Here is a 55,579-nt window from a genome sequence, read left to right as displayed (position 1 = left end):
GGCGCGCAGTTCAGCATTTTTGCTACAGTCATCAACAAGGATGAGTTCCCAGTTCTGCCATGTCTGGGCGCGGACGCTTTCGATTGCTGCTGTAAAATCCGTGAGATCCGGATTCCAGACCGGACAGACAATGCTGACCAGCGGGTTCCCCAAGATAAGGTCATCGTTGCGGGTACGGTCGACATATTTGCGAAGAACCGGGAAGTAGGCCGTTGCCCAGGAATGATAATCGGCGATGGTAAATCCGGGTTGCGGGAGAATTTCCCTGACTTTGCGGCGCAGGCGCGTCAGTTCCACATGGAGCGCGTCAATCTGGTCGATCACGTCAATGATCAGGGATTCGTTGGCGTCCGTGACAAAGCTGGTCAGACATGGGCTGTTGGCAACTTCCAGCATATCGGGCAGGACGTAGAAACGGAATTCCTGCTCGTAGGGTTTGCGATATAGGTCTGGTGGCGAAAACTGGAAGCCGCAATAAGGGTCACAGGACAGGGCTTTTCCAACATCGCCTCGATATCTGTTGGCCTCGATCTGGGCAATTTTCTGACCGTTACAGGTCACGAGAATTTGCTGGCCCCCCTTCCATCCTTCGGCTGCATTGCCACGGACGACCCAGCCATTCAGAACGCCCTGTTTCAGGCCATCGACGAAAGAATGGGTTTCTACAGGGAGCCTGCCAGAGAAGGAAATATGTTCCAGCCCCTGGCCTTGTGAATAGATTTCAATCTGCTGGAGGCGGTTTTTGAAGGTTATAGTATGTGTTTTGCCGTCAAGAAGGCTGTGCGGCATTGGGATCTGGAAGCCGGTATTGAGTGAAGGAATACCGGAGGCATGCACATCTTCACGCAGATCCGTGCAATGAAACTGAAGGAATTCCTGACCGTCTGCCAAAGCGTGAAGGAATACGGGCTGCGAGGGATTTTCAGTATCTGTTGCCCATCCCCGTATACCGTTAACAGAAAATTCATCAATTTGGCAGATAATCATTAATTTTCTCCTGACAAATCATTAATGCTTTGATTCTGACATAGTATTTCAAGCTTAGGATAAAAACTGGCGCCGTCAAAGACTTGGTTATGTTGACTGTTTGTTATCAAATATCAGAGCGTGAGACACGCGAGGTTTCAATTTTATGATACGCGGGACGCGCCATTAAGATCCCATATTTTCTCCAGTATCGTCTGAATTCTGCGATGTGTACAGTCATCGAGGGGCGAAAAGCCCTAAATCAAGATGATGTCCGTTTGAATAATTGATGCCCTGAAGGCGCCCATACTCGACAATGTCGAGGCCGTATTTGGTTAATTCTTTATTAAAAATGGGTTCATCCCGGCGATCAATCAACGCCAGACTGCATTGCGGGTGATTGTGCAGATATTCTGCTGCGGCTGCGGGGCCTATGAGCTGAGTGTTGGGACCGGCAAGGAAGACGAGGCTTGGCTCTGAATAGGATGAAGAGACGAGGATGCTGTCAGGGCAGGGACGGACGTTTTCGAAGAGGTCTGCGATCCGGGGGCTGAGGCGGATGGTTTGCAGATTAGGGATGACGCCTAGGAAAAGGCCGGCATGAGCGATGACGGCTGCGCCCATGGCGCAGAAGGCAGCCTGTTTGCGGTCCCGTTTCAGCAGCAGCATGACAGCTCCGAGCACCAGCGGCAGGGCACCGCCCAGAGCGATCAGCGCTGAGAGAGAGACTGTGTAATCAAGACTGTAGAGAGCAATACTGCCAGCGAAGCAGAAGCCGACACCGAGGATTGTCCACACAACGCCGTAAGCGCCGAGCAGGGCTTTTGCCCATCGCGGGCTTTTGGGAATGGGCCAGATCATCAGGCTGGCTGCGGTGAGAATGGCAATCGCGGGATAGGTCGGCAGGACGTAGTGGGGGAGTTTGGTGGCGATCAGTTCAAATACCAGCCAGTGTGGGAGAATCCAGCTCAGCAGAAAGCGGACTTGTGGAAGTTTTCTGTTCTTCCAGACGGCCGGGATGGCGAGGGCGGCGAAAAGCGATCCGGGCCAGAAGGCCAGTCCGAAGACCAGAAGGTGAAAGCCGGGGGGCAGTCCGTGGGCTTCCTGACCATGGGCCACCTTGCCGAGAAAATTGCGTCCGACCGCACGGGCAAAGAAGTCTCCGCCGCTGATGACTTCGATGGCGACGCACCAGGGAACGACGACGGCAAGCATGATGAGCCAGCCCCAGCGGGGGCGAAGACGTGCCCACCATGACCGGCCCCGCTCCATCAGCCACAGGGCCAGAGGGGTGCCGAAACCCGGAATGAGGACGACGGGGCCCTTGAGCATGAGACCCACACCCAGAGCGAGCCAGTAGGCAACCGCGACCCGGAGATGGGTGGGGCGGTTTTTTTGTCGATCGGTGAAGGCGCACAGAAGTGCGGCCTGAATACACAGGATATCAAGCAGCAGGACGGTGTCGATGGTCGCCATATGGCTTTCGGCGACGAACAGGGTCGAGACCATCAGCAGGCCAGCGGCCATCAGGCCGGTGGGGCCTCCGAACAGGGTTGCGCCGATCCAGGCCGTCAATGGCACGATCATCGTGGCGGCGAGCAGGCTGGGAATCCGGTACGGCCAGGTCTTGCGCAGCACCGATGGGCCAAAGATTTTTTCGGCGGTAGCGGTGGAGGCCGCTTCCAACCAATAGATTCCGGCTGGCTGAAGATAGCGTGGCTTGTCCTGAAAGCGGACGTCGATGAAGTTGTGCGAGAGAAGCATCTGTTCCGATGCTTCCATGTAGCGCGGTTCGTCCCGGTCAAGCGGCGGAAGTGTCATGCGGCCTGGCAGGGCGAGCAGAAAGGCCAGCAGCCCCAGAAAAGCATAATGCCGGAGGTTCAGGATCATGGGCACTCTCCGCGCCGTTCTGTCAGGCCGGACGTGCGGCAGGGAGCCGCGAAAGCGTGACCCGGTGACGGTTTCAGTGTTCGGTCAGGTGATCGGGCAGATGCGTGCGGTTCTGAAGCCACATGACGCCCAGAAGGTCACGGATACCCACAAGAGCCCGGTTAAAATTGGTATATTTCGAGCTGCCATGCAGTCGGGCGCGATGCTGGACTTCGATGCAGATCAGCGGTGCGCCGTAATGTCCCAGCAGGGCGGGAAGAAAGCGGTGGACGCCTTCAAATTGTGGAATTTTCAGGAAGAGGTTGCGCGGGAAGAGCTTGAGCGGTGCGCCTGTATCGGGGCAGCCGTCGTTCAGGAGACGACGGCGCAGTCCGTTTGCGAAGCGCGTGGCGACCCGGCGTGAGAGGCGGTCGTTGCGCTTGCGCCGGACGCCGACCACCAGAGGCGGGGCGTCCGGAGTCGATGTCGCACGCTCCAGCATTGTCAGGATGGCGGACGGATCATCCTGCCCGTCGCCGTCAATGGTGGCGATCCATTGTCCCTTCGCGGCGGTGATGCCTGTTCGGAGAGCGGCTGATTTTCCGAGGCGCTTCGGATGGCTGATGATCCGCAGGCGGGGCAGCAGGGTCTGCCGGGCTTCCAGCAGCTTTTTGACGGTGGCGTCAGTGCTGCCGTCGTCAATGGCCAGAATTTCTATTGAAGGGTCGGCACCGAAGGTCTCAGCCAGTTCCTGACAGACGGGGAGGATATTGTCCGCCTCGTTCAGAACGGCCATGACGACGGAGAGCCTTATGGGCTGTCCGTCGTCATGAAAGGAACCTTGCACCGTGGAGGTGGGCATCGGATCAGGCAGCGGAGCGCCGAAGGGCTTCCGGCAGGCTGTTGATGCTCTGGTCGAGCAGGCTGGAGGCGATGTCGGGGCTTTCCGTCAGGCGGGTCGACACAACGTCGCGGGCTGCGGCGACTGCGATCTGGGCAGCGCGATCCTGAATTTCACGGATGGCCGAGCGCTCGGCAGCGTGAATCCGATCCTGCGCCATCTTCTCGTAGCGGGCTGCGGCGGCTTCAGCGTCCTTGCGGGCGCGTTCTGCCAGACCGGCGGCCTCGGCTTCGGAGCGTGCAAGCATGGCCTGTGTTTCGGCCAGGGTCTTTTCACGCTCGCGGGTGGCATCTTCCAGCATCTGCTCGGCTTCGCGACGCAGGCGGGCTGCTTCGTCGAGGTCGTGACGGACGCTTTCAGCGCGGGCATCCAGGTGGCCGGTAAGGGCTACCCAGAGCTTGCGCCCGAAAATGACGAAGAACAGGACGAAGGCGAGAGCGGTCCAGAACCGGGGATCGTGGAACATCATCGTCTCCTTAGGCGCTGACGCGTTTGACGGCGCTGGCGACAGACTGTTCGTCCTGTGTACCGATCAGACGCGAAACCAGATCCTGGGCGGTGCTGGTGGCGATCTCGGACAGGCTGGACAGGGCCTGTTCACGGGACTGGGTGATTCGGGTCTCGGCGTTTGCGATCTCGGTTTCGAGACGCTTGGCCGTTTCCGCAGCGTGAGCATCCGCGTTGGCGCGGGCTTCGCTCTGGATCCGCTCCACGTGGGCGCGGGCCTGCTCGGCTGCTTCATGACGGGCGCTGAGGAGTTCCGCGCTGGCGCGGTCAGCCTCGGCTTTTGCCTTGCGGGCAACATCCAGATCGCTCTGGATGCGGGTCCGACGGTTGGTCAGGACCCGTTCGACACGCGGCAGTGCGAAGCGGCTCAGGCCGAGATAGAAGCCGCCGAAAATGACGGCTCCCCAGACGACCTGTCCGATCAGCAGCGGATCGTGAAAGTTCAGCTGTGGCATGCCCGCAGCCACGGCACGGCCCGGCACGGCCGCAAGCGGAGCGGCGAACAGGAAGAGGCGTGGCGTACGGTACATGTTCGACCTCAGGCGAACAGGATCAGGAACGCGATCAGCAGGGCGAACAGCGCGACGGCTTCCGTCAGCGCGAAGCCCAGCATGCCGATGCCGAAGACATGCGGACGCGAAGCCGGGTTGCGGGCAACCGAGCTGATCAGCGTGGAGAAGATGTTGCCGAGACCCATGCCGACACCGGCGAGGGCGAAAACGGCAATACCGGCACCGAGGTCACGGGCGGCCTGGGCGATGCTGATGCCGAATTCGTGAGCGGCTTGAACGTCCATTGTCAGGTTCCTTGTTGGGTCGATTAAAGGGTTAGTGCGAAGCGGGGTGGCTCAGTGAGCGACGGCCTCACGCAGATAGATGCAGGTGAGGATGGCGAACACATAGGCCTGCAGCACACCCACCAGCAGTTCTAGGGCCGTCAGCGCGACATTGATCGCGATCGGGGCGATGGCCAGGACATGGCCGAATGCGCCCAGACCGGCGAGCATGATCGTGAAGCCGGCAAACACTTCCAGAAGCACGTGACCCGCCACCATGTTGGCGAAAAGTCGGATCGACAGGCTGACCGGACGCGAAAGGAAAGAGATGAGCTCGATCGGCACCAGCAGCGGAGCAAGCCAGACAGGCGTTCCAGCGGGCAGGAAGTGCTTGAGGAAGCCGACACCCTGAAAACGGATGGAAGCAAGGATCGAGATGACGAACACCATGATGGCCAGACCAAAGGTCACGGCGATGTGGCTGGTGTACGTGAAGGAGAAGGGCAGCAGACCGAGATAGTTGCCGGCCAGGATGAAGAAGAAAATCGCAAAGACGAACGGGAAGAACGTCGCGCCATTTTCGCCGATCGTGCTGACGGCAAGGTCATGTACGAAGTCGTAGCTGATTTCGGCGGCGGCCTGAAGGCGACCCGGCACAACGGCGGCAGGACGCATTCCGACATACAGAAAAACGAGAACAATGGCGACGGCGATCAGCATGAACAGTGGTGACTGCGAGAACCGCAGGGCTTCTCCCAGATGTCCGAGAACCGGATGGAGCTCGAACTGTCCGAGCGCGTCAATCGTCGATCCGGCTGCCACGCTGGCTTCTCCCGTCATCTTTCGGTCCGGACACCATGTCCGAATCCTTCAAAACCCGCCAGACATTCAACATGCCGGCACCACATCCCGTCAGGGCGAAGACGGACAGGAACAAAGCCCTGTACCCGAACCAGTGACCCAAGGCGTAGCCTATGGCTACACCGACCGCGAGCCCGGCCACAAGGTCGGTTCCCACGCGGATCGCCAGTCCAAGGGATGACATGGAACTGTCATCATTGCCCGCGTCGGTTACGGCGAATTCCCCTGAGCGGGGATCGAGCTTCTGACGGGCACGCCGGAGGCGTTCGTCGAAGTTTCCGTCGTTACCGGCAGGGGCGTGTCCCATGAGATCTGATCCCTTACCCTGTACGCATCGTTTTCACCCGGCCATTCAACCGGATTCCTTCTCAGCGCAGGCGCTAGCTACCGGCGAGTCCGTTGACTGTCAATGTATTCTGCTCGCCGGAGCCATCGAAACCCGTTTTCGCCCTAGCTGACCAGCTTCAGGCGGCGTCCGCGGTCTTTCCATTCCGGGCTCTCGCCCGAGCTTCGTCCGAAGGGAAGCATGGGGGCGGGGTCTTCCGAACCGGGTTCGAGGCGTGGGGCGTCGGGCATGGGCTGACCGAGGTAGGCGTCCGACAGGGTGCGGAAGGCATAATCCAGCATTGAGGTCGCGTAGGCCGTGGAGGGATCGCCTTCCACGGTGCCCGCGGGGCCAAAGCGCGTATAAGCGAATCGCTCCACGAAGGATTCCAGCGGGGCGCCATATTGCAGGCCGATGCTGACGGCATGACCCAGGCAGTCCATCAGGCCGCGGGCCATGGGGCTTTCGCGGGGCGGGGTGATGCTGATTTCGCCGAGCGTTCCGTCTTCGAACTCGCTGGTGCGCATGAAGAGGCTGTGCCCTCCCACTGCGGCGCGCTGGGTGAAACCGGTCTGGCGCATCGGGAGTGGACGCCGCACGCCGCGGGCCAGTCTGGCCTGAAGATCGGCGAGATCGGGTTCGGGGACGGCGGGCAGGAAATCCACAACGCTTTTGAGGGCTGTATGCATGGCGCCCTGTGCTTCGGGGCGAACGGGCGGCAGCGGCGTTTCGCCCGCCAGCGCCAGTGCCAGCGCGGATTCGGGCGTCAGGCCACGGCAGGCCAGCCGGGTCAGCGTGGAGGCGCGCAGATGTCCGTCTTCGCGCAGGGGAGAAAATGCCGGGGCGAGGCCGCAGGTTTCGACGCCCAGAAGCCCCTCGGTCGGACCGGGCGAGGAAAAGCCGGTTTCGATCGGGCAGAAATGCCGACCTTCCTGTGTACTGTAGGCCGAGGATGCAGCGGCGCGGAGGTCTGTCAGCGGGGATTCCGGGATGGCGGGCGGCGGCAGTTTCGTCCCGGCGCGGGCCACCGTGGTGGCGAGTGCGGACAGGGCGCGGGCCGCGTTCCGGGCGTCGTCGCTGTCATAGTCGAGACCGAGGGCCGCCAGGCAGGCGTCCAGATCGGTCAGGAGGACGAGACCTGCGGCTTCGTCTTCAGGCTTCGCGGGCAGATCGAACAGGGGCAGCTCGCCGGTGCGTTCGATCCGTGTTGCGGCATGAAGGCGGCGCAGGGCGTCGCAGGCCAGACGCAGGCAGGCGACGAAATGTTCCGTGGCGAATCCGGAATCCTGCACGAAGCTGGACAGGCGGATGGTGAAGCCCGGCGCTTCGTCCGGCTGGCACTGCCACAGCGCCGTATTGGGGGTCATCTGCTGCATCAGCAGAAGATAGGACAGGCTGCGCCCCGGAGCGGGGGTGTTCGCCGGGGTGCCGGGCAGAGGGGGGCACGCGTCGATCGTGTCCACCCAGCGCGCGGCTTCGGCGGCAAGTCTGACCGGTCCGCCATTCAGGGTGATGCGCGCAAGGGCCTGTGCGGCCTCGTCATCCCAGGCAGCGGGAAGGGTGACGGAGCGCATGGCGCTGTCGTCGGGGTCGGTCATGACCTGAAGCGTCCTCATGCGAACGCCGGTCCAGTGAAGGCGAGCTGTCATGATGTAAATCTACGCCCTGTGCCGGTTGGGCCGTAAGCCGGAAAAGGGCCTCTCGACGGGCGCTAATGGGTGGGAACATGGGGATATGGGGGATAACATTTTTCCCACGCCTGATCGGGACGATTTCTGCGGGGGGATTGGACGCGGGAAGCGGAGTCGGGTAGTGCAGGAAGGATGATTTTCACGAGGGTATTGTCATGACCGCTGTTACGGTCCGCCATGACCGGCTGGAGCTTCTGGCCGGGTTCGCAGTCCTTGTCTGCCTTGCGGGACTTCTGGTGGCGGCGATGGTCGGGCATCATCAGGGTAACGACGGAGGCTATCCGGTTCATGCCTCGTTCAGCCAGATCGACGGGCTGAATGTGGGGTCCGATGTGCGTCTGGCCGGAATTACCGTCGGGCATGTGACCGGCACGACGGTCGATCCGAAGACGTTTCAGGCGCAGGTGACGTTTACGCTGGCGCCAGATGTGAAGCTGCCCACGGATTCCGCTGCGATCGTGACGTCTGACAGCCTGCTGGGTGGCAAGTATATTGCGCTGTCTCCGGGTGGGGCGGATTCGCTGGTAAAGCCCGGCGGTGTCATGACGGAAACCCAAGGCTCCATCAGTCTGGAGCAGCTTCTGAGCAAGTTCATTTTCTCCGTGACGGATTCTTTGCAGAAGAGCCAGAAGGCTGCTGCGTCCAAGCCGGCTGCGGGCAGTCTGTCGGACGAGCCCTGAGTCATGACGCAGGAAGGTGCTTTTCTGTGGGTCGACCATGAGGGGAACCCCGTGTCCTGTGTGGAGAAGGTGCAGATCCTGCGCGAGAACGATGCGGAATTGCGTCAGGCGCTCCAGGATGCTTTTGAAGACGGGGTTCTGATGGGGGTTGCGCCACAGGCGATGTTGCAGACGTTTCAGGTCATGCTGTCGGATCTGAAGAATCCTTTGCAGGGGCGCTCCGGGGGAGAACCGTCATGATGAAACGGCGTATTACGGGCCGGGCGGCGCTTCTGTGCGGCCTTGCCGGGGCGTGTCTGTCGGGGGTAGCGCAGGCTGCGATGGGCGTGGCGCCCCCGGTCATGTATCCGGCTGCGACCTGGCAGGGGCAGTCACAGGCGGTGCTGCGTGTTCTCGATCGGCTGGACGGCCATCTGGAACTTCTGACGGTTCCTGTGGGCGGGAGTGCGACCTATCGCAGTCTTTCGGTTGGGGTTGAGTCCTGTGTCAGCCGGCCGCAGACGCTGGCGGCGGATGCCGGGGCTCTGCTGCATCTGAAGGACAGCAGCGACCCAGGACGGCCGCCTTTTGATGGCTGGATGCTGGCGCAGGAACCTTCTGTCGCAACTTATGGCAGCCCTTTGTACGATGTGCGCGTTGTCTCCTGTGCGGGTGTGCCGACGGCACCGCAGGCGGGACCCCTGCCGGCGGTAAAGGCGCCCGTGCTCGCCGGTGCGGACGTTCCGGTGGAAGAAGGCGGCGATGCTCCGGTATCTGCGCCCAGTTCCGCCTCGGGTGGTCCTGTACCGCTTGCTCCGGACAGTCATAATCCCATTCCGCTCGCGCCCTCCACAGGTGCGGCACCGTCCCTTGCTCCGGCGCCGCCTTCAGGGCAGCCCCTGACGCCTCCCGAGGCTGATCCCGGCCTCGAATGAGGATGGGACGGGGCGGAATGACCCAGAAACAGGAAGAAATGACAGCTTCATGATTCAGGTTCCCTTTTCCCCATCCCGGGCAGCCCTGCTGCTTGATTTTGACGGTACCCTTGTAGATATCGCTCCCACGCCTGAAGCCGTCCGTGTTCCGGACGGGCTGACGGCCGATCTGCAGCGGCTGCGCGATATGCTCGACGGTGCGCTGGCGATCATCACGGGGCGACCCATCGCCCAGATTGATCATTTTCTGCCGGGTATTCCATATGCCGTGGCAGGGGAGCACGGTGTTGCCGTGCGTCCGGCGCCGGATCAGGAGGTGCGCCAGCGCGTGTTGCCGCTGGTTCCGGCCGATTGGACCGCGAAAAGCGAGGAGCTTGCCGTCCGTTATCCCGGGGCCAGCATTGAACACAAAAAAGCTGGAATGGTGCTGCATTATCGCCGTGTTCCCGAGGCGGAGTCGGCGTTCCGGGAACTGACGTCGGTCTGGCCCGTGGAGAGCCACGGGTTTCATCTTCAGGATGCGCAGATGGCCATCGAGCTTCGGCCGCTGGGGATCGACAAGGGCAAGGCGCTTGAGGAACTGATGGCGGAACCGCCTTTCAGGGGACGCCTTCCGCTGTTTGCCGGCGATGACGTAACGGACCGGGACGGGGTGAGGGCTGCGCGCCAGATGGGTGGCGAGGGCTGGCTCATTCCGGATGATTTTCCAGATGCGGCCACGTTCCGACGCTGGCTGCACGATCTTTCGGAGGGACGCGGATGGGGCGCCTGATCATTGTATCGAACCGCACACCCGCGCCAGGGGAGCGGACGCAGCCTGCAGGCGGGCTGACGGTTGGCCTGTACGACGCGGTCCAGACGCGGGAGACCGTCTGGTTCGGGTGGTCGGGGCATCAGCATGCGGATGCGGCCGATCGGCCCGTCCAGCGTGAGCAGGTCGGGAACGTTAATTATGTGACGTTTGATCTGACGCAGAAGCAGTACGACCGCTTCTATCTTAATTTTTCCAATGGTGTGTTGTGGCCCCTGTGCCATTACCGCACCAACCTGATCCGCTACACGCGCGAGGACTGCGACGTCTATTATGAGGCGAACCGGGTTTTTGCGGACCGGTTGATCGCGTTTCTGGAGCCGGGCGATACGATCTGGATCCATGACTATCATGTGTTCCCGCTGGGGCAGATGCTGCGTGACAGGGGCGTGACGGGGCGGATTGGCTTCTTCCTGCATATTCCGTTCCCGCCCTGGAGTGTGGCGCGGCTTCTGCCCAAGCTCGACATGCTGCTGACGGGTCTGGCGGCCTGTGATCTGATCGGGGTGCAGACGCCGGAAGATGAGGCCAATCTCAGGGGATGTTTCGAGGCCTATGGTCTGAAAGCTGCCGTCAAGGCGGTGCCCATCGGGATTGATCCCGTGAGTTTCCGCCAGCAGGCGATCAAGAGTGCGGCTTCGGACGAGGTTGTGAAGATCGTCGATACGCTGGAAGGCACGCGGCTGATCATCGGGGTGGACCGGCTGGATTATTCCAAGGGGCTTCCGGAGCGGATGAAGGGGTTCGAGGCTCTTCTGAAAAATTATCCTGAACATCGGGGGCAGGTGACGTTCCTTCAGGTCACGCCGGTTTCGCGTGGCGGGGTGGAGAGCTACCGGCTGCTCAAGGAAGAACTGGACGGGCTGGTCGGGACGATCAATGGCGCTTATGGCACGCCGGACTGGGTGCCGATCCGGTATACGACCTGGCCGATCGGGCGTGATATTCTGGCTGGTCTGTACCGGATGGCGGATGTGGGGTTCGTAACACCACTGCGCGATGGCATGAATCTGGTGGCCAAGGAGTTCATCGCGGCTCAGGACGAGGAGGATCCCGGCGTGCTGGTGCTGTCGCGGTTTGCGGGTGCTGCTCCGGAAATGCCCGAAGCCCTTCTGATCAATCCGCTGGATGCCGAAGGGATGGCCGATGCGCTGCATATCGGGCTGACCATGGACGTGCAGGCCCGCCATGCGGCATGGTCGGCAATGTATGAGGAAGTTTCCCGCAATACCGCAGGAAGCTGGTCCAAGCAGTTTCTTGATAGCCTGGAGGCAATCCATCCGTGCCCATGAACAGACCACGTCGCCCCGTTTCCACGTCTGCGCTGGGTGGGTTTTATGTTCTGGCCGGCGCGGTGGCGCTCGGGGTTGTCTGGTTTGCTGAACACTGGCTGAAGCTCGCGCCCTGCGAGCTTTGCCTCTGGGAGCGGCGCCCGTGGTGGGTGCTGATCGGGATCGGGATTGTCACGATCGTTCTGCCCAGACGTTATGCGCGTTATACGGTTTTTGCCGGGATTTTATGCCTGATGACCAGCATCGGGCTGGCGGTGCTGCATGCGGGCGTGGAGCATAAATTCTGGCCTAGCCCCGCCCCCGAATGCCGGGCACCGGTTTTTCATGGTGGCAGTTTCAAGGACTGGATGTCGGCCATGCCAGCCCGGCCGAACAAGCCGTGTGATTCGCCGGATTACCTGTTCGGTCTGCCGGTTTCCATGACGGAACTCGGTGGTCTGTATGCTGTAGCAGTCTTTCTGGTTGCCTTGGTCGGGAGCGTCCGCATGGGACGCTCCCGCCGCTGAAGGCTGTACTCAGAGACGGGTGCCGCGTCCGCGCCCGAAGATGAGGCTGATGACCAGCAGCACCAGGAAAATGAAGAAAAGGATCTTGCCGATATAGGCAAAGTCTGCCGAAATTCCGCCGAAGCCCAGCACCGCGGCGAACAGGGCCAGGATCAGGAAGGCAATGGTCCAGCGTAGCAGGTCCATGGGGTGTCTCCTTTGTCAGTCGCGCCCTCCGACGGAGAAGCGGGTGTTGAAAAGGCTGAACGGCGGCGGGATGAACGGGTTCATTTTCGCAGCATCCGTTTTATGTGGGGGCCGGGCGCGCGGTTCCTGTTTTCGTGAAGCCTGCCTGCCGGAGGATTGTCATGACCCTGTTCCGTTCCCTGTATCATCAGGGGTTTGCCCGGATCGCAGCCTGTACGCTGCCGGTGATGCTTGCTGATCCGCTGAAGAATGCGGAACGGACGCTGAATGTTCTGCGGGACTGTGATCGGCAGGGTGTGGCGGCGGTGGTTTTCCCTGAACTGGGGCTGACGGGCTATACGCTGGACGATCTGCGGTTTCAGGATGTGGTGTTGGAGGGAGCGCTTGAGGCTCTCCGACGGGTTGTGGCGGGGTCGCGGGATCTGTTGTCCGTTGCGGTGGTGGGGGTGCCGCTGGTGCGGGGCGGACTGCTCTATAACTGTGCGGCGGTCGTGCATCGGGGGCGGATTCTGGGCGTGGTGCCGAAATCTCATCTGCCGCGCTATCGGGAATTCTATGAGCCGCGACATTTCACGTCCGGGTTGCGTACGTCGGGGAGCATTTGCCTGTTTGAGGAGAACGTGCCGTTTGGTGCGGATCTGCTGTTTCAGGCAGAAGATCAGCGCGGCCTGACGCTCGGCGTGGAAATCTGTGAGGATCTGTGGGTTGCGTCTCCGCCGAGCGGGAAGCTTGCGGAAGGGGGCGCGACGGTCATTCTCAATCCGTCTGCCTCGCCGGTAACGATCGGGCGGACGGATGACCGGTCTTTGCTATGCCAGGCGCAGTCCATGCGGACGCTCACGGCCTATGCCTATGCGGCGGCAGGCGAGGGGGAATCCACGACGGATCTGGCCTGGGACGGACAGGTATCGGTCCATGAGGCCGGGCGACTTCTGGCGCAGTCGGACCGTTTTCCGCAGGGCGAGCGGCTGGTTGTGGCGGATGTGGATCTGGATCTGTTGCGGCAGGAGCGGATGCGGACCGGGCAGTTCGGGCAGGCGGGTCAGGAGTTCCGGGCTGTCGGGTTCATGCTTCAGCCTCCGATGACGGATCTGGGGCTTAAGCGGGAGGTTGTGCGGTTTCCGTTTGTGCCGTCCGATGCGCGGACGCTGGCGCGGGACTGTTACGAGGGCTGGACTATTCAGGTCAGTGCGTTGCGACGGCGATTGCAGGCCAGTGGGGCGCAGCGGGCTGTGATTGGCGTTTCAGGCGGGCTGGACAGCACGCTCGCGCTTCTGGTGGCGGTGCGGGCGGCGGATGAGCTTGGCTGGCCGCGAACGCATGTTCTGGCCTACACGATGCCCGGATTTGCGACCGGAACCGAAAGCCGATCTCTGGCTCATGCGCTCATGAAAGCGCTGGGTGTCGAGGTGAACGAGCTTGATATCCGGCCCACGGCGCAGACCATGCTGGCGGGGATCGACCATCCCTTTGCGGAAGGGCAGCCCGTGCATGACATCACGTTCGAGAACGTGCAGGCGGGATTGCGGACCGATTTCCTGTTCCGGATCGCCAATTACCGCAATGGGATTGTGATCGGGACGGGCGATCTGTCGGAACTGGCGCTGGGCTGGTGCACCTACGGCGTGGGGGACCAGATGTCCCACTATAACGTCAATGCCGGGATGCCGAAGACTCTGATCCAGCATGTTATCCGCTGGCTGGCGCGTGAGGGAAAGCTGGGTGAAGGTGTTGGGCCCGTTCTGGAGCGGATTGTCAGCGCGGAGATCACGCCCGAGCTGGTTCCTGATACCGGGCAGGGTGTGCAGAGCACGGAGCAGACGATCGGGCCCTATCCGCTTCAGGATTTCACGCTCTATCATATTCTGCGTCATGGGTTCCGCCCGTCCCGGATCGCGTTTCTGGCTGAGATTGCCTGGGGGGACGCATCCCGCGGAGACTGGCCCGCGCATTATCCGGAAGATCGAAAAATTTCATACGATCTGGCCGAAATCAGGCACTGGCTGGAAATTTTTCTGCGGCGGTTTTTTGGGACGAGCCAGTTCAAGCGCTCCGCCATGCCCAACGGGCCGAAACTGGTCGCGGGCGGCTCTCTTTCGCCACGGGGAGACTGGCGCGCGCCCTCTGACAGTACGGCGACGGCGTGGCTTGAGGAGTTATGGGATAATCTCCCCGAAACGAACACAGCTCTGTGAACTTTCGGGAGGGAGGAATGTTAGGGGGTTTTGTCTTTCGGCATTCGTGCCAATATGTCGCAAACACGTCACCATACAGGAATATGACCCGTCATGGCTTATGCTACGATCAACCCTTATACCGGTGAAACGCTCAAGACTTTCCCGGATGCCACCGATCAGGAAGTCCAGACCGCGCTGACCGAAGCCTATGATGCGTTCAAGAGCTGGCGCCACACCTCTTTCGCCGAGCGTGCGAAGATCATGACCGCCGCCGCCAATATCCTTCGTCGTGATATCGACAAGTATTCCCGTCTTCTGACGCTGGAAATGGGCAAAATTTATGCCGAAGCCAAGGCCGAGACGATCCTGTCGGCTGAAATCTTCGAATATTATGCCAAGCATGCCGAAGAGCTTCTCAAATCCGAGAAGCTGCCGGTTGCGGACCCGAACTCGGGCGATGCCGTTCTGATCCACCAGCCGCAGGGCATCGTGTTTGCGATCGAGCCGTGGAACTTCCCGTTCTACCAGATCGCCCGCATCATTGCGCCGCAGCTCTCTGCCGGTAACACGGTCATTCTCAAACACGCATCCAACGTGCCGCAGTGCGCGGCTGCGTTCGATGACCTGATGAAGGAAGCCGGGCTGCCGAAGGGCGGGTTCCGCAACCTGTATGCCGCCCGTCATCACACCGAGACGATCCTTAAGGATCCGCGCGTCTGTGGCGTGGCTCTGACGGGGTCCGAAGGCGCAGGTGCCATTGTTGCCGGGATTGCAGCGCAGGCCCTGAAGAAGTCCACGATGGAGCTGGGCGGTTCTGACGCATTCGTCGTCCTGGACGATGCTGATCTGGAGAAGACCGCGAAATGGGCGGCTTTCGGCCGTCACTGGAATGCCGGTCAGGTCTGCGTGTCCGCCAAGCGTCTGATCGTGGCGGATGCCGTTTATGATCGTTTCCTTGAGCTGTACAAGGTGGAAGTTCTCAAGCTGAAGGCTGGCGATCCGATGGATGCGTCCACCACGCTGGCGCCGCTGTCGTCGCAGAAGGCTGCGGACGATCTGAAGGCTCAGGTCGAGGAAGCCAAGAAGCATGGTGCGGTTGTCGAGGCGATTGGCCCGTCGGTGCCGGAGAAGGGTGCGTTCTTCCAGCCGCTGCTGATGACCAACCTGCACGAGAACAATGAAGCCCGTCTTTGGGAGTTCTTCGGTCCGGTGACACAGCTCTATCGTGCCAAGGATGATGCGGACGCCATTCGCATTGCCAATGACTCGCCGTTCGGTCTGGGTGGTTCGGTCTTCACGAAGGATACCAAGCGTGGCGTAAAGGTTGCCGAGCAGATCTATACGGGCATGGTCTATATCAACCATCCGACGATGGTGAAGGCTGATCTGCCGTTCGGTGGCGTGGCCCGTTCGGGTTATGGCCGCGAGCTGATCGGTCTGGGCATCAAGGAATTCGTCAATCACAAGCTGATCGACGTTGTGGATATCGACGCACCGTTCTGATTGGGGCGTATCGGGCTTCTTTCGGGGAGCCCGGTTCGATCTTTCAGGTTATGAAAAACCCGCTTCCGGAGCTGTCCGGGAGCGGGTTTTTTGTGGCCGGTCTGGAAGAGGCTCAGTTTTTCCGGGGTTTTGCCTGTTCGGCGCTGAGGCGGATCCACGGATGGCGGTCCTGAACGAAGGCCACGACGCGGGCTTTGTGGGCGTCTTTTTCAGTCGAGGCATTCGTCATGGATGTTTCATGCTGGCGATAATCAGCTAGAATTTGCGGGACATGATGGCCGGGCAGGCCGCGTTCCGCCATTGAGCACCACAGATCGAAATCTTCCCAGCCCATTGCTTCACGTGAAACATAGTAACCGCCGACGGCAGCCCAGGCCCATTTCGTGACCATGGCCATCGCGTCGATACGGTTTCCGGAAACGAGGGAGAGCGGGTTGAAGGGCAGGTCTCCCAGAAGTTTCGGGGTACTCGGCTGGTGGTGGGTGTCAGCAGTCATATCCATCAGGACCGGGCCGTTTTCGTTGAAACAGGCGATGAGCGGATAGGCATAGGCCGTGCCGTCATTCATGGAATTCAGAAGTACTTCGCAGGCTTCGGGGCGCAGGATATTGTCGGCATCGAGCTGCATGACATGCACTGTTTCGGCTGCATCCATTCCGATGTTGCGTGCGCCACCCAGACCGGCATTCGTGAGGGACTGACGCAGGATCAGGCGATTAAAGCGTTCGCGGTGCCGTTCCATCCATGTTGTCGTCAAAGCAAGCGAGCCGTCGGACGATCCGTCATCCACGACAATCAGATCCAGTACCGGCAGGGTCTGGGCGGCGACGGATTCCAGAGCGTCCAGAAGATGCGCTTCGTAATTATAGGACGTGATGACAACCGTGACCGGTGCTTCCCCCAGGGCATCATGGTGAAAAAGGGTTCGGCTGGCGGGAATGACGGGCAGGCCTGACGGTGCAAGGCGATCTCTGGCCAGGCTTGTTTCCACGGCGAGGGCCGCTGCGTCGTCGCCATTCAGGGAAGTCAGCGCAAGTTTCATCCGCCGGGCCTGGGCCTGCGGACCAAAGGGCCAGAGAATGGAATGATAGGCATCCCGCGCCATCCGGATGCGCCGTTCGGGGTTGTCGATCAGAGCGATCAGAGCATCGTGCCATTCGGCCGGACTACTGGCGAGAAGGCCGGTTTCTCCGTGATGGATGACGCGCTGGAACGGACCTGTGGGAGAGGCGACCGTCACCACGCCGGACAGGGCGGCCTCGAAAAATTTGATCTCGCTCTTTGCCTCACAGAAAACATTTCCTGTCTCCAGGGGGGCGATGGAGATGTCGAACCGGGCAAATTCGTCCTGAAGCTCCGCGAGCGGCACCATGTCGCGCCATTCGATCTGGTCCTGCACAGGGATCAGGCTGGGAAATTCGTCCATGAGCAGAATGGGGCGATGTGTGTCGGGTTCGCGGAACAGGACAAGCCGGACCTGCGGGCGTTCGTGCAGGATATCCGCGATGGTAGTGCAGATGGGGCCGAAATCCCGCTGATGTGTCCGGGAGCCTGCGGCGTAGCCGATGCGGACCAGTCCGTCTTCGGCGTTGACGCTGCCCGGCTCTCCACGCATGCGCAGCGCCATCCGGGCGCGCTTTAGCGAGGTCATGTCGTAGACATTGGGTAGCAGGTGAACGACGGGGCGAAGGCTGTGCATGGCAAACACCAGTTCCGCCGTCGTGGTAGAGCCTTGGTCGCAGCGCAGGAAGGTGCGGCGCATGTCCGAGAAGCAGCGCTCGATCTGTTCTTCCGTGGCGCCGATCGAGCGGATACCGTCAATCAGATCGACGCGTGCGTAATGCGGCACAAAGACAATATCGTCCGCGTCAAAAATGGTCATGACGTTTTCGGATCTGGCGAGATCGAAAATCGTACTGACATGACCGCTATATTCAACGCGCCAGAACACCATGACGTCTGCCCAGCGGATATCGTCGAAGCCCACAGAGGCACAGGGGACGACTCTGGCCTCGAAGCCCGCATCCCGGGCTGCGGCCGCATTCCTGTCGCACCGGTAGAGAACGCCGGGAGTGCCCGGTTCGCCGGCGATGAAAAGGACGCGGGAGACGGAAAAAGGAGTTGGAGAAGAGAGTGTGACGTCCTCGTCAGTAGCGGGATTCGGAGCGGGAATGTCGATGGGCGAAGGCCGGGGACGAAGGGAGCGCTTCAGGCGGCGGCAGGCCCGGAGCCACAGGGGAGGCACCGGAATGGAAGCCGCTTCGACGGAAGGTGCAGTGTTCTTTTCTGCAGGGTTATTCGGATGTATGTCTGCAAGAGTCGCTGCCTTGCTGTTGGACAGCATGCGAAGTGAAACGCGCAGATCCTGAATAATGTGTGTCTTTTCCAGAGATTCCTGCTGCACCTTCTGTGTCCGGGTCTGCAGGAGACGCGTTTTCCGGTCGTTGCGGAGAAGCTGCTGGATGGCCTGTCGGTAATGTCTGCTTTCCGGCGTGTCGGAGAGTAGAAATCCCAGAAATGGGGAATCGCCTGCATGGATCAGGACATTTTCGGGAGCGAAAGCGAAGGACCCTTCAGGGTGATGAGCTCCGAACTGTAAAACAGGAAATGAGGCAGATCCATCTGTTGCGTCTCCGATGACCTGAAGCAGGACGGGGGGAGACACTTCGTTATTCCGGGGCGGGTGGGGCACGATCCGGATGTCGCTGGCCGGAAGGTGTGTGTCCAGAAGTTGACGGAGATTCTGCCCGGTGTGGCTGGGAAGGCGCGGTGAGTATTCGATCCGGGCGGTTGAGATGCCCTTCTCCTCGGTCAGGATCATCGTCAGCCAGGCGATCAAGTGAACGTGATCGGCCACATCCTGTCGGTTCGAAGTGATACGGTCATCGGTCTTTTCTGATGTCAGGAGAAGCGCCAGACGGACCAGAAAACGGTCGGCCTCTGAAGAGGGGAGAGAAGGCGGTTTGGAAAAATTCACGAGAAGGCCTGTGCGGGTCGGTTTTTCTGCGGAGGGCAGCATATCCTGAAAAAAGGACATGCCGTTTTCCATAAGGACTGAAGCGGTAGTCTTAATGTTTATTTCTTACGAAATTAACATTGACGGAACTTTTTCGATATAAAAGGATTTGATTGAAGAGTTGGGTGATCCGCTCTTTTCCATTTTTATATAATGAAAATGGAGAACTCTTTGTCGGCGCTGCCTTTCGAATCTGTAAATGTTGGATCGTGAATCCTTGTATCGTGCGCAAAGTTGATTGCCTTTGACAATTCGGCTCTGGTATGTGCAAGACTCGTCGCTCGATCATTTGGGTGGTCCGAGGGCCGCCGGTGCGAGGCAACCTTATTTTAGGAGTGCATGGTAATGGCTAACATTACTACAGTCGTTGGCGCCTCCGGCCAGACCTTTGCGGTCACGGTCAATGGTGGTCAGACCCAGCTTCTGGCGCAGCAGTACCAGACTGCTCTTTCCACCCTCCACACCAGTGGCGGTCTCGAATCTTATGACCTGGTCGCCGGTAGCAACTCTGCTACGGGTTCCAATCCTGGCCATGGTCTGATTAGTCAGGGCGGTGATTATTCCGTTTCTGGCGGTACCACCCAGTACATCTCCGTTGGCAGCTATTCCGAATCCGGTCAGGACACGCTGAATTCAGCTGTGAGCCTGGACGTTTCGGGCAGCACGGCCAGCAGCATCAGCGTTCTTGCCGGTGATTATGCCGGTGTTACGTTCAAGGCTGGCAACCAGAACGGTACGTTCGTTGGTGGTGTTGGCAACAATACGTTCAATGGCGCCGGTTCCTCGGGCAACTGGACCGTTGCGACGGGTGACGGCAACGACACCATTACGGGTACCAGCGGTAACAACACCATCAGCGGTGGTGTTGGCAACAACAGCATCGTTCTGGGCAGCGGGACGAACGTCGTTCGCTCCGAGGGTCAGGACACCATCGACGGTCTGACCGGTACGGATACGGTTACGCTGCTCGGCGGCAGCTCCGTGGTTACGCTGGGTTCCAATGCAACGGTGTACGACACGACGTCGCACAACACTGTTTCGGGCGGCAACAACAGCTTCATCACGGGCGGCAGCTCCAGCACGTACTTCTCGACCGGCGCCATGAGCACCGTCTCGGGCGGCCTGAATGACACGATTTCGGCTTCTGCCGACCTCTGGCAGGTTCGCGGTACGTCCAATTCCATCACGGCCTCGGGCTCCCTGACGTTCCTGAACGGCACGGGTGCAACGACCGTCTCCGCTGGTACGTCCACGCTGTTCGGCGCTTCGGGCCTCGACCTGCTGCTGGTTGGCGGTTCTGCAAGCTCGACCAACCTGTTCGTTGGTGGTGATGGCAACGAGACCGTGTCGGCTGCATCTTCCAATGGCACGCTGCACGCTTTCGCAGGCAAGGGCAACGAAACCATCATCGGTGGTTCTTCTGCCGATACGCTGGTTGGTGGATCGGGTTCTGCCACCCTCACGGGTGGTTCGGGCGCTGCAAACCTGTTCGCCCTGACCAAGGGTGCTGCTGGTGGCGATTATACTATCACCGACTTCGGCAGCGCTGCCGGCAACCTGATGGCTCTGTATCAGTATGGCCTTCAGAACAACAACGGTCTGGCGAATGTCCTGTCGAGCGCTACGGTTGCTGGTGGTAACACCACGATCGCACTGTCCGACAGCTCCAAGATCACGTTCGTTGGCGTCAGCGATCTGAACGCTTCGAACTTCACCCTGAGCTGATCATGGGCTCTGTCATCTGACAGATCTGTGGTGTTCAGGAAGGCCGGATCCGCAAGGGTTCGGCCTTTCGTGTTTTTGACCTTTTTGAAAGCCTGACGGAATGCGCGATGACGCGCGTGATACACTGACTGAAAGCTATCGAAGTGCGGCCCGGCTGAATGGATTGAGGGCCGAGCAGCTGCAAAAGGAAAATCAGCTTCTTCTTCGGCAGCTTTCTTTGATTCAGACCTCCCTGTCCTGGCGTGTGACGCTTCCTCTGCGCGCTATTCGTGCATTGATGTTGGGTAAACTGCTGTCCGGCATACCTGTGCGGGAGGTTCCGGGACGGTTTCTGCGTCTGTGGGGGCGGGACGGGTTGGCTGGGATTCAGAAGACTGTCGTCCATCGCCTGCGTCGTCTGCAACGGGTTGGCGCGAAAGTGCGGGATGGTCTTCCTGAAGCCGGTAGCGAAACGGGGCAGCCCCATCCTTACAAAGCCGCTTGCGGACATCAGGCAGAGGGGTTGCGACCGAAGGTTCTGATCATCGCGGAACTCAGTCTGCGACAGTGTGCCAAGTATCGTGTCTGGCAGAAGCGGGATTTTCTGACGGCGCTGGGCTGGTCGGTTCAGGTTGTTGACTGGCGCGATATTGCTGATGCCATGTCGGCGTTGCAGCTTTGTACACAGGTCATTTTTTATCGGGTCCCCGGGTTTGAGGATGTTCTGAAGCTGGTTCAGGAGGCTCATCGGCTGGAGCTTGCTCCTCGCTGGGAGGTCGATGATCTGATTTTTGATGAAGAGGAATATCGTCAGAACGGAAATATCGAAGCTCTTCCTGCGGAGGAGCGCGATCTTCTGCTGTCGGGGGTAGTGCTGTTTCGCCGGTGTATGCTGGCCTGTGGTCGGGGCATTGCTTCTACCGAGGCGCTTGCAGGTGCCATGCGCAGGACGGGTCTGTCGGATGTGATGGTTCTGGAGAATGCTCTGGATGTGGAGACGCTGAAAATTGCAGCGTCCCTGCCTGTGCATTCAGGGTCCGGGCGTGTGTGGGTGTCTTACGGATCAGGCACCAATACCCATGATGCGGATTTCAGGCAGGCGGAGGCAGGCTTGTTGGCTGCGATGGCTGAGGAGCCCCGGCTTTGCCTGAGGGTGATCGGGCAGTTGCAGCTTTCCCCCGTATTTGAGCGGTTTGGAGAGCGGGTCGAACGTCTGACCGAACTGTCCTATGCTGAATATCTCCAAGCTCTGTCGCAGACGGATATTGCAATTGCACCGCTGGAACCGACGCTGTTCAACGATTGCAAGAGCAATATCAAGTTTCTTGAAGCGGCCATTGTTCAGGTAGCTGCGATCTGTTCGCCCCGCGCGGCTTTTCTGAGTGTGATGCGGGATGGCAAAAATGGGTGTCTGGCGGCGGATGCCGAGGGATGGCGGGACGCCTTTCTCAGGCTGGCGCGGGACGACGGTTACCGCAGGCGTCTGGCAGAGGCGGCGTATGAAGACGTGATGGCCCGTTATGCGCCCGAGGCGATGGTGCAGACACAGGCCCGGCTTCTGTTCGGTGTTCCGGTCATTCGGGAAGCGCAGGACCTCAGGGTTCTTATGGCGAATGTCTATTTCGCTCCCCGCTCTTTTGGGGGGGCCACGATCGTGGCTGAGGAGATGGGGGGCCGGCTGGTGCGCAAAGGGGTGAAAGTCAGTGTTCTGACGTCCCGACCGAGCGTTATGGATCTTCCTGATGGCGATATTCGCTACGATGTGGATGGCATGACGGTTTTTGCCTCGGTTCTGCCTGATGATCAGGGGGGGCTGGGGCAACTGGACAATCCGGCCATGGCTGCAAGGTTCGCGGAAATTCTGGAGGCCTGTCAGCCGGATGTCGTTCATGTTCATGCCGCGCAGGGTCTTGGAGCCGGGCTTTTGCAGGTCTGTCAGGAGAAGGGGGTTCCCTATGTTCTGACGCTGCATGATGCCTGGTGGTTGTGTGAGCGTCAGTTCATGGTTCGGGCTGAGGGGCGTTACTGCTTCCAGACGACCATTGATCCGGCTGTCTGTCAGGCCTGTGTGCCAGGGGCACGGCATCTCGCGGATCGGGCTGTGGTGATGCGACAGGCGCTGAATGGGGCGGCTCTGCTGATCAGCCCGTCACAGGCGCATCGTGAGCTGTATCTGGCGAACGGGATTGCGCCCGAGCGGATCGTGGTCAACCGGAACGGGTTTCGCTGGCCTGAGCGTCCGCGCAGGAAGCGAACTGCCGGTACACCGCTACGGTTCGGGTTTGTCGGGGGGACGGAGGCCGTCAAGGGCTATGGTCTGCTGAAAGAAGCGATGCAGTCTCTGTCCCGGAGTGACTGGGAGCTTGTGCTGGTTGATAACAAGCTCAATCTGGGCTTCCAGTCGATTTTTCCTGAAGACTGGTCGGTGCGGGGGCAGCTTCGTGTTGTTCCTGCCTATACGCAGTCAGGGCTGGACGATTTTTACGATCAGGTCGACGTGCTGCTGTTTCCGTCGCAATGGAAGGAAAGCTATGGCCTGACGGTGCGTGAGGCGCTGGCACGGGATGTCTGGGTTGTGACGACATCTCCGGGGGGGCAGTCTGAGGACGTAGTAGACGGGCTGAACGGAACCTGCCTGCCGCTGGACGGCAAAGCCAGGACGTTGGCCGAGGCTGTCTCGTCATTGTTGGATGCACCCGAGCGTTTTGAGGCTTACGCCAACCCCTTTCGAGATCGGCTTGCGACCTATGACATACAGGCAGATGAGCTTTATGGCTTTCTGAAACAGGCCTCGGGCCGAAGGGTCTAGCGTCCGAGGAGCAGGGCTGTGAGGGCGTGGCGGCGGTCTTCGCTGGCGAACGCCTGAACCGCTCTGGCGCGCAGGCTTGCCCGGCCAGAGCGGTTACGGGGTGGGGTTGCGGCCAGATAGGCCGCGATCCAGTCCGGATTGAAAAAGGTCGGATCTGGGATTTCCGCTCTCCATAAATGGATGGAGGCGATGCCGCTTGGATTGTCGCGCAGCAGCTCGGTTTTGATGAACGGAGCGTTGCCCGACCGCAGAACAGTCCGCCAGTCCGCATGCATGGGGTTGAGGGCCAGAAGACGGGCAAGGCCGCGGGTGCTGCCCCAGGAGGCTCCCGTGGATAAACCAGATGCCTTGATGGCCAGCCCAAGGCCGAGTTCTCCGTGGAGGATGATTTCGTCCTTGGTCATGTCGTTGAAGGGCTGGTTGAAAATGCGCTGGATCGCCGGGTGGTTCAGGGCGTCGCGCGTCATGCACAGGAACCACGACTGGAGATGGGACACGACCGCCTCGGAGCGGACCATGCCCCAGATCTGGAAATCCTTTTCCCGCATCCGCTCCATGATGGGCTGCAGGGGGAGGAGCGGGCCGAAGACGCTGTCATTGGCGAAAAGAATTTCTGACGCGTTGTCCGCGCATCCTTTGGCAAGCAGGAACTGCCAGGCTCCGAAGTCCAGCCCGGTATTGGGGCGCGGATGGACAGTCGCGGCGATCGGATCGGCCGGGTCTGCGAGATCTTTCTGAAGCAGGTGGGCGTTAGCGTCCGAGAGGCCCGAGGCTGCGATGTGGATCGTGAAACCGCAGGAGGCAATCTGGCTGAGCAGATGCCGGGTGTGGGGCGGGAGTCTGGAATCCGGACTGTAATAGGCAAACAGGCAGACAGACATCGTTGCGGACCCGCCAGAGGGGGAAAGAAACGTTAAATTCATGATATTATGGTTGTTTCTGAAGCAAATCTATATGAAATATTATGACATCTCGAGACGATGGACAACTTGCCCCTTGATGCGCTTGAGCGGCGTTTCTGTATTGGAAAGACCCGATCTGTATTCAGTAAATCCGGAGTTTCATTCATGAGCAAAGCTTTTCTTGCCGCAGTTCTTCAGGATTCCATGAATTGCACTGGGGTTGTTGCCCAGAGGGCCGTCAATGACATGATTGAGGCGATTATCGAGGAATTACGGGAAGAAGGAGGATTTACGCTGCCGTCTTTCGGAACATTCACGGTCTGTGAAACCAGGGCACGGCAGGCAGTCAATCCGAGAACCGGGGAGTCCGTCACGGTTTCTGCGGGACGGACCGTGCGGTTCAAGGCCAGTCCGGGACTGAAGCAGTCTGTCTGAATGGAGGGTGGCTGGGGTGGGAGGAATTAGCCAAAAAAGCCGATGTCTCAATAAAATCAAGCAGTTAGGTCGAGAAAAACAGCCAAGTTTGGAGACGACTTTGGAGATAACTACGGAGACGAGGATAGCTTATCTGGGCTGTTTTGCAATCCGTTTTGCATCATGCTGCGGAAGCTATTCGCTGGATTGTCCTCAAGCCAACGCCATACTCGTTGGCTAAGGCTTTCCCGGTCTCGCTCCCATAGCGTCGCTTGATGGCATTCTGAGCTTGGGGAGAAAGCTTCTCCTTTCTTCCCATCCTGACACCATTGGCCATGGCTCGCTTCCTGCCTGACTGGGTCCGGTCGATAATCAGAGCACGCTCGAACTCTGCAAAGGACGCCAGGAGGTTCATAGTAAGGCTTCCCATCATGTCATCCCTGATGGTCCCCACTCCCTCAATAGTGATGGCAATTCCCTGACCTCTCAGGTTCTGGATGACTGTCAGGATATCGAGAGTAGACCTTCCAAGTCGGTCGAGCTTCATCACGACCAGCTCATCCCCGGCCTGAATCTTTTTCAGAAGCTTCCCGAATTGAGGTCTGTCATCTGACCTGATGACACCTGAAATCTTTTCCTTGAAGATATTCGCTTTTGGAACTCCAAGAGCCATTAGGGCGTCTTCCTGTTCCTTCAAATCCTGTCCTACTGTGGACACTCTGCAATAACCGTATTTCATATAATTCTCCTTATAATTTTGGCGGAGATTTATGGCGGTTATTTTCTGGCTGTTTTCTGCGGTTCTATAATACCGCCACAAATCTCAATCTATGGCGGTATTATACTCAATTTTACTAACCTTTTCCAAAATGGAACAATCTTTTTTCGTTTTCGGAGAAATCCGGACAGAATTTGAGATTTGAAACTATCTCCATAAATTTTTCATCTATACAATATTCTGAAAATTCTGAAGAAAAACGGCTCAGTGCGCTCCATTCTGTAGCGTAATACTGGCTAGAAATGAGTGAAACGAATGCCTCTGGCCCTATTAGTAACGAGGATGACCATCTATTCTCAGTATGGCGCCCTATATGGAAGTGAGCGCAAGGATGTCTAATTTCCTTATATTGATTTCTTGAATATTCGAATCTAATTGGAGGTACCGCCGAAATATAGGGCATATCATCAAGTAGTGCCGATACGTCTTCATCTGCCAGAATTCCTTCGGACTCCATAGTCTCCCATTCTTCGAGAGACTGAAGGGCTGTTTGATTACCCGCCAGCCATGGATTTGGAAAAAAAGCAAGACGCCAATCATCGGATGAATTCCAAGTAAATTGAAAATAGGAATAATCTTTTAAGATAAAATTATATGAAGACCTACTCAAAGCACATCTATATATATCAGCGTAGGATGATTCTTCGGATAAAAAAACATCTCTGACGGCCGCGTCGATAGCGAGGGAGTTCAAGCATATAGCTGAACGTCCTATTTCGAGTTTCTTATCCACCAAAGACCAAGCGTTCCGAATTTCTTTTGAAAAATCTCTTTCTTTCATTTTAATTTATCTTTCTTTGCAAAAATATTCTTCATGTCTTCATCTGAAAGATTCAGGCTCTCCTTTATGCGTTGCATTTCACTCTCTGCGCGCTGAAGTCTCGCATCTTTTTCGGATAGGTCTCTTTGTATTAAATCGATTTTATTAATATCTGGCATTATAAATTTCATTTCAGGAGTATCACTCAGGGCTGAAAGTATTTCTTTTTCTAATGCAGAAAATCGTGAGCCAAATCCAGTAATCCTTAACCATCCTTTTGTTCTTGTGAATGCTGTAAATAATCTATTTCTTCCTGTTCGAGATTCTAGGGATACTGCGTCGCATCCTAAAACGAAAACTACGGCAGCTTCATTTCCTTTCGCTCGATAAACGGTTGATAGAGTTATTTTTCCTTCAATTTTAAATGGAGGTTCACTGTACCTATCCGCAATAATATTATTGGTTTTATATCCAATATCTGACAATTTTTGTGCGGTTATGTTTAAGTAGTCCCTGGCCACTCTGTCATCGACCGATATTACCATTATATCTTCAGGGAGTAGTCCGCCTTCAGATATGAATTTTTGTATTTCTGTTACGCAGTACTCCACCTCATGTCCGACTTCGTTAAAACCCTTCACTTCGATAAGAGGTGTATCGTCGGGTGTATCCAAGGTAGTTGGACTATTTTTTTGTGGACGTGTAATAACAACGGAGGAACCTTGATTTAGATTTCCGCGGAGTAATTCATACCCGACGTCTTCCCAGTGCTTCTGATTTTGAAGCATTTGAACTGGTGTACCATATAAACCAAACCCGACCGCATGGGCTAGAACAAGTGTATTTCGCTGATTTCGGTAACACTTGGGTAGAACAAAATCGTTTGTTTCCATCTCTTGAGGGCACGAGCGGCTCAAGGAAATACGAGGTTTGCCGTCAGTATCAGTACCGAAGAGCTCTTCCGGGGTACGGACACGGACGTCAAAAACGTCTTGGAGTTCATCGTAAGCCCAAATTATCTGCTTGGCATCTCGTTCTCCTTTAGTCAGATAAAAGCAGAGTTGGTAGAAGCTTGGAGGGAAATCTTGACCCTCATCAATTAAGGTTATGTCGTAGTAAGGCTCAATACGTTCGCTCGCTACGAGATGGCGACATACGTAGCTGAATCCACTCTCCCCGCCTCGCGCATTCCTTTGGGCAGAACCGAAGTCCATTGGCGACAAGCCTGCTCGTAGGGCTGCTGTGCGGTATGTTCCGGGTACATTTTGACGTCCCCACCCGTGATAGACATGGATGTTTTCCCAGTTGGGCTCTCCATCGCCAAAATGCCTGACAAATTTCGTAATCATTCTTCGCAGACTATCGTGCAGACTTCTAGTATAATAAGTAACTAAAATTTTAGCATCTGGATTATCCAAGTGTGTAATTGCGGCCTTCATTGCAAGTATTACTGTCTTACCAGACCCGGCAAGACCTCTAATTCTCTGAGGTCCGGCTATTGCCGTTAATGCTACCTGCCTTTGTTTGGTATCAAATTTTGCTATTTCTTCTTCAAGTTTTTTTAAAGAGTTGGCAATTTTTTCCGTTGAAGGATTTTTTATACTTCTTTTTGTAGGGGCGCCTAGAGCTTTGGGCCCTTCGAGGATAGATTGAATTTCATCTAGTGCGTTATTGGGTATTTCTTGGTCCTCAATTGCTTCGAGAAAGCGAAAGAGATTTTGTAAAGACCCGAATGTAGGTACCTCTGCTTCGGGATTATCTGCGACCCCAGACGCATAAATTACCGGAATTACATCAAAAAATAGTGCTGTTCGCTTTCGCAGAAGGCTACTTTTTATTAATAAACCAATCGCGCTAGCGGCTACCTGCAATATACTTTGTTTTTCATCTGAGATGAGGCGTTCTTCATCGGAGTGAAGTACGCGTATAAGTACTAATCCTCTTTTTGCAGAAACCAGAGTAAGGTCTGCAAAGTGCTTTATAGAATCATAGTCTGTAAATCTTGGCCATCCGTAATATAAAACACCTTCATCTGCCGCACTAAATAGTGTTTTTTGAGTAATTTCTTTTATTATCTGAGACGTGATGGGGTTCGATGAATCGTCTAATTTTGTTGGTATGTATTTTATTGGCATTTCTATAATTCTCTGTCAGGTTTCGTAATTCGGTTTATTATTATATATATTAAACCTGTTTCCGTCATTGAATAATACGATGAGATTTCCGTCCCAAAAGCACCTGATTTGGGAATAGGGTGATTTTGCATGGCTGAGAGTCCGGTTCTGCAATTCTGGGACAGGGATTGCGGGACGGATTTCAGGAGTTCATGGCTCGCCAGGCCGTCATCTTGGAGACGTGCAGGAGTTTCGCCACTTCTCTGGCAGACAGTCCCTGAGCCTTGAGACGACGCGCCTGAGCGATGTCGTCTTCTGTCAGTGTCGGCTTTCTTCCGAGGCGGATGCCTTTCGCTTTGGCCGTCTCCAGCCCTGACAGCACCCGCTCGCGGATGATGTTGCGTTCAAACTCCGCAAATCCCGCCAGAAGCAGCAGGAACAGCTTGCCGCCAGCGCCTGCGGTATCAATCCCCAGATTGAGAATCCTGACAGAAATCTCCCGTTTTTTCAGCACGTCGATGAGGGTCAGGACATCCAGGGCATTACGCCCCAGACGGTCGAGCTTTACCACCGTCAGCGTGTCCCCGGCCTGAAGCCGTCTGACCAGTTTCTTCAGGGCCGGACGCGATTTCCACGCGGTCGCCCCTGACACTGTTTCCGTCACAATCTGCGTTTCCGGCACGCCCTCCCGCAGAAGGTCCGTGACCTGATTGTCCGTCTGCTGTCGTGACGTGCTTACGCGTGCATAGCCATATTTTCCCATAATCCCTGTCCTGTTGTTCCGGGACACCTTTGTGGGACCCTTTCAGGCCCTTCCGGTCTCCTCCCTGAATCATAACAAAATCAGGTGTTTACGGGATATGTTGCAGAGCAATTCAGCACGGACAGGGAACTGGATGCCGCTCTCCCGATAACAGGGTGGGTCATGTTTCTCCCCTGTTTTTCGGAAGGTTTCGGGCACGGCATGGATATTGAACTCTGCGGAAAACCCTTCTGGCTTCACGGAATCCGGGGAACGGTTCACAGCGTCCGCCAGTGGTCGGAAGACATCACGTACCGGCCTCCCGCGAGCAGCATGAAGGTCGGAGATACGCTGTTTGTGGATATTCCTGCCGAGAAAACTTTCTCTACCCGTCACTACCAGAAGTTCTGGGTTGTCGCGTCTGACGGTCGCCAGTTTCAGGTGGATGTGCCGTGTCAGGTGAGAGAGGGCCAGCAGGTCTGTCTCGTCTGGGGCAATGTGAAGGGGGAAAAAGTTGGACGGATGCTCTACATCCGCAACCTGTCTCTCGGTCACTCCTCAATCGTCCATAACACCCTTCCGTGGTCGGTTCTGTTTGCCTCCGTTGGCAGGATGACCGCCCGCGCCCTGATGGTTCTGCTTGTCCTTGCCCTGATTCTGAAGGGGGCAGACATCTTCCGGAATCTGGTTGGTCATTACACCCGTCAGGGCACCAATCCGCTTTGGCTTGTGGCGACCTGGGTCATGGTCGCTGTCATCCTGTTGGGCGCTCTGTTCGTGGTCATCGGGTTTCTGCGCGTTCTGTGGCGTCTGTTTCAGAACAAGCGACAGGCCATCCAGACCCTCAGCACGACCATCAACAGCAACCCCCGCTTTCTTGAGAGCCTGTGACGTGGGTTCTGCCTCTCCATCAAAAAGGAAAACCGTCTTGAAGATGATGAAAACAGCGGTTCTGGCTGTTGTGCTGGGCTGTCTGAGTGCCTGCTCCTCGGCTGGCAATGCGTCCCTGAAGAGTGTCACGGCTGCGGATATCGACCGCTCCATTCGCGATGGTGTGACAACCTCGTCCCAGCTCCGTCAACTCTATGGCGAGCCGTCCGAAACGTCCTTCGAGAACGGCAATGAGCAGTGGGTGTATGTGTATTCGTCCACCCGGCAGGATGGTCTGTCCATGGTGCAGGACGTTGTAGGGCTTGGCGTTCTGGGAACCAGAGACAGCGCCAAAAGCAATATCCTCAAGGTGACACTCCACAAGGACATCGTGGTCCATCACAGTTTCACCACCAGCCAGAATACTGGCGGCAGCGGACTGAGGCAGCAATCATGAGCAGGTCTTTCCTTCCGGCTTTCGCCCTCATGTTTGCGGTTGGCAGTCTTCCACTCTCCGGCCATGCCCAGAGCCTGACGCAGTGTCTGCTGGCGCATAATCAGGGACTCATCACACCGGCCTGTGCCCATCTTCTGGGACTGTCTGTGCCACCGTCCCAGCCACAGACGCCTCCCGACAATGGCGGGGTGCATCTCAAGCAGACCGTAACCTATCAGCCCCTCGACAACGTGTTCGGGCAGGACAGCATTCTTGGCCTTAAGCTTGGCATGACGCAGGCTGATGCCACCAGCACCATGACGTCCTATTGCGGCAAAGCTCCTCAGGTGACGAACACCTATCTGTCCACCACCTACAAGGGGGTCGGGGTCAACACGCAGTATTTCCCCAGCACCCTGACCTGTCAGAAGGGACAGGACACCCTGACTGTGCGCCTGTCCATTCCTGTCATGGGGGCGGTGGTTACGAAGATTGAACGCTCTGCGTCCTTTCCCATGGAAGCGTCCCCGCATTACGCGGACCTTCAGGCGGATATCGCGTCCAAATACGGTCTGCATCTTCAGCCCATGACCCGCTATGGCACACCCTCCGGGACAGCCTATGCCGGACCGGATGGAAAGGTCGTGACGACCCAGACCGGGACGACTGCGGAAGCGAATGAACCGCTGACCTACACGACACCCCATGAGATGGCCTATCTCTCGGTGACGGTGATTCCGGTCGGTGAAAACCTCTCCAATGTCTCCGGCCTCCGTCTGACACTGGAAGATTTACGGGCTGAAGAGGTCATGTATGCTGAACTGTTCAAGCAGATGAATGGCTCTGTTGATGCCAAGCTCTCAGGCAGTACGGTCAAGGCAGCGCTTTAAAGCGAGAAGGTCTGAACGGGAGAACGCTTTTGCCGGGGCTGGTCAGGAAATTGAATTTTCATGACTGGCTGGGCGTGTCTCTCGTTTTCCTTCAGTGCTGCCAGACGTCTCAGGGCCTCCTCCGGGTTGGTTCTCGCCAAGAGCAACAGTCCCACGTCCTTTGTGGCGTCCAGATGAGCCACAAGTCTCTCCATCTCGGCTTTCGCTGTCAGGTATCTGCGAACCTCGGGGGTCTTCTGCCACGCCCTGTGCTGACGCTCCCGACCTGACACGACACGTTCCGCCATCCAGTTCACGGCATAGGCAAAGTTGTCATCGTCCAGCAGGTCGAGTTTGCCGACCTCGTGACGGTCATAGCCATAGCGATGCAGAAGAGCCTCGAACGCGGCTCTGGCTCTTTGGATGTCAGCTCCGTTCCAGAGATTCCAGACACTCGCTTTTTCTTTGGCCTGTTTCCACGCCTGACGGGCTGGCTCCAGTCTCTGTTCCTGCGTTTTGCGAAGAACCGATGCATCGCGACTTTTCGGGTCGGGATAGGGTTCAGGAGGCAGGGTCTGCCACTGGCTTTGAAAGCTGGTGAGGATTTCGGTCAGCAGGGCCGCAGAGCGTTTCTGGTCGTGCAGTAGCTCCCGGAGCTGGTCATCTCTTTCCGCTTCCTGAGCGTTGAAGTCGATGACCGACTGGATTTCCGCGTGTGACATCCCCTCCGTAATTGTCGAGCGGGACGAGTGCAGAAGCGGAGCAATGGGTCCCAGCCAGTGAGGGGTTTTTGGTCCTCTCTTCTCAGGTGCTGGATACTTTCCAGATGTGGAGGAAGCGCTGGACTCCCCCTGTGTGTCGGACCTGCTATCGGAATCCTCAGCTCTCTCGCTATGGGGGTCAACGGGGGTTTCCCCCTTGCCAGTTGGGTCTCGTGTGTCACGAGGGCCAGGGCTGGCTACTCCCTTTTTCTTCATGACCTCCGGGTCTGTTCTGAGTTGCTGAAGCTCGGCTTTCTTCAGGCCCAGCAAACGAGCCAGAGACCCCACAAAGACCCCGTTTTCGTCCTTCAGAATGAGAACATCCGGTTTCTTCTGTCCCGCTTCCAGAGACCAGCCACGCTCTGTGAGGGTCTGTTCAAATGCCTGCCAGCTCTGGCTACGGGAGAACAGCTCCCGGACCTCGTATTTGATGTCGAACGGACTGGCTCCCTGTCTCTGGGACAGTTTCGATTGCGGGTCTGACAGGCAGGAGTTCGGGAGCGGTCCTTCGCACAGAATTTTCAGACGGTCCCGAAATTCCTCTGGAACAGCGTGATACACTGCCACGTTGTGACGCCCTTTGGTCAGCTCAAGACCGTGTTTCAGCTCGAACAGACGGGCGACTTTTTCCTGACGTTCATAGCGATGCGAGACATCGAGAACCTTGCCGGTCTCGGCATGCGTCGTGCGAACCAGAAACTGGCAGTGGCGATTGTCTGCTTTGCCATCGTGGCGGGTCTTGGTGTGAATGACGGCAAGACACACATCCGAGGCCTGAAATCCGAACTCTTTCGCGAGCATGGTGATGCAGTCAGCAAACTGTTCGTCGGACAGCTTCTCTTTCGAAGAGACCTGGAAGTGCTGAACGGCATTCACGCGATGAAACGCTGCTGCATCAGCGATACAGTCATCGACATCCTGACGTCTGCCTTTCCAGAGCAGAATATGCTCGTTCTCGTCAGTCTTCTCGACCAGATGGTGGAAAATGGCTCCTGACCCGGAAGCTGTTTTGATGGGGTTGCTCTTGAGTATCATCGCACCCGCCTCAGAACCCTGTTGATGCGGGCTTTCAGGGTGTCGATGTCAGCAGGGAGGGCAGCGATATCGACCTGCTCCCCTGTATTCAGTCGTCTGGCTATCTGATTCAGGTTGTTCCCGATGGCAGACAGCTCACGACGCAAGGCTAGAAGCTCCTCTGCAATTGAAGCCCCTCCTGCCAGTTCGTTCAGCAGAACTTTCCTGCACCAGACAGACAGTCTGCGTGTTCCTGCTGTACTTTTCAGTCTTTCCCGTTCTTCCGGTTTCACCCGGATATGCAATGTCTCCGTTTTCATGGTTGGTCCTCATTTCTGAGGAGGATTATGACACCACTCTGTGCAGGGAACGGGTGAGACAGGTCTGACAGACACGTTCCGGTTCAGGGAAGATTTCGCGCCTCTTGGGGATTTCTCTGGTTTTTGCGCCAATCTGGGTCTGGTCGGTGGAGGCTGTCAGGGTTTCACTTTCAGCCCTGAAAAGGAGGAGGTTGCCCTCTGGACTGAAGCCGCTCCCATCCACAGGCTGAAGCCGGGACACCTTCTTGGTAGTCATTTAAACAAGTTGGAACAAAGAGAGACTGAACCCCTGTTTTCCCTGCTGAAACCTTCTGTCTGACCATGGAGGTCTGGCTGACAGGGGATGCATTGAAATCCTTCACTGTCCTGAAATGCATTGTATGCACCAGAGCTGTCAGAACCCTTGGCATCCCTGTGCGGACATAATGGAAATCGGGATGTCGGGCTGATATTCGGTTTACTCTCTCATCGGAAAATCCCCGCATCAGAAGCAGTGCTGTTCCGCCAAAGGCTTTCCGCTTTATCAGTCTGTGAGCTGTGGCAATCCTGGCATCGGACAGGGTTCCGTATCGCTTACCTGCGTAGACATTCGTGTAGCGGGCTCGGATGTCGCGTGTCAGGCCAATGAAGGTCAGGTTGGTCTCGGGCTTGCCGTAGTCCTTGGTGAGATAAAGAGAGACAGACAGCACATCCCGGATGTCTTTGATGGCTTCCGCCTGTCGTTCAATCTCGTTCGGAAATGCCTGAAGTATCTGCTCCTCAAGCCATACTCTCTGAGTTGGGTCGATGTAGAGCTGGATATGATAGTGGGGTGTTTCGTCGTCCTGGAGTTCGAGCGCAGTCATGCCCAGCAGGAGGACATCTTTCTCCCGTGCCTTGCGTCTGACGGTTTTCCAGCGTCTGGAGATTTCTGCCTTGGCCTCTTCATAGGAACAGGCGTGATACTCTCCGGGTAACGTGAGGGTCAGGAACAGCCCCTGATAGCCCAGAAATCCGGTAGCAAAATCATGCAGGCTGTCGGCTATCGCCAAAGTGACGGCATAGTGTTTTCTAAGCTGCCACTGACGCAGCGTATGCGCTGACAGGCCAGTGTCCGGATTCTGTCTGTCTGGAACCACGATGAACGATTTGCTGGCAGCCAGCTTCTCGTCATCAAAGGCCTGCTGCACCCTGTCCTGTTCGGGGGAGAGTTCCAGAACCCTGCGGAGATTGCGGCGTAACCTGTTGGCTTTGCGTGTGAGAACCTGTCCCGTGATTCGCTGGGTCTGCTTCAGTTCACTGTAGGACTGGGAGAGAAGGTCAAAGCCGGAAACAAGGTCATCGGATAGGGTTTCAACCCAGTCCACGACTTCCATGGCGACCTGTTCGGTCTCTTCGAAACAGGCAAGAAACGCGCAGTTTTCTGCGACCTTGCGGGTAATTTCGTTCTTGTAAATCCCATGCAGGGGTAACAGCCTGCGCCAGACATCGGGTCTGGTGGTTCTTATCCAGTGGTCTATCTCGTCATACTGCACATCATCCTGCATCTTTCCCCGTGTAATCGTGGAGAGAGGCAGAATGGTCTATAATGGTTCTGTCGTAGATACATGTCGTACTTCCTTCTCCAAACTGGTCTCCGGGATGTTTTCCAGTCCTGAGAGGGAAGTATAGCAGACAGAAATGCAGTTTTGTTTCAGTGCAGCGTTATCGGTTTTTTATTTCCATGGGGTCCCAGCTTTCGAACTTCACTGTTCGAACGACTTTCATCAGGTTCGATGGTGTTGTCCCTGCATTGTAATGGCTTCCCATTCCGGCTGTTTCATGGCCCAGAATCTGGTCAATCCACTCTACCGGGTAGTTCAGTCCATCGCTTCGGTGACCAAGCATGGTTCGGAACAGATGTCGGAAACTGTGAAATGTTGTCTCACGAGGCAGACCCGCATCTTTCTTGAACTTGCTAAACCTTTGAGAGAAAGCCGCTCCATATTTATTAGTGGAGGCAGCATAAGGAAGGTCGAAAAATATCCGGTCTCTTTTGGATTTCTCGCAGTTTTTGGCGCGTTCAATCAATCCGGTAGAGTTCTTGATATAAGAATGAACGGGAATGAGACGTTCACCGGCCTCTGATTTTGGGTTCCAGATTTCCTTCCCATCCGCATCTCGATGAATCCGGATATCGAAACAGAGAACACCCTCAACTTCATGAATATCGCATGGGCGAAGTCTGCAAATTTCTTCCAGCCTCATGCCTGTATAGGTCGCAACGGATATAATCTGTCTGACTGTGTTGATATTAATCCGTGGCTTCCACAGGGTTTCCATGAGAGCCGCCAACTCTGTTTCCTTGAACGGCCTTCTGTCCACGGTCTGTTCGTTAATGGCCGTTACCATATGCTTCGACCAGATATCGTATTCCTTCTTGTCGTCCAGTTCTCCAATCGAGATGGCATAACTCCAGATTTCGGCCATCTTGTTGATGTGTCGGCTCATCGTGTCTGTTGATAAAGTCACGTATCCAGGATTTCGCGTCCGGTGGTATGCGACAATTTCTCCCAGAGTCATCGTTTCTTCTTTGGGAGATTTCCCCCAGTATTTGGGCATCTGTCTCAAGACGTTGATGAAAGCTGATGAGTCTTTACGGGTAAAAGTATGCAGCTCACGGGTGGTGTCAGTGAATCTGCCAAACAGACTGCATGCGGCTACAAAGTGGTTATAGGTCTCTATGGAGACGCTTGCCCTCTTAATTTCCAGATACCTGTTGGCGATGTCTCTGAAGGGTACTGAGGAGATTTTTGGCGGAATCTGGTGGTGCATGACAGGAGCAGCGGGAGCCTGCTGGCTCATATCGGGTATCTTGGAGATGGCCTGACCCAGCAGGGCTAACAGTTGACCTTCCCGCTCATGATTGCCTGCTGCTTTGGCAGCTTCCAGTTCTGCACCCAGACGCTGGATTTCGTTCAGAAGGTGAGCGTTTCGGCCATCCACGTCCTGCACGAACTGCTGAAGGAATCTGTCAGAGGCTCCTGAGAGATATTTTTTCTTTACGTCAATTCCAGCACTGGCTCCTGCCAGCCAATCCTCTTTGAAATCAGACGGGTGGCGCTTCACCATCTCCAGAAGATAATTCTTAAGGTCAAACTTTTCAGGCAAGGCACCACCACCCGACAGGAAACAGAACAGGTTCTCGACCTGTCCATATATCATGCCCGCACGGGACGTGGCGTCTCTCTTCCTGTGCGTGCCTAGAGAGAGCCAGATTTCAGTCTGACCCAAAGCATCACGAATATGTGAAGGGACTACTCTGCGGAAGTGGTAACAGCCATTTTTTCGTTTGAGCATTGGAGCCAGTTTTGGGGACGAAAATGGAGAAAAGTCCCAAAACTCAATTTTTTACCCGAATAAAATCTGTTTGATATCAATGATTTATATCGGAGTTTGGCTGGGGCGGGAGGATTCGAACCTCCGCGTGGCGGAATCAAAATCCGCTGCCTTACCGCTTGGCTACACCCCAATCGATGCGCTCTCTGGAGCGCATGCTTTCGGACTTCTAGTCCGAACCGGTTGTCTTCGTAAAGTCCGAAGTCAGGACTCCAGTTCGAGATCGTGGTCTGGCAGGCCGGTATTGTTCAGGGCCTCGTCCATTTTGCGCCGGGCTGAGGGCTTGAGAATCCCGTATCGCTCGGCACGGTCCAGTGCGCCATCGAGGGCAGCCATGGTCGCCGCTAGGTCCGGGCTTTCGTCTTTTTCCCAAGCCCGCATGGCATGTGCCCAGACGGCTGCAAGGGCATTGATGCGCCATACGCCGCCGAAACCCGTACAGTCGATTCCGGCTGTTTCTGCCAGCCATTTCATGGAATCAAGGGTTGTGCCAGCTAGAAAGGCGGCCAGAGCGGGATCGTAGGGAACAGCCTGCAAGACTGCCCGCACCCCTTCGCGATATTCCTGAAAAATATCGAAGCGGCGCATGATCAGGTCGAAGAGATATTCGCGCAGCGTGCCGCCATTACCATCGTCACGCAGGGCGCTGGCGTCGGCCAGACGCCCGAGCTGGAGCAGGAGGAGAGCTTTGACGGGATAGCGTTTGCGGACTGTCTCGACCGGCAGGTCGGCGTCCCGGGCGGCATCCACGAGCGAAAAGCGGTGCCATCCCTCGCTTGCGGCGAGCGACAGGGCAGACTGGAGGAGGGCGGCGTCGAAGGCTTCCTGCGCCATGTCCGGCGGACCACTCAGTGCCATGTCGTCGGATTCAAAGGGGTCCTGCCGTCCGTCCATACGGGTCTCCTGTCGAAAGCTTCTGGTCTATTGGTGGGAGCATTGCGGTCCGCCGACAAGCTCTCTCCCATAAAGAAACCGTCAGCCAGCGAGTTCGTCGGCCCGTTTTGTAGCAGCGTCAATAGCTTTTGGAACCGTTTCGGGCCACGCATCGGGTTTCATGAGGATGGCCAGAGCCGCGGCAGTGGTGCCGTTGGGGCTGGTGACGGCCTTGCGGAGGTCTTCTGCGCTTTCGGGCAGATCGTCGAGCATGCGTCCTGCGCCATAGATTGTTCCACGGGCCAGACGGCGGGCGACATTCGGCGCCAGACCATGCTGTTGCCCAGCTTTTTCCAGCAGTTCGGCCAGAAGGAACACATAGGCCGGGCCGGAGCCGGAAATGGCCGTGACGACCGACAGATCGTTTTCGTTTTCGACCGGTACGACGTCGCCAACCGCGAAAAGCAGATCGTGACAGATGGAGGTCTGCTCCGGGGTGGCTGCGGCCGAAGCGTAGAGACCGCTGATCCCGGCACCGACCGAGGAGGGGGTGTTGGGCATGGCGCGCAGGACCGGAATTTCCGCGCCCGCAAGCCGGGCTGCTTCCGAAAGAGCCTCGCAGGTACGGCCCGCCATGACTGAGAGAAGGGCGGCACCGTTCAGGCGCGGCCCCAGCGCTTTTCCAAGCGCGTCGATCACGATTTCGGCAGCGCCAGGTTTAACGGCGAGGACGATGATGTCGGGTTGGAAATCGGCAGGGATTTCGGCGGCTGTCCGGACGACGGTGATCGTATCGTCCGGACTGGTTCGGTGTCGGTCAAGGACGACGAGGCGTGGCGGAGTGGGGGAGGCGAGCCACCCGTCGAGGAGCGCGCCTCCCAGCTTGCCGCACCCTGCAAGAAGGATTGAAGGGACGGATGGCACTGTCAGGCGTCTCCCACACAGTCGAGCATGGCGGCGTCTATGGCCTCCTGCGGTGATTTTCCGCCCCAGAGCGCGAACTGGAAGGCGGGATAAAAACGCTCGCATTCTGACATCGCGATTTCCACGAGGTCTTCCATGCTTTCGCCTGGCAGCGTCTGCACGCCGCGCAGCAGGAGCGTATGTCGGTAGGAGGGCGTGCCTGTGTCGGGATCGACGGCGAAATGGCCGATCCAGAGGCGGTTATTGGCGAGGGAAACGAGTTCGTGGACGGCCGGCCGGCGCTTTGCGGGGGAGCGCAGGTCCATGATGCAGTTCAGATGCAGGGCCGACAGTTCGTCGGACCATGTGAAGTACAGGGAATAGTCGCACCACTGTCCGGGGGCCTGGGCGGCCATTTCGGACGGGCCGAGGCGTTCGAACTCCCATTCATAGAGGCCCATGACCTGTTCCATCAGGTCGAGCGGATGGGATTCTGTTTCATTGGTGAGTGAGGTGCTCAGGGCAGGCATGGCGGGTCTCCCAAGGCCGTGGAGCCTGGCACCGGCCTGGCGCCGGTGCGGCGCTCCAGATGTCTGCGGCCGGAAGCGGAAAACCCGCTCCCGACATCAGTTACGTTATGGAGCCTTGGCCTCGGGTGCAAGCATTACGCGTTGCAAAAGTCACACTGGTTTCGGGGACTGTTGCAGATCAGCCCTGTGGGCCGCCTTTTTCTTCGGTTGCAAGCTCCTCGACAGAAGCCAGACGCGATTCGATTTCGGCCAGACGCTGTTCTGTTGCGTCCTGTGCCATGCGCGCACGGGTTGCCATTTCCTGTACCGCGTCGAATTCGTCACGTCGCACGAGGTCGAGGCTGTTGAGGATTTCGTCCACGCGGGTGCGGACGATGGCATGAAGCTCTTCGCGGGCGCCGGTCACGGCGGAAAATGCGTTACCGGCAAGGCCAGCGAGGTCGTCGAAAAAGCGGGGTCTGTCAGCCATGGTGAGGGTCCTGCTGTTCTGCGGCGTGTCGTGTCGGGCGCGTCGCTTGGATCGTTATCGGGGGCAGACTATACAGGAAGGATGATTATCGTCACCGGCGGGGCCGGATTCATTGGTTCGTGTCTTCATGCCGCCCTGCGTCGCCGGGGCTTGCGGACGGTTGTGGTTGACCGGCTCAGGGACGGGGTGAAGTGGCGCAATCTGGCGTCCCATGCGCCGGATCGCATCATCACGCCTGCTGAGCTGGAAGGTTTCCTTGCGACCGAACCTGATGTGGAAGCCGTGTTTCACATGGGGGCGATCAGCGCCACCACGGCGCGGGACGGAGATCTTGTCTGGTCGAGCAACGTGGCCCTGTCGCAGAAACTGTGGCGGTGGTGCGCGGCGCGGGGTGTGCGGATGATTTATGCGTCCTCTGCCGCGACCTACGGGGCGGCGGATCGGCCGGAGATGTTCCGTGACGGGCTGGATGGCATTGATGGCCTGAGGCCGCTGAACCTGTATGGCTGGTCCAAGCAGGCTTTCGATCTGTGGGTGAAGCGGGAAATCGAAAGCGGAGCGGCTGTGCCGCCGCAATGGGCCGGGCTCAAGTTCTTCAACGTTTATGGGCCGAACGAATACCACAAGGGGTCAATGATCTCGGTCGTGAAGGTCAAATATGACGAGGTCGTGCAGGATCGTGCTGCAAAGCTGTTCCGCTCGGACGTGCCGGGACTGGCCGACGGGCAGCAGCAGCGGGACTTCATCTGGGTCGGGGACGTTGTCAGCGTCATGCTGTGGCTGTTCGATCATCCTCAGGCCAGCGGGCTGTTCAACTGCGGGACCGGTGTGGCGCGGAGTTATCTCGATCTGGCACATGCGGTCTGTGACGCTGCGAAGCGGGCGAGGGATGTCGAATTCGTGGACATGCCCGAGAAGCTGCGCGGGCAGTACCAGTCCTTTACCTGTGCGGATATGAGCCGCCTGCGCGCTGCGGGCTATGATGCGCCGTTTACGTCTCTTGAAGATGGAATCGGGCAGTATGTGCGCGACTATCTTTCCCGTTCCCACCCCAATCTCTGAGAGCCGATTCCGTGAGCCATCCCCTGATCTTTCCTGATTTTGATCCGGTTGCCTTTCATGTCGGCCCTCTTGCGGTGCGCTGGTATGCGCTCGCCTATATGGTGTCGTTCATCATTGCGCTGCCGATTGCGAAGCGGCTGAACCGTCTGGCGCCGGAAGTGGCGACGAAAGAGCAGGTCGACGACTTCCTGTTTTACGCCATTCTTGGTGTGTTGCTGGGGGGGAGGCTGGGTTACGTCCTGTTCTACCGGCCGATGGATTATCTTTCGCACCCGCTGGAGATCTTCAAGACGTGGGACGGTGGGATGTCGTTTCATGGTGGGGCGCTGGGCGTCATTCTGGCGCTGGCCTATTTCAGCTGGAAGAACCGTCTGAGCTTTTTGGCCTTTGCGGACCGGATCGTGCCGGTGGTGCCGATCGGGCTGGGGCTTGGGCGCTGTGCGAATTTCGTGAACGGGGAGCTGTGGGGGCGTCCGGCGTCTCCGGATCTGCCCTGGGCGATGATTTTCCCGACGGGTGGGCCGATTCCGCGTCATCCTTCCGAATTATATGAAGCCCTGACCGAGGGTGTGCTGCTGCTGTGCGTCATGCTGTTTGCAGCCAGCCGTCCGGCGGCGCGTGAGCGGTTCGGGTTCCTGTCGGGGCTGTTCCTGTTCGGCTATGCCTGTGCACGGAGTTTCTGCGAGTTTTTCCGGCAGCCGGATGCGAATATCGGGTTCCTGTCCGGTGGCACGACGATGGGGCAGTTGCTGTGCATTCCGATGGCGCTCGCGGGGATGGGGCTCATGGTTTATGCGATGCGGCGCCTGGCGCAGGTGTCGGCACATGTCTGAGGCTGTGCTGACGGGATCGGTTCTCAGGGTGCCGCACGGGTTCTTCACGCGGCTCGGGGGCGTCTCGCTGGCGCCGTATGACAGCCTGAACTGTTCGCTGTCCTCGCAGGACGACCTGGCGAATGTGACGGAGAACAGGGCCCGGGTGGCACAGGCGATCGGGGTGGAGCCGGATCATCTGCTGGGGCTGAAGCAGACGCATAGTGACATCACTGTGCCTGTGACGGCCGAAACGTCCCTCTGGGTCGCGGGGGCCGGGGAGGTCGGGGATGCGCTGGTGACGGACCGTCCGGAGATCGGCGTGAGCGTCATTACGGCGGATTGCGGGCCGGTGCTGCTGTCTTCTGAGGATGGACGGATCGTGGGTGTGGCCCATGCGGGCTGGCGTGGCGCTGCGGGCGGGATTCTCGAATCCGTGGTAGCGCAGATGGTTGCGCTGGGGGCTGTGGGAATTCGGGCTGTTGTCGGGCCTTGCATTGCACCGGCGAGCTATGAAGTCGGGCCGGATATGCGCGATGCTGTTCTGGCTTATGGGGCGGAGGGGGAAATCTTTTTCCGTTCAGCGCCCCGCGCCGGGCATTTCCTGTTTGATCTGCCGGGCTATTGCGGGTTTCGCTTGGAACAGGCCGGAGTCCGGACCGTACAGATTCTGGGCGTCGATACGCTGACAGATCCGCGTTTCTTCAGCCATCGCCGCCGCACACTCGCAGGCGGTGGGCATATCGGGCATCAGATTTCGGCGATCCGCCCGCTGGCCTCTCCACTGGGCTGAGGGCGGCGAAGGCCGGATTTCTCCAGCAGCCAGCGATCGGCGGGGCGTGAGAGAAAACGGTCCACGAGGACGCCGAGGCAGAAGGACAGGCCGAGGGTCGGGAGGAACCAGACCCAGCCGAACGTCCAGTTCTCTCCGGTGGCTCTGAACAGGTGGACCATCGGCATGACGACGAACATGTGGCTGAGATAGATTTCATAGCTTAGTCGTCCCCACTGACGCGGCCATGCCAGAAACCGGTTTGCGGTCGCCTTGCCCCAGCCGTTGTAGAAGGCGAGCAGCAGGACCGCGCAGGATAATGTAAAGAACAGTGGAGCGCCGTAGTTCAGGGTCTGCCAGAGGATATGGCTGTCCAGCAAATAGAGCCCGACACCGAAGGTTCCGGCCCAGCCCAGCCAAGGCGTGAGGCGCGCAAACATGGCAGGAGGCATCCGGTGTGCGAGCAGGGCTGTGCAGACGCCCATGGCGATTGCGGAAATACCCGGTCCATAGGCTTCGTCCTGCCAGATTTCCGAGGCGTCCCGGAGTTGCCATTCAGCAAACGGGAGGGAGAGGGCGAGCAGCGCGAAAATGCAGACAAGCAGTCCGGGGCCGATCAGTTTTGGAATGCGCCCACTCAGGAGGCAGAGGATCGGGAAGGCGAGATAGAACAGTTCCTCGACCGACAGCGACCACAATACGTCCCAGTTGGCCGGTAGGTAGTTCGTCCGGGCTTCATAGAGGTTCAGATGCATGAACAGGGCTGCAAAAATGGCGCCGGGCAGCGTCTGGCTGTCGTGATGGAAGCGGAAGTCAGGCGCCCCCGCGATTTTGAGAACCGCGAGAATTCCCAACAGAACCAGCAGGCATGGCAGGATCCGGCAGGCGCGGCGTCCGGAGAAAGCGAAGACGTTGATTTTACCTGGACTGCCCCAGCGGCGGATTGTGTGATCGGTAATCAGAAAGCCTGAAATGACGAAGAAGATCTTTACGCCTTTGGCGCCGTCCCAGGTCAGGGCTTTCAGCAGAAAGTCGGGGAAGACTGTGGAAAGGCCGGTGTGCACCAGGGGGATGCGCAAAGCGAGGTGATGGATGACGACGAGGATAATGGAAATGCCCCTGAGCAGGTCGATCCCCGGATTGCGTTGTGAGCCTATCGTAACTGTCTGCACCCTGAGATCCCATTCTGCAAAGGCAGAACACTTCTGTAATGAAAATCAGGCATGATTCCGTTTGGAATGCGGCATGAGGCGGGCTGAGGCAAAAATCAGGTCTGTGCGAACGTCTGGTTTTCGTCGAGGGGACGTTTTTCCGTTCTGGGGCCGAAGAGGAGTGTGACGGTGGCGCCGGACAGGAGGATCAGGGTGGTCAAGCCGAAGACGCCGGGAAAGCCGGCGAGCGGGTAAAGCCAGCCGATCAGGACGGGGGAGGCGATGGCGCCGAGGCGTGCGATGGCGGAAGCGAGGCCCATGCCCCGGGCGCGCAGGGCGGTCGGGAAGAGTTCGGGGGTGTAGGCGTAGATGCCGCCGAAAGTGCCGTTCATGAAAAAGGACAGCAGGATGCCGAAGATCAGGACCTCCATGGGAGTCCGGCTGGCGGCCATGCCGATGGCGCTGAGTGCTCCGGCGAGCATGAACAGGGCCACGGTTCCGCGTCGTCCAAGGCGGTCAGTGAGCAGGGCGGCGCAGGCATAGCCAGGGAGCTGGGCGAAATAGATCGAGATGGCGTAGCCGAAGCTTCGGGTGATGGTCATGCCCCGTTCGATCATCAGGGTCGGGATCCAGGTGAAGAAGGCGTAGAAGCTGAAAGTGATGGCGAGCCACATAGCCCAGCTCATGAAGGTGGAGCGCCGCAGGTTCGGGGCAAACAGATCCCGGACCGGGCGCAGGGAAGGAGCGCCACGGTCGGTCGCGGTGGTCAGGCCGACCGCGAGGCCTGCGCTTTCTTCAATATCGCCGACGATCCGGCAGGCCTCTGCCGTGTGGCCCCGTTCGTCGAGCCAGCGGGGGGATTCGGGCAGAGCGCGGCGCCACCACAGCAGCATGAGGACTGGAAAGCCTGTCAGGGCCAGAGCCCAGCGCCAGCCATCCTCCATGGCGGGGACAAGCATGAATCCCAGAATCGCCGCCGTGACGTAGCCGAAGGAATAAAATCCGGTCAGGGCCGCGGTGAAGGCGCCCCGATAGCGCGCGGCGACGAATTCGCTGAGATAGGGTGCGATGATCGTGGCTTCCGCACCGGCCCCGATCCCGGATAGCAGGCGGCACAGGAAGAAGGCGATGAAGGAGGACGATCCGGCGGACAGGAGCGAGCCGATGGCGTAAATGGCCAGCGCGCTCATCATGACGCGGCGGCGGCCCGACCGGTCTCCCCACCAGCCGGATAGCAGGGCGCCCAGCCCGTAGCCCAGATAGGTGGCGCTTCCGAGCAGGCCCAGCGCCGGGCCGCTCAGATGCCACTGGTTTTTCAGCATGGGCAGCGCAAAGGCGACAATGGCGGAATCGAGGCCGTCGAAGGTATAGCCGAGGCCGCCGAGGAACAGCAGTTTCCAGTGAAAGCGGGTAAAGGGCAGGCATTCGATGCGGGCGGCGATGCTCATCGGAGGGGATATCTGCCGGGAACTGTGGAAACGGAACGCAATCGTAGCGGTCGCGGGACGGGATGGTCCAGAGGGGTGCAGCAGGGCCGTTGAGTCCGAAAATGGTTGTATCGGTGGCGGTTTTCCGCTACTCCGCGCCTCGCACAGGCACCCCTGGAGGTCTGTGTTGACGAAATTCAATACGCAGGAGCGTAACAGTGGCTAATTTGACGACACTTGCTGTCTCGACGCGTGCGAAGGCTGGTAAGGGGGCAGCGCGCGCAACGAGACGTGAGGGCCTGGTGCCGGCCGTGATCTACGGTGGCAAGGAAGAGCCCTCCATCATCGCACTTGATCCGCGTGTGATCATGAAGGAACTGCATCGCGGTGGTTGGTCCTCGCGCGTGTACAACCTTGCTGTCGAAGGCGCAGAGCCGGTTGCGGCCCTGATCCGCGACGTGCAGCTGCACCCGGTTTCCGATGCCCCGATCCATGTGGACTTCCAGCGCGTTACGGCTGGCACGAAGATCCACGTGGAAGTCTCCATCGCTTTCGTTGGCGAAGAGAAGTCCCCGGGCATCAAGCGTGGCGGCGTTCTGAACGTTGTGCGTCATTACATCGACGTGCAGGCTGATCCGGCCAACATTCCGGAGCACTTCACGGCAGATCTGAGCGGCCTCGACATCCACGAAAACGTGCGCTGGACGGACCTCAAGGGCACCGAAGGCGCTGTTCTGGCCAGTGGTCAGGCTGCGGACATGGTCATCGCCTCCATCGCGGCACCGACCATTGACGCCGAAATGGAAGCCGAAGCTGCTGCCAAGGCCGCTGCTGAAGCTGCCGCTGCTACGAAGCCGGGCGCAAAGAAGAAGTAATGTCATGAGGCTCTGGACCGGTCTCGGCAATCCCGAGCCGGGGATGAGCCGTCATCGACACAATATCGGCTTTATGGCGGTCGACGAGATCGCCAGGCGCCACGGTTTTTCACCGTGGCGCAAGCGCTTCCGGGGGGAGACTTCCGAAGGCGTCATCGGGGGGCAGAAGATTCTGCTCCTCAAGCCGATGACGTATATGAACCTGTCGGGTGACAGTGTTCAGCAGGCCGCGCAGTTCTTCAAGATTGCGTCGGACGATATCACCGCATTTCACGATGAACTCGATCTTGCTTTCGGCAAGCTGCGCATCAAGCGTGGTGGTGGCGCCGCCGGGCATAATGGTCTGCGCTCGATGGACAAGTGTCTGTCGGGGCCGGATTACTGGCGCGTGCGGATGGGAATCGGTCATCCGGGGCACAAGGATCGTGTGACGGGTCATGTGCTGGGGAATTTCGCCAAGGCGGAAGAGCCGGAACTCGAGCGCTGGCTTGAGGCCATGGCGGACGCAGCGCCCCTTCTTGCGAAGAAAGAGCACGAAGCCTTCATGACAAAGGTTGCCCTGCTGGCGGCGTAACGGTGTTCCGGCTGAAATGGCCGGTCAGGGCAGGTCTGACAAACAGGGCCATGACATCCATCAGGGCGTGAAATCCCATCAGCCAGATCAGGGGGGGTCCGTGGAGGGCGCGGAGCATGAAGATCAGGCCGATGACCGTTGTGATCAGCACGCCTTTGCGCCCCTGATACCAGTGCATTCCCCCGAACAGCAGTGTTGAGAGCGCTGCGCCTGCGATCAGGCTCCCGGTGAGCTGGCCTGCGAGCAGGGGAAGTGCCAGACGGAAGAAAAGCTCTTCTCCCAGACCCGCATTCAGGCAGAGCAGAAAGGCCAGCCCGGCTTCGGGCAGGGTGCGTGGGATCAGGGCAGAAAAATCACCAAGTGGGTTGAGGAGTGCGGGCCGCTTCAGCTTGCGGAGCAGAATGAACATGCCCGCGAGGATCAGAAGCCCGCAGGTGAATCCTGCGAAAAACGCGGGTGATATTTCAGGAGGCGTCGTGCTGACCGGTGTCGCCGGTGCGGACAGGCGTAGCTGGATAAGGGATGTGGGCTTCACGGATTCAGGCAGAATCCAGAGCGTCACGAGACCCCCAAGATCGAAAAACAGGACGCTCTGCAACAGCCATTTCAGATAGAAGCGGCGTCTTTCCTGAGTATGGGGGGCAGTGCGGAAGATTTTCCAGTCCTGCATTCCCCTGCGGCTGTGGTGCACGCAGGCGGCCAGCAGGAATGCGAGCCAGAGGATTGCCAGAATTCTTGCTGTCGGGATGTCGTGCAGGATTGTCATGGGCCTGTTCTCTTTCCATATTGGAAAATCAGATCATCATTTTCCATATTGGAAAGTCAAGGCTATGCAGCAGGATGGATTCGAAACGACGGATGTGAGGAGTCGGGACGATGCGCGTGCGCAGCTGGAAGCCCTGGACGCCTTCAGGAACAGGCTTCCGAAGGAGCTGGTCTGTCCGTGGTGGAATGCGCCGGTCATGGGCGGTCTGCTGGCGCTTCTGACCTTTGCGATGAGTCTGGACCCGTCCTTCATTTTTCTGCTGGAAGGACTGTGCGTCGCATTGATGGGCATTTTCTACGCGCTCGCGCGGCGGCAGATGGGATATTTCGTCAATGGATACCGTCGGGGGCGCACCCGGAAGATCGCAATCGGTATGATTCTGGGGGTTTATGCGATGATGGCGCTGTCTGGAGCGGGGGCGAGGGTACTCCATCTAGCGTGGCTGCCGTGGATTGCGACGCTGGGCAGTTTTGCGATCGGCTATGGGGTTGCACTGCTCTGGCGGAGAGCCTGGCAGGCTGGTATGACGGCGCGGTTGTGACGGTTGTTCCCCAATTCGATCCTGTTATTCATCCTCCGGTTCGCTTGCAGCTTGCTGCGGCCCTGTCGGAGGTGAACGACATGGAATTTGGCCGGGCGCGGGACCTTCTGGGCGTGAGTGACTCGGTCCTGTCCAAACATCTCGCGCAGATGCAGGAAGCGGGTTATGTGCGGTTGCGCAAGGCGCCTCTGGGGGGGCGGCAGCGAACCTGGCTGGTTCTGACTGCACAGGGGCGTGCGGCTTTGAAGGCGCATGTGCGGGCCTTGCAGGATCTGGCGGGAATCGTGGGCTGAAGCCTGTTTCGCGAGGGTGGGAGGTTGTGAGCCTCTCCGGTTTCTGCGAACAACAGGGCAACGGAATTTTCTGGAACGGGTCGTTCGCGTCCGAGCGGTCTTTTAATGATGATGGAGAGCACGAATGGGTTTCAATTGCGGCATCGTTGGTCTGCCCAATGTTGGCAAGTCCACGCTGTTCAATGCCCTGACGGAAACGGCGGCTGCACAGGCTGCAAATTACCCGTTCTGCACCATCGAGCCGAATACGGGGCGTGTGGCCGTGCCGGATGCGCGGCTGGATGAACTGGCGCGGATCGGCAAGTCCATCCGCAAGGTTCCCACAAGCCTTGAGTTCGTGGATATTGCCGGTCTGGTTCGCGGCGCGTCCAAGGGCGAAGGGCTTGGGAACCAGTTCCTTGCCAATATCCGTGAAGTCGATGCCATTGTGCATGTTCTGCGCTGCTTTGAAGACGACGACATCACGCATGTTGAAGGTGGCGTTGATCCGGTTCGGGATGCGGACATCATTGAAACTGAACTGATGCTGGCGGATCTGGAGAGCCTTGAGAAGCGCCAGATCGGGCTTCAGAAACGCGCCCGCGGCAACGATCGTGAGGCACAGGCACAGCTTGAACTCCTGGAGCCGCTGCTTGTGGCTCTGCGGGATGGCAAGCCGGCGCGGACGGCTGTTCCGAAGGGACAGGAGGTTGAGGCGTCCCGTCTTCAGCTTCTGACGACGAAGCCTGTTCTGTATGTCTGCAATGTCGAGGAAGCCTCGGCGTCCACCGGCAACGCGTTTTCGGAAGCCGTGCGCAAGCGGGCCGAAGCCGAGGGTGCGGGCGTTGTCGTGGTGTCGGCCGCCATTGAAGCGGAAGTCAGTCAGTTGCCGCATGAAGACCGTACGGAATTTCTGGACGGTCTGGGCCTGACGGACAGCGGACTGGATCGTGTGATTGCGGCTGGTTACAAACTTCTGGGTCTGCGGACGTATTTCACGGTTGGACCGAAGGAATCCCGCGCCTGGACGATTACGGCCGGGACGAAGGCACCTCAGGCCGCTGCTGTCATTCACAACGACTTCGAGCGTGGCTTCATCGCCTGCGAAACCGTGGCGTTCGACGATTACGTGGCCTGCAATGGCGAGGCCGGGGCCAAGGAAGTCGGCAAGCTGCGGATCGAAGGCAAGGAATATGTGGTGCAGGATGGAGACGTCCTGCTGTTCCGTTTCAATGTCTGAGACGGGGGAAGACGCCGTCCGGATTCTGGGCGGTCTGGCGGAAAAGGCCCGCCGTGCCAGCCGGAATCTGGCGCGCGCCAGCGAGGAAACCCGTAATCTTGCGCTTTTTGAGGCTACAAAAGCTTTGCGGGAGCGGTCTGCCGGGATTGTTGCGGCCAACCGGAAGGATCTGGCTGCCCTTTCCGAAGACCGGAATGCAGCTTTCCGTGATCGTCTGACGCTGACGCCGGAGCGGATCGAGGCCATGGCGCGGGGTCTGGAGGATGTTGCGCGTCTGCCGGACCCGGTGGGACGTATTCTGGCAGAGTGGGATCGGCCGAATGGTTTGCACTTCCGCCGGGTTGCGACACCACTTGGCGTGATCGGCATGATCTACGAAAGCCGTCCGAATGTTGGCGCGGATGCGGCGGCGCTGTGCATCAAGTCAGGCAATGCTGTGATTTTACGCGGGGGCGGGGAGAGCCTGCATTCGGCGCGCGCGATTCAGGTTGCGATGGAAGATGGATTACGGGCCGCCGGGTTGGATGAAGCCTGTGTGCAGATTCTGCCATCTGCCGATCGTGCTCTGGTGGGAGCCATGTTGCAGGCTTCGGGGCAGATTGATCTGATTATTCCGCGTGGTGGCAAATCCCTTGTGGAGCGGGTGCAGCGCGAAGCCCGCGTTCCGGTTCTTGCCCATGCGGATGGCCTGAATCACACCTATGTTCATGCAAGCGCTGATCCGGCCATGGCGCGGAAGGTGCTGTTGGACGCGAAAATGCGCCGGACGGGCGTCTGTGGGGCAACGGAAACGTTGCTGATTGACGCTGCGATTGCGCCGACACTCCTGTCGCTCTTGGTTCAGGATCTGGGGGCGAAAGGATGCGCGTTCCGGGCTGATGACCGGGCCCGCGCGATTGTGCCGACACTTGAAGCGGCCCGAACTGAAGATTTCAGGACGGAATGGCTGGATTCGGTGCTGTCGGTTGCGGTGGTGGATGGGGTTGAGGACGCTCTGGATCACATCGCCCGGCATGGAAGCTCGCATACCGAGGCCATTATTGCGGAGGATGCGGAGGCCGCGGCTGGGTTTCTTAATGGAACGGACAGTGCGGTTGTGATGTGGAATGCGTCCACGCAGTTTTGTGACGGTGGAGAATTCGGATTCGGAGCGGAAATCGGGATTGCGACTGGCCGCATGCATGCACGCGGCCCGGTGGGGCTCGAACAGCTGACATGCTATCGCTACGAGGTGATCGGCACCGGACAGGTGCGGGGCTGAGCAGTATTCCGACGTCTGGCGACGGCCGGAACATGCGGATCGGCCTGCTGGGAGGATCTTTTAACCCCGCCCATGCCGGTCATCTCATGGTGGCACGGCGGGCATTGCGGGCGCTGCGGCTGGATCAGGTATGGCTCATGGTCTCGCCGGGGAATCCGCTCAAGCCAGGCAAGGGGATGGCACCGTTCAGGGTGCGTCTTGCTTCTGCGGAGCGGATTGCAGATGGGCGGCGAATCGTTGCGACCGATATCGAATCCCGTTTGGGGCAGCGCTTTACTGTCAGGACCATGGCGTTGCTGAAGCAGCGCTTTCCGCATGTGCGGTTTGTCTGGCTGATGGGGGCGGACGGCCTGGCGCAACTCTCGCGATGGAAGCGCTGGCGGCGCCTGGCGGCGATGGTTCCCATAGCCGTTGCTCCGCGCCCGGGAAGCGTTTCACCCGCGCTCAGAGGGGCTGCGGCGTCTGTTTTACGGCATAAGAGACGGCCTTCGCGGGAATCTCCGGTGCTTGCGGAGCGAAAAGGCAACGCATGGACGTTCCTTTCTGCGCCGCAGAACGATATATCGGCTACAGCGTTGCGTGAGTCCGGCCAGTTTCGTCCGGAGTCCGATCAGGAGTAAAAACCATCACCAAGACGACCTCTCCCGAATCGCAGGCCAAAAAGCCTGTGCGCCGGAAAACCAGCTCCCCCGATGCGGCACTGGCCGAGGCTGCCAAGGTGCCGGGAACGGCTCGCAAGAAGGCTGCTGTCGCCGGACCGAAGAAAACGGCCGTCAAGCGCGAAGCCGTGCAGCCGGACGTTCTGACCAGCATGCTTGCGGTCATCACCACGAGTCTGGATGAAGACAAGGGTGAAGACATCGTTGTGCTGGATCTTGTAGGCCGTGCGAACTTCGCAGACCGCATGGTCATTGCGACCGGTCTCGCCGACCGCCAGATCTCCGCGATGGCGCATCACATCGAGAAGAAACTCAATGAGATCGGCATCAAGCGTATCCTGATCGAAGGCGCGAATGGTAGCGACTGGGTCCTGATCGACGCTGGTGATGTTGTTGTTCATCTCTTCAAGCCGGAAAGCCGCGAGCTTTATGGTCTGGAGCGGATGTGGGGCACGGATCTGGATGGCAGCGAAAACGAAGTCGCGGTCGGACAGGGCGAAGAGCAGGACTGAATGAAACTGGTCGCAATCGGCCGGCTCAAAGCCGGGCCGGAGCGCGAACTGTTCGAACGTTATGCGGGCCGGATCCGGCCCGCCCTGACGGTGACGGAACTCGCGCCGTCAAAGGGCAGCGTCCAGGAGCAGAAGCGCAAGGATGCTGCGGCTCTGCTGGGGGCCTGTCCCGACAATGCGCTGATCGTGGCTCTGGATGAGGGCGGCAAGACGCCTGACAGTCTGCGTCTGGCGGAGATGCTGTCCCGCTGGCAGGAGTCGGGGCGTCCCATTCATTTTCTGATCGGTGGTGCGGAAGGGCTGGATTCGAGCGTGATCCAGCGCGCTGATTCCGTGATTTCCCTTGGGAAACTGACCTGGCCGCACATGCTGGTCAGGGTTCTGATCGCCGAACAGGTTTTCCGGGCCCAGGCCATCAATACCGGCCATCCCTATCATCGGGAATCCCGGCCGGATTGAGCGCCGAGTTATATTTCCCCGATTATATCAGCGAATCGAGCGGTCTGGCGCGTCCGAGGTGAAGGCGTCGTCCGGCGCTTCGGCAACTTCCGTGCTGAGCATTGGATGGCTCAGGGCATCGGAGCCATTCACGACAGCACTGTGACGAAAACTCGAGGAGGTCGAAGCACGGGCCAGCACAACATGCGGGGCCGGGCTGCGGTCACCTTCGTCGGAGTGGGGATAGATGAAGCCGTATGTCGGGTAGATGCTGCCCAGTCGACCGCTGCGGTCATTGAGGCTGACGCGAACGGCGCTCCAGTCGTTGTTGGGAGAAACGTCAACGACGCGGACATTGTGTGCGATGCCGTTCGAGGCCCAGTGTGACTGGTCAATATAGATCGTGCGGCTGTCTTCAACCGAACGCACGACAGCGACATGGCCGAGTGGCATGCGGCGGATAGCCCGGAAGTTCAGAACCGATCCGGCCTGCGGTGCAGACCCGCGCGCGTAAACGCCAGCAGCATTATACCACCAGTCCCGCGCATTGCCGTGCAGTTCGACCTCGGAGGCCGTTTTGGCATAGGCGACGCACTGGATGACGTGAGCATAGGAATGGTGGTGACTGATGGAACGGTGGGCGTGGAAAACAGTCCGTCCATGATGACCCGAACTGTGACGGGCCTGGGCCTGTCCTGAAAAGAACGCGACAGCGGAGAGCGCCAGAGCGGAGAGAAAGGTTTTCCGGCAACTTTTATGCTTCACGATCTTTAGGATCCTGATTGGTTGTGTGTTGTTCGGGTTACAGGGAGGTAACAACCTTCCTGCAACCCTGACAAGAGCAGAATGCAGACCTGTGTGTTAAATTTTCATTTCCATGGAAAATCTTTTTGACACCACATCGTGCTGCATTCTCGCCACAATCGTTCGGGTCAGATTACTTCGTTGTTGTGAGCATGATCTCGACAAGAATTTTCGGGTCGGCCATCACGGCCTGAACACAGGCACGGGCGGGTGCTGCGTTTTCCGGAAGCCAGGCCGACCAGATCGTGTTGAGCGCAGCGCGATCGGCGATATCCTTCACCCAGATCTGGGCCTGAAGGATGCGCGTGTTGTCGGTGCCGTGTTCCTCAAGAATCTGGTCGAGCTGGGCGAGCACGCTGCGGGTCTGTTCTTCAATGCCCTGAGAAAGATCCGCGGCCACAACGCCCTGAGTGAAGATGAATCCGTGATATTCGACAGCCTTGGACAGGATGGCGTTGGGTTCCGTGCGGATGATGCGGCTCATGATGACACCTTGGTCTGGAGAGGAAAGGGCAAGAGTGACCTTCCTGTGAAAACGGGTCAATGATCTGCGCGCGGCAATCCCCTGATTGACTTGTCGTGCGGAGGCGGAGCCTGTATCGCCACATCAGAACGGATCGTCTGGGAGGAGGGGTGATGACTCCTTTGTATGCGAAGCGGGTGCCGGTTACGCCCTTGCGGCAGAACTGCACCATTCTCTCGAACGACGCGGGCCGCGCTGTCGTGGTGGATCCAGGCGGGGATGTTGATGATATCCTTCAGGAACTGGGCGACTTGTCTGTCGAGGCCATTCTCCTGACGCATGGTCATCTGGATCATGCCGGTGGGGCCGCTCCCCTGAAAAAAGCTCTTGAAAAACGGCAGGATCAGAGTGTTCCGGTTATAGGGCCGGATCGGCGGGACGAATTCCTTTTGCAGAGTATTACGAAACAGGCTGCGGCTTTCGGGATCACCGGCATGGAAAATGTGGTTCCTGATCGCTTCGTTGAAGGCGGTGAGGTTCTGCATTTTCTGGGACAGGACCTGCATGTGGCGCATGTTCCGGGTCATACTCCGGGGCATGTCGTTTTCGTGGATCACGGTAACCGACGGGTGCTGGCAGGAGATACGCTGTTTCGTGGAACGGTTGGTCGTACGGATTTTGCCTATGGGGATTCACGCTCCCTTATCGATGGCATCCGGACCCATCTTCTGAATTTGCCAGATGATACCGTGGTTCTGTGTGGACATGGAATGCCGACGACCATCGGCGAAGAGCGTCGCACCAATCCGTTCCTGATTTCCTGAACCTGAAAGTCATATCCTCATGCGAATTTTAAGTTTTGTGCTGCTGGCGGCTCTTGGAATGAGTGCTGGCGTTGCCAGAGCGGAAGATCCGATCACGCAGGCGCAGGCGCGTCTGCCAACGGACAGCCTGACAATCACGACCCGTGATGGGCAGAAGCATGTGTTCACGGTGGAACTGGCCAAGACGTATCGCCAGCAGGAAGTCGGAGAAATGTTCCGTAAGCATCTGCCTGAGAACGAGGGCATGCTGTTCATGTGGCCAGCGCCGCAGGTGTCAGACATGTGGATGCGCAATACGCTTGTGCCTCTGGACATTGTTTTCATTGATTCCACAAATCATATTCATGCCATCGCGGAAAATGCTGTTCCCCTGAGCGAAGCTATCCTGCGGAGCGATGGTGTAGTTGCTAATACGCTCGAGCTCGCGGGTGGTGTGACGGAGAAGCTGGGGATCCGTGTGGGGGATGTTGTTACCAGTTCTGCCCTGAAGCACTGATGGGCCTGTGAAGATTCTGGTTACCGGAGTTGCCGGATTTATCGGGTTTCATGTTGCCGCAGCCCTTCTGAAGCAGGGGATGGAGGTCGTTGGGATTGATGTTCTCAACGACTATTATGATCCTTCCCTGAAAATGGCGCGGTTAGGCCAGCTGGAGCCTCATCCCAAGTTCAGCTTTCTGAAAGTGGATGTGGCCAATGCCCAGACCATGCAGGATGTCATCGGGCTACATTCCGATCTGGAGTGCGTGATCCATCTCGCCGCTCAGGCTGGTGTCCGGTATTCTCTGGTGGATCCCTATTCTTATGTGACTTCCAATGTGATGGGGCAGGTTTCGCTTCTTGAAGCGTGCCGAAGTCTGAAAAAACTGACGCATGTTGTGTATGCGTCTTCGTCCTCGGTCTATGGGCGCAATCAGGAAACCCCTTTTCGGGAAACGGATCGGGTCGAACAGCCGAGTTCTCTGTATGCGGTCACCAAGCGTGCCGCCGAACTGACGTCGGAATCCTATTCATATCTGTATGGTATCCCGCAGACCGGGTTGAGGTTTTTCACGGTCTATGGTCCGTGGGGACGGCCTGACATGGCTTATTACGGGTTTGCAAAAGCGATTTCAGAAGATCGGCCCGTCACCCTTTATGAAGGGAAGGATCTTTCACGCGATTTCACCTATATCGATGATATTGTCAGAGGTGTGGTGAAGGTTTTTGCCAAGCCGCCAGAAGCAGGAAAGGCGCGCCTGCTTAATCTTGGGGGGGACAGGCCTGAAAAAGTTACCCGCATGATCGCATTGCTTGAACGGGATTTGGGGAAGAGGGCTCTTGTTGAACGGCACCCCCGTCCTGTGGCGGATATGGAATCGACATGGGCTTCTTTGGAAAAAGTGAGAGAATTGTGCGGGTGGAAGCCTGAAGTCTCCTTTGAGGATGGCATGAGGGAATTCGCCGTTTGGTTCAAAAAGTTCCACGGAATCTGATTTTTTCACAAAAATGCAATTTTCCTGTTGACCCCTCTCGGTAGCCCCC

At 58.1% G+C, this 55,579-nt stretch carries 58 protein-coding genes and 1 tRNA gene (1 of these 59 cut by a window edge); 29 read left to right on the top strand and 30 right to left on the bottom strand.

What is annotated here, in order from left to right; all coding sequences use genetic code 11:
* The 9 genes from GAL01_RS07720 to GAL01_RS07680 form a co-directional block, all read right to left on the bottom strand.
* On the bottom strand, positions 1-789 hold the 5' end (the start) of the coding sequence (locus GAL01_RS07720; protein WP_231865365.1) for a glycosyltransferase family 2 protein. Its footprint begins 1,650 nt before the window's first position; the window shows 789 of its 2,439 coding nt (coding positions 1-789); its start codon is at positions 787-789; its stop codon lies off the left edge, out of view.
* A gap of 414 nt (positions 790-1,203) precedes the next feature.
* Complete coding sequence (locus GAL01_RS07715) at positions 1,204-2,856, bottom strand: ArnT family glycosyltransferase (protein ID WP_062030567.1); 1,653 nt, start codon at positions 2,854-2,856, stop codon at positions 1,204-1,206.
* 73 nt (positions 2,857-2,929) lie between these two features.
* Positions 2,930-3,697 (bottom strand): glycosyltransferase family 2 protein, encoded by a 768-nt coding sequence (locus GAL01_RS07710; protein ID WP_062030565.1) that lies wholly within the window; start codon positions 3,695-3,697, stop codon positions 2,930-2,932.
* Positions 3,698-3,701: 4 nt separating this feature from the next.
* Positions 3,702-4,202 carry a F0F1 ATP synthase subunit B family protein gene (locus GAL01_RS07705; RefSeq protein WP_062030563.1) on the bottom strand — a complete coding sequence of 167 codons (501 nt, stop codon included), beginning with the start codon at positions 4,200-4,202 and terminating at the stop codon, positions 3,702-3,704.
* A gap of 10 nt (positions 4,203-4,212) precedes the next feature.
* Positions 4,213-4,773: a F0F1 ATP synthase subunit B family protein gene (locus tag GAL01_RS07700; protein WP_062030561.1), complete on the bottom strand. Its 561-nt coding sequence runs from the start codon at positions 4,771-4,773 to the stop codon at positions 4,213-4,215.
* Positions 4,774-4,781: 8 nt separating this feature from the next.
* Positions 4,782-5,009 carry an ATP synthase subunit C family protein gene (locus GAL01_RS07695; RefSeq protein ID WP_024717170.1) on the bottom strand — a complete coding sequence of 76 codons (228 nt, stop codon included), beginning with the start codon at positions 5,007-5,009 and terminating at the stop codon, positions 4,782-4,784.
* Between the two features lie 81 nt (positions 5,010-5,090).
* Positions 5,091-5,840 carry a F0F1 ATP synthase subunit A gene (locus tag GAL01_RS07690; RefSeq protein WP_062030620.1) on the bottom strand — a complete coding sequence of 250 codons (750 nt, stop codon included), beginning with the start codon at positions 5,838-5,840 and terminating at the stop codon, positions 5,091-5,093.
* The gene (locus GAL01_RS07685; protein WP_062030559.1) at positions 5,818-6,186 is read right to left on the bottom strand and encodes an AtpZ/AtpI family protein; all 369 of its coding nucleotides are present in this window, start codon (positions 6,184-6,186) and stop codon (positions 5,818-5,820) included. The genes GAL01_RS07690 and GAL01_RS07685 overlap by 23 nt, the downstream gene beginning before the upstream one ends.
* 143 nt (positions 6,187-6,329) lie before the next feature.
* Entirely contained in the window at positions 6,330-7,853 is a 1,524-nt protein-coding gene (locus tag GAL01_RS07680) for a TSCPD domain-containing protein (RefSeq protein WP_062030557.1), read from the bottom strand.
* 197 nt (positions 7,854-8,050) lie between these two features.
* Between GAL01_RS07680 and mlaD the strand changes: the two genes are divergently transcribed.
* From mlaD to GAL01_RS07650, 6 genes are read left to right on the top strand one after another with little or no spacing between them, the layout of a single operon-like run.
* Positions 8,051-8,575, top strand: a complete 525-nt coding sequence (gene mlaD, locus GAL01_RS07675; RefSeq protein WP_062030554.1) for an outer membrane lipid asymmetry maintenance protein MlaD — start codon at positions 8,051-8,053, stop codon at positions 8,573-8,575.
* Between the two features lie 3 nt (positions 8,576-8,578).
* The gene (locus GAL01_RS07670) at positions 8,579-8,815 is read left to right on the top strand and encodes a hypothetical protein (protein WP_062030552.1); all 237 of its coding nucleotides are present in this window, start codon (positions 8,579-8,581) and stop codon (positions 8,813-8,815) included.
* A complete protein-coding gene (locus GAL01_RS07665) occupies positions 8,812-9,489 on the top strand; it encodes a DUF2155 domain-containing protein (protein ID WP_062030550.1) in 678 nt (225 codons plus the stop codon). The genes GAL01_RS07670 and GAL01_RS07665 overlap by 4 nt, the downstream gene beginning before the upstream one ends.
* 49 nt (positions 9,490-9,538) lie before the next feature.
* Entirely contained in the window at positions 9,539-10,261 is a 723-nt protein-coding gene (gene otsB / locus GAL01_RS07660; RefSeq protein ID WP_062030548.1) for a trehalose-phosphatase, read from the top strand.
* Positions 10,249-11,592, top strand: coding sequence for an alpha,alpha-trehalose-phosphate synthase (UDP-forming) (locus GAL01_RS07655; protein WP_062030546.1), 1,344 nt, complete (start codon positions 10,249-10,251; stop codon positions 11,590-11,592). Before otsB ends, GAL01_RS07655 begins: the two co-directional genes overlap by 13 nt.
* Entirely contained in the window at positions 11,589-12,098 is a 510-nt protein-coding gene (locus tag GAL01_RS07650; RefSeq protein ID WP_062030544.1) for a disulfide bond formation protein B, read from the top strand. The genes GAL01_RS07655 and GAL01_RS07650 overlap by 4 nt, the downstream gene beginning before the upstream one ends.
* Before the next feature lie 9 nt (positions 12,099-12,107).
* Here GAL01_RS07650 and GAL01_RS07645 read toward each other — a convergent pair whose 3' ends face one another.
* Positions 12,108-12,284: a DUF1328 domain-containing protein gene (locus GAL01_RS07645; protein ID WP_077803655.1), complete on the bottom strand. Its 177-nt coding sequence runs from the start codon at positions 12,282-12,284 to the stop codon at positions 12,108-12,110.
* A 161-nt stretch (positions 12,285-12,445) separates the two neighbouring features.
* On the opposite strand from GAL01_RS07645, the gene GAL01_RS07640 reads away from it, so the two are divergent.
* Entirely contained in the window at positions 12,446-14,479 is a 2,034-nt protein-coding gene (locus GAL01_RS07640; RefSeq protein ID WP_062030542.1) for an NAD(+) synthase, read from the top strand.
* A 93-nt stretch (positions 14,480-14,572) separates the two neighbouring features.
* The gene (locus tag GAL01_RS07635) at positions 14,573-15,964 is read left to right on the top strand and encodes an NAD-dependent succinate-semialdehyde dehydrogenase (protein WP_062030540.1); all 1,392 of its coding nucleotides are present in this window, start codon (positions 14,573-14,575) and stop codon (positions 15,962-15,964) included.
* A 112-nt stretch (positions 15,965-16,076) separates the two neighbouring features.
* Here GAL01_RS07635 and GAL01_RS07630 read toward each other — a convergent pair whose 3' ends face one another.
* On the bottom strand, positions 16,077-19,001 hold the full coding sequence (locus GAL01_RS07630; RefSeq protein WP_231865363.1) for a glycosyltransferase: 2,925 nt from the start codon (positions 18,999-19,001) through the stop codon (positions 16,077-16,079).
* A gap of 324 nt (positions 19,002-19,325) precedes the next feature.
* Here GAL01_RS07630 and GAL01_RS07625 point away from each other — a divergent pair, with 324 nt between their 5' ends.
* Positions 19,326-20,705 carry a beta strand repeat-containing protein gene (locus tag GAL01_RS07625; RefSeq protein WP_062030538.1) on the top strand — a complete coding sequence of 460 codons (1,380 nt, stop codon included), beginning with the start codon at positions 19,326-19,328 and terminating at the stop codon, positions 20,703-20,705.
* 100 nt (positions 20,706-20,805) lie between these two features.
* The gene (locus GAL01_RS07620; RefSeq protein WP_082790735.1) at positions 20,806-23,493 is read left to right on the top strand and encodes a glycosyltransferase; all 2,688 of its coding nucleotides are present in this window, start codon (positions 20,806-20,808) and stop codon (positions 23,491-23,493) included.
* Here GAL01_RS07620 and GAL01_RS07615 read toward each other — a convergent pair.
* Positions 23,490-24,374 (bottom strand): rhamnan synthesis F family protein, encoded by an 885-nt coding sequence (locus GAL01_RS07615; protein WP_231865361.1) that lies wholly within the window; start codon positions 24,372-24,374, stop codon positions 23,490-23,492. The genes GAL01_RS07620 and GAL01_RS07615 overlap by 4 nt on opposite strands.
* Before the next feature lie 186 nt (positions 24,375-24,560).
* Between GAL01_RS07615 and GAL01_RS07610 the strand changes: the two genes are divergently transcribed.
* On the top strand, positions 24,561-24,830 hold the full coding sequence (locus tag GAL01_RS07610; RefSeq protein ID WP_062030534.1) for an HU family DNA-binding protein: 270 nt from the start codon (positions 24,561-24,563) through the stop codon (positions 24,828-24,830).
* A 160-nt stretch (positions 24,831-24,990) separates the two neighbouring features.
* Here GAL01_RS07610 and GAL01_RS07605 read toward each other — a convergent pair whose 3' ends face one another.
* From GAL01_RS07605 to GAL01_RS07590, 4 genes are all read right to left on the bottom strand, one after another.
* Positions 24,991-25,548 carry a recombinase family protein gene (locus GAL01_RS07605; protein WP_062030532.1) on the bottom strand — a complete coding sequence of 186 codons (558 nt, stop codon included), beginning with the start codon at positions 25,546-25,548 and terminating at the stop codon, positions 24,991-24,993.
* Positions 25,549-25,663: 115 nt separating this feature from the next.
* Complete coding sequence (locus tag GAL01_RS07600; RefSeq protein ID WP_082790734.1) at positions 25,664-26,368, bottom strand: DUF2290 domain-containing protein; 705 nt, start codon at positions 26,366-26,368, stop codon at positions 25,664-25,666.
* Entirely contained in the window at positions 26,365-28,482 is a 2,118-nt protein-coding gene (locus tag GAL01_RS07595; protein WP_082790733.1) for a DEAD/DEAH box helicase, read from the bottom strand. The genes GAL01_RS07600 and GAL01_RS07595 overlap by 4 nt, the downstream gene beginning before the upstream one ends.
* 181 nt (positions 28,483-28,663) lie before the next feature.
* Positions 28,664-29,224 carry a recombinase family protein gene (locus GAL01_RS07590; RefSeq protein WP_062030526.1) on the bottom strand — a complete coding sequence of 187 codons (561 nt, stop codon included), beginning with the start codon at positions 29,222-29,224 and terminating at the stop codon, positions 28,664-28,666.
* Positions 29,225-29,425: 201 nt separating this feature from the next.
* On the opposite strand from GAL01_RS07590, the gene GAL01_RS07585 reads away from it, so the two are divergent.
* Genes GAL01_RS07585 through GAL01_RS07575 form a run of 3 tightly spaced genes read left to right on the top strand, consistent with a single transcriptional unit; the run spans position 29,426 to position 31,399 of the window.
* Complete coding sequence (locus GAL01_RS07585) at positions 29,426-30,094, top strand: hypothetical protein (protein WP_231865359.1); 669 nt, start codon at positions 29,426-29,428, stop codon at positions 30,092-30,094.
* A 43-nt stretch (positions 30,095-30,137) separates the two neighbouring features.
* Positions 30,138-30,530, top strand: coding sequence for an outer membrane protein assembly factor BamE (locus GAL01_RS07580; protein ID WP_062030522.1), 393 nt, complete (start codon positions 30,138-30,140; stop codon positions 30,528-30,530).
* Positions 30,527-31,399, top strand: coding sequence for a hypothetical protein (locus GAL01_RS07575; RefSeq protein WP_062030520.1), 873 nt, complete (start codon positions 30,527-30,529; stop codon positions 31,397-31,399). Before GAL01_RS07580 ends, GAL01_RS07575 begins: the two co-directional genes overlap by 4 nt.
* On the opposite strand, the gene GAL01_RS07570 is transcribed toward GAL01_RS07575, so the two are convergent.
* The 9 genes from GAL01_RS07570 to GAL01_RS07530 all read right to left on the bottom strand — a co-directional run bounded on the left by GAL01_RS07570 (position 31,396) and on the right by GAL01_RS07530 (position 39,605).
* Complete coding sequence (locus GAL01_RS07570) at positions 31,396-33,174, bottom strand: relaxase/mobilization nuclease domain-containing protein (RefSeq protein WP_062030518.1); 1,779 nt, start codon at positions 33,172-33,174, stop codon at positions 31,396-31,398. The two genes, GAL01_RS07575 and GAL01_RS07570, sit on opposite strands and share 4 nt — an antisense overlap.
* On the bottom strand, positions 33,171-33,473 hold the full coding sequence (locus GAL01_RS07565) for a MobC family plasmid mobilization relaxosome protein (protein ID WP_062030516.1): 303 nt from the start codon (positions 33,471-33,473) through the stop codon (positions 33,171-33,173). The genes GAL01_RS07570 and GAL01_RS07565 overlap by 4 nt, the downstream gene beginning before the upstream one ends.
* A 170-nt stretch (positions 33,474-33,643) precedes the next feature.
* Complete coding sequence (locus GAL01_RS07560) at positions 33,644-34,999, bottom strand: replication endonuclease (protein WP_231865357.1); 1,356 nt, start codon at positions 34,997-34,999, stop codon at positions 33,644-33,646.
* Between the two features lie 157 nt (positions 35,000-35,156).
* Positions 35,157-36,791, bottom strand: coding sequence for a DUF6538 domain-containing protein (locus GAL01_RS07555; protein ID WP_082790732.1), 1,635 nt, complete (start codon positions 36,789-36,791; stop codon positions 35,157-35,159).
* Positions 36,792-36,888: 97 nt separating this feature from the next.
* Positions 36,889-36,963 (bottom strand) — tRNA-Gln (locus GAL01_RS07550).
* Between the two features lie 71 nt (positions 36,964-37,034).
* The gene (locus GAL01_RS07545) at positions 37,035-37,724 is read right to left on the bottom strand and encodes a hypothetical protein (protein ID WP_062030510.1); all 690 of its coding nucleotides are present in this window, start codon (positions 37,722-37,724) and stop codon (positions 37,035-37,037) included.
* A gap of 81 nt (positions 37,725-37,805) precedes the next feature.
* Positions 37,806-38,627: a pyrroline-5-carboxylate reductase gene (gene proC, locus GAL01_RS07540; RefSeq protein WP_062030508.1), complete on the bottom strand. Its 822-nt coding sequence runs from the start codon at positions 38,625-38,627 to the stop codon at positions 37,806-37,808.
* A gap of 2 nt (positions 38,628-38,629) precedes the next feature.
* Complete coding sequence (locus GAL01_RS07535; protein ID WP_062030506.1) at positions 38,630-39,136, bottom strand: type III secretion system chaperone family protein; 507 nt, start codon at positions 39,134-39,136, stop codon at positions 38,630-38,632.
* A gap of 178 nt (positions 39,137-39,314) precedes the next feature.
* Positions 39,315-39,605 carry an accessory factor UbiK family protein gene (locus GAL01_RS07530; protein ID WP_062030504.1) on the bottom strand — a complete coding sequence of 97 codons (291 nt, stop codon included), beginning with the start codon at positions 39,603-39,605 and terminating at the stop codon, positions 39,315-39,317.
* An 81-nt stretch (positions 39,606-39,686) separates the two neighbouring features.
* Here GAL01_RS07530 and rfaD point away from each other — a divergent pair, with 81 nt between their 5' ends.
* From rfaD to pgeF, 3 genes are read left to right on the top strand one after another with little or no spacing between them, the layout of a single operon-like run.
* Positions 39,687-40,667 carry an ADP-glyceromanno-heptose 6-epimerase gene (gene rfaD, locus GAL01_RS07525; protein ID WP_062030502.1) on the top strand — a complete coding sequence of 327 codons (981 nt, stop codon included), beginning with the start codon at positions 39,687-39,689 and terminating at the stop codon, positions 40,665-40,667.
* 26 nt (positions 40,668-40,693) lie between these two features.
* Positions 40,694-41,500 carry a prolipoprotein diacylglyceryl transferase gene (lgt, locus tag GAL01_RS07520; protein ID WP_062030614.1) on the top strand — a complete coding sequence of 269 codons (807 nt, stop codon included), beginning with the start codon at positions 40,694-40,696 and terminating at the stop codon, positions 41,498-41,500.
* Positions 41,493-42,272 (top strand): peptidoglycan editing factor PgeF, encoded by a 780-nt coding sequence (pgeF, locus tag GAL01_RS07515; protein ID WP_062030500.1) that lies wholly within the window; start codon positions 41,493-41,495, stop codon positions 42,270-42,272. The genes lgt and pgeF overlap by 8 nt, the downstream gene beginning before the upstream one ends.
* On the opposite strand, the gene GAL01_RS07510 is transcribed toward pgeF, so the two are convergent.
* The gene (locus GAL01_RS07510) at positions 42,230-43,423 is read right to left on the bottom strand and encodes an acyltransferase family protein (protein WP_062030498.1); all 1,194 of its coding nucleotides are present in this window, start codon (positions 43,421-43,423) and stop codon (positions 42,230-42,232) included. The two genes, pgeF and GAL01_RS07510, sit on opposite strands and share 43 nt — an antisense overlap.
* Positions 43,424-43,518: 95 nt before the next feature.
* Entirely contained in the window at positions 43,519-44,850 is a 1,332-nt protein-coding gene (locus GAL01_RS07505) for an MFS transporter (protein WP_062030495.1), read from the bottom strand.
* A 197-nt stretch (positions 44,851-45,047) separates the two neighbouring features.
* On the opposite strand from GAL01_RS07505, the gene GAL01_RS07500 reads away from it, so the two are divergent.
* A complete protein-coding gene (locus GAL01_RS07500) occupies positions 45,048-45,704 on the top strand; it encodes a 50S ribosomal protein L25/general stress protein Ctc (protein WP_062030493.1) in 657 nt (218 codons plus the stop codon).
* 4 nt (positions 45,705-45,708) lie between these two features.
* Positions 45,709-46,278, top strand: a complete 570-nt coding sequence (pth, locus tag GAL01_RS07495) for an aminoacyl-tRNA hydrolase (protein WP_062030491.1) — start codon at positions 45,709-45,711, stop codon at positions 46,276-46,278.
* Here the strand turns inward: pth and GAL01_RS15965 are convergent.
* A complete protein-coding gene (locus GAL01_RS15965; protein ID WP_231865356.1) occupies positions 46,247-47,044 on the bottom strand; it encodes a CPBP family intramembrane glutamic endopeptidase in 798 nt (265 codons plus the stop codon). The genes pth and GAL01_RS15965 overlap by 32 nt on opposite strands.
* Before the next feature lie 64 nt (positions 47,045-47,108).
* On the opposite strand from GAL01_RS15965, the gene GAL01_RS07485 reads away from it, so the two are divergent.
* The 7 genes from GAL01_RS07485 (at position 47,109) to GAL01_RS07455 (ending at position 51,988) form a co-directional block, all read left to right on the top strand.
* The gene (locus GAL01_RS07485) at positions 47,109-47,585 is read left to right on the top strand and encodes a hypothetical protein (RefSeq protein WP_062030610.1); all 477 of its coding nucleotides are present in this window, start codon (positions 47,109-47,111) and stop codon (positions 47,583-47,585) included.
* A complete protein-coding gene (locus tag GAL01_RS07480) occupies positions 47,582-47,878 on the top strand; it encodes a transcriptional regulator (protein WP_062030490.1) in 297 nt (98 codons plus the stop codon). The genes GAL01_RS07485 and GAL01_RS07480 overlap by 4 nt, the downstream gene beginning before the upstream one ends.
* 124 nt (positions 47,879-48,002) lie before the next feature.
* Positions 48,003-49,097 (top strand): redox-regulated ATPase YchF, encoded by a 1,095-nt coding sequence (ychF, locus tag GAL01_RS07475; RefSeq protein ID WP_062030489.1) that lies wholly within the window; start codon positions 48,003-48,005, stop codon positions 49,095-49,097.
* Positions 49,090-50,358 (top strand): glutamate-5-semialdehyde dehydrogenase, encoded by a 1,269-nt coding sequence (locus GAL01_RS07470; RefSeq protein ID WP_373317684.1) that lies wholly within the window; start codon positions 49,090-49,092, stop codon positions 50,356-50,358. The genes ychF and GAL01_RS07470 overlap by 8 nt, the downstream gene beginning before the upstream one ends.
* A gap of 32 nt (positions 50,359-50,390) precedes the next feature.
* Entirely contained in the window at positions 50,391-50,978 is a 588-nt protein-coding gene (locus GAL01_RS07465; RefSeq protein ID WP_062030486.1) for a nicotinate-nucleotide adenylyltransferase, read from the top strand.
* Between the two features lie 98 nt (positions 50,979-51,076).
* Complete coding sequence (rsfS, locus tag GAL01_RS07460; RefSeq protein WP_062030608.1) at positions 51,077-51,529, top strand: ribosome silencing factor; 453 nt, start codon at positions 51,077-51,079, stop codon at positions 51,527-51,529.
* Complete coding sequence (locus GAL01_RS07455; protein WP_041111584.1) at positions 51,530-51,988, top strand: 23S rRNA (pseudouridine(1915)-N(3))-methyltransferase RlmH; 459 nt, start codon at positions 51,530-51,532, stop codon at positions 51,986-51,988. It abuts the gene before it with no gap.
* Between the two features lie 27 nt (positions 51,989-52,015).
* Here GAL01_RS07455 and GAL01_RS07450 read toward each other — a convergent pair whose 3' ends face one another.
* Together GAL01_RS07450 and GAL01_RS07445 are read right to left on the bottom strand one after the other, a co-directional pair.
* Positions 52,016-52,732: a CHAP domain-containing protein gene (locus GAL01_RS07450; RefSeq protein WP_062030484.1), complete on the bottom strand. Its 717-nt coding sequence runs from the start codon at positions 52,730-52,732 to the stop codon at positions 52,016-52,018.
* 172 nt (positions 52,733-52,904) lie between these two features.
* The gene (locus GAL01_RS07445) at positions 52,905-53,255 is read right to left on the bottom strand and encodes a RidA family protein (protein WP_062030482.1); all 351 of its coding nucleotides are present in this window, start codon (positions 53,253-53,255) and stop codon (positions 52,905-52,907) included.
* A 152-nt stretch (positions 53,256-53,407) separates the two neighbouring features.
* Here GAL01_RS07445 and GAL01_RS07440 point away from each other — a divergent pair, with 152 nt between their 5' ends.
* Genes GAL01_RS07440 through GAL01_RS07430 form a run of 3 tightly spaced genes read left to right on the top strand, consistent with a single transcriptional unit; the run spans position 53,408 to position 55,530 of the window.
* The gene (locus GAL01_RS07440; protein ID WP_082790730.1) at positions 53,408-54,058 is read left to right on the top strand and encodes an MBL fold metallo-hydrolase; all 651 of its coding nucleotides are present in this window, start codon (positions 53,408-53,410) and stop codon (positions 54,056-54,058) included.
* Between the two features lie 19 nt (positions 54,059-54,077).
* Complete coding sequence (locus GAL01_RS07435; RefSeq protein ID WP_062030478.1) at positions 54,078-54,554, top strand: DUF192 domain-containing protein; 477 nt, start codon at positions 54,078-54,080, stop codon at positions 54,552-54,554.
* Positions 54,555-54,561: 7 nt separating this feature from the next.
* On the top strand, positions 54,562-55,530 hold the full coding sequence (locus GAL01_RS07430; RefSeq protein ID WP_062030476.1) for an NAD-dependent epimerase/dehydratase family protein: 969 nt from the start codon (positions 54,562-54,564) through the stop codon (positions 55,528-55,530).
* The last annotated feature ends 49 nt before the right edge of the window (positions 55,531-55,579 follow it).

Origin of the sequence: Gluconobacter albidus (assembly GCF_002723915.1) — a bacterium.
Taxonomy (GTDB): Bacteria; Pseudomonadota; Alphaproteobacteria; order Acetobacterales; family Acetobacteraceae; genus Gluconobacter; species Gluconobacter albidus.
This window is presented reverse-complemented; position numbering and strand designations above follow the sequence as displayed.

Bases quoted from the DNA above. Each gene is read 5' to 3' on its own strand.
- GAL01_RS07715 (WP_062030567.1), bottom strand. From the start codon at position 2,856: ATGATCCTGAACCTCCGGCATTATGCTTTTCTGGGGCTGCTGGCCTTT.
- GAL01_RS07710 (WP_062030565.1), bottom strand. From the start codon at position 3,697: ATGCCCACCTCCACGGTGCAAGGTTCCTTTCATGACGACGGACAGCCC.
- GAL01_RS07705 (WP_062030563.1), bottom strand. From the start codon at position 4,202: ATGTTCCACGATCCCCGGTTCTGGACCGCTCTCGCCTTCGTCCTGTTC.
- GAL01_RS07700 (WP_062030561.1), bottom strand. From the start codon at position 4,773: ATGTACCGTACGCCACGCCTCTTCCTGTTCGCCGCTCCGCTTGCGGCC.
- GAL01_RS07685 (WP_062030559.1), bottom strand. From the start codon at position 6,186: ATGGGACACGCCCCTGCCGGTAACGACGGAAACTTCGACGAACGCCTC.
- GAL01_RS07680 (WP_062030557.1), bottom strand. From the start codon at position 7,853: ATGACAGCTCGCCTTCACTGGACCGGCGTTCGCATGAGGACGCTTCAG.
- mlaD (WP_062030554.1), top strand. From the start codon at position 8,051: ATGACCGCTGTTACGGTCCGCCATGACCGGCTGGAGCTTCTGGCCGGG.
- GAL01_RS07670 (WP_062030552.1), top strand. From the start codon at position 8,579: ATGACGCAGGAAGGTGCTTTTCTGTGGGTCGACCATGAGGGGAACCCC.
- GAL01_RS07665 (WP_062030550.1), top strand. From the start codon at position 8,812: ATGATGAAACGGCGTATTACGGGCCGGGCGGCGCTTCTGTGCGGCCTT.
- otsB (WP_062030548.1), top strand. From the start codon at position 9,539: ATGATTCAGGTTCCCTTTTCCCCATCCCGGGCAGCCCTGCTGCTTGAT.
- GAL01_RS07655 (WP_062030546.1), top strand. From the start codon at position 10,249: ATGGGGCGCCTGATCATTGTATCGAACCGCACACCCGCGCCAGGGGAG.
- GAL01_RS07650 (WP_062030544.1), top strand. From the start codon at position 11,589: ATGAACAGACCACGTCGCCCCGTTTCCACGTCTGCGCTGGGTGGGTTT.
- GAL01_RS07645 (WP_077803655.1), bottom strand. From the start codon at position 12,284: ATGGACCTGCTACGCTGGACCATTGCCTTCCTGATCCTGGCCCTGTTC.
- GAL01_RS07640 (WP_062030542.1), top strand. From the start codon at position 12,446: ATGACCCTGTTCCGTTCCCTGTATCATCAGGGGTTTGCCCGGATCGCA.
- GAL01_RS07635 (WP_062030540.1), top strand. From the start codon at position 14,573: ATGGCTTATGCTACGATCAACCCTTATACCGGTGAAACGCTCAAGACT.
- GAL01_RS07630 (WP_231865363.1), bottom strand. From the start codon at position 19,001: ATGTCCTTTTTTCAGGATATGCTGCCCTCCGCAGAAAAACCGACCCGC.
- GAL01_RS07625 (WP_062030538.1), top strand. From the start codon at position 19,326: ATGGCTAACATTACTACAGTCGTTGGCGCCTCCGGCCAGACCTTTGCG.
- GAL01_RS07620 (WP_082790735.1), top strand. From the start codon at position 20,806: ATGCGCGATGACGCGCGTGATACACTGACTGAAAGCTATCGAAGTGCG.
- GAL01_RS07615 (WP_231865361.1), bottom strand. From the start codon at position 24,374: ATGTCTGTCTGCCTGTTTGCCTATTACAGTCCGGATTCCAGACTCCCG.
- GAL01_RS07610 (WP_062030534.1), top strand. From the start codon at position 24,561: ATGAGCAAAGCTTTTCTTGCCGCAGTTCTTCAGGATTCCATGAATTGC.
- GAL01_RS07605 (WP_062030532.1), bottom strand. From the start codon at position 25,548: ATGAAATACGGTTATTGCAGAGTGTCCACAGTAGGACAGGATTTGAAG.
- GAL01_RS07600 (WP_082790734.1), bottom strand. From the start codon at position 26,368: ATGAAAGAAAGAGATTTTTCAAAAGAAATTCGGAACGCTTGGTCTTTG.
- GAL01_RS07595 (WP_082790733.1), bottom strand. From the start codon at position 28,482: ATGCCAATAAAATACATACCAACAAAATTAGACGATTCATCGAACCCC.
- GAL01_RS07590 (WP_062030526.1), bottom strand. From the start codon at position 29,224: ATGGGAAAATATGGCTATGCACGCGTAAGCACGTCACGACAGCAGACG.
- GAL01_RS07585 (WP_231865359.1), top strand. From the start codon at position 29,426: ATGGATATTGAACTCTGCGGAAAACCCTTCTGGCTTCACGGAATCCGG.
- GAL01_RS07580 (WP_062030522.1), top strand. From the start codon at position 30,138: ATGATGAAAACAGCGGTTCTGGCTGTTGTGCTGGGCTGTCTGAGTGCC.
- GAL01_RS07575 (WP_062030520.1), top strand. From the start codon at position 30,527: ATGAGCAGGTCTTTCCTTCCGGCTTTCGCCCTCATGTTTGCGGTTGGC.
- GAL01_RS07570 (WP_062030518.1), bottom strand. From the start codon at position 33,174: ATGATACTCAAGAGCAACCCCATCAAAACAGCTTCCGGGTCAGGAGCC.
- GAL01_RS07565 (WP_062030516.1), bottom strand. From the start codon at position 33,473: ATGAAAACGGAGACATTGCATATCCGGGTGAAACCGGAAGAACGGGAA.
- GAL01_RS07560 (WP_231865357.1), bottom strand. From the start codon at position 34,999: ATGCAGGATGATGTGCAGTATGACGAGATAGACCACTGGATAAGAACC.
- GAL01_RS07555 (WP_082790732.1), bottom strand. From the start codon at position 36,791: ATGCTCAAACGAAAAAATGGCTGTTACCACTTCCGCAGAGTAGTCCCT.
- GAL01_RS07545 (WP_062030510.1), bottom strand. From the start codon at position 37,724: ATGGACGGACGGCAGGACCCCTTTGAATCCGACGACATGGCACTGAGT.
- GAL01_RS07535 (WP_062030506.1), bottom strand. From the start codon at position 39,136: ATGCCTGCCCTGAGCACCTCACTCACCAATGAAACAGAATCCCATCCG.
- GAL01_RS07530 (WP_062030504.1), bottom strand. From the start codon at position 39,605: ATGGCTGACAGACCCCGCTTTTTCGACGACCTCGCTGGCCTTGCCGGT.
- rfaD (WP_062030502.1), top strand. From the start codon at position 39,687: ATGATTATCGTCACCGGCGGGGCCGGATTCATTGGTTCGTGTCTTCAT.
- pgeF (WP_062030500.1), top strand. From the start codon at position 41,493: ATGTCTGAGGCTGTGCTGACGGGATCGGTTCTCAGGGTGCCGCACGGG.
- GAL01_RS07505 (WP_062030495.1), bottom strand. From the start codon at position 44,850: ATGAGCATCGCCGCCCGCATCGAATGCCTGCCCTTTACCCGCTTTCAC.
- pth (WP_062030491.1), top strand. From the start codon at position 45,709: ATGAGGCTCTGGACCGGTCTCGGCAATCCCGAGCCGGGGATGAGCCGT.
- GAL01_RS15965 (WP_231865356.1), bottom strand. From the start codon at position 47,044: ATGACAATCCTGCACGACATCCCGACAGCAAGAATTCTGGCAATCCTC.
- GAL01_RS07485 (WP_062030610.1), top strand. From the start codon at position 47,109: ATGCAGCAGGATGGATTCGAAACGACGGATGTGAGGAGTCGGGACGAT.
- ychF (WP_062030489.1), top strand. From the start codon at position 48,003: ATGGGTTTCAATTGCGGCATCGTTGGTCTGCCCAATGTTGGCAAGTCC.
- GAL01_RS07470 (WP_373317684.1), top strand. From the start codon at position 49,090: ATGTCTGAGACGGGGGAAGACGCCGTCCGGATTCTGGGCGGTCTGGCG.
- GAL01_RS07465 (WP_062030486.1), top strand. From the start codon at position 50,391: ATGCGGATCGGCCTGCTGGGAGGATCTTTTAACCCCGCCCATGCCGGT.
- GAL01_RS07455 (WP_041111584.1), top strand. From the start codon at position 51,530: ATGAAACTGGTCGCAATCGGCCGGCTCAAAGCCGGGCCGGAGCGCGAA.
- GAL01_RS07445 (WP_062030482.1), bottom strand. From the start codon at position 53,255: ATGAGCCGCATCATCCGCACGGAACCCAACGCCATCCTGTCCAAGGCT.
- GAL01_RS07440 (WP_082790730.1), top strand. From the start codon at position 53,408: ATGACTCCTTTGTATGCGAAGCGGGTGCCGGTTACGCCCTTGCGGCAG.
- GAL01_RS07435 (WP_062030478.1), top strand. From the start codon at position 54,078: ATGCGAATTTTAAGTTTTGTGCTGCTGGCGGCTCTTGGAATGAGTGCT.